The organism is Pantoea sp. Ap-967, from assembly GCF_011752565.1.
Classification (GTDB): Bacteria; Pseudomonadota; Gammaproteobacteria; order Pseudomonadales; family Pseudomonadaceae; genus Aquipseudomonas.
Genome location: NZ_VWXK01000038.1, coordinates 1 through 55,918 on the forward strand (window position 1 = coordinate 1; position 55,918 = coordinate 55,918).

45 protein-coding genes and 1 pseudogene are annotated in these 55,918 nt (G+C 57.2%); 32 read left to right on the forward strand and 14 right to left on the reverse strand.

Annotated elements, in window-relative coordinates; all coding sequences use genetic code 11:
* From F3J45_RS29920 to F3J45_RS26280, 3 genes and pseudogenes are all read right to left on the reverse strand, one after another.
* Window positions 1-273 (reverse strand): annotated as a pseudogene (locus F3J45_RS29920) (hypothetical protein); the annotation flags it as partial.
* Between the two features lie 234 nt (window positions 274-507).
* Entirely contained in the window at window positions 508-930 is a 423-nt protein-coding gene (locus F3J45_RS29925; RefSeq protein ID WP_205300691.1) for a hypothetical protein, read from the reverse strand.
* A 689-nt stretch (window positions 931-1,619) separates the two neighbouring features.
* Window positions 1,620-2,858 (reverse strand): aromatic ring-hydroxylating dioxygenase subunit alpha, encoded by a 1,239-nt coding sequence (locus F3J45_RS26280; RefSeq protein WP_167069988.1) that lies wholly within the window; start codon window positions 2,856-2,858, stop codon window positions 1,620-1,622.
* Window positions 2,859-3,095: 237 nt separating this feature from the next.
* On the opposite strand from F3J45_RS26280, the gene F3J45_RS26285 reads away from it, so the two are divergent.
* The 7 genes from F3J45_RS26285 (at window position 3,096) to F3J45_RS26315 (ending at window position 10,707) form a co-directional block, all read left to right on the forward strand.
* Complete coding sequence (locus F3J45_RS26285; RefSeq protein WP_167069990.1) at window positions 3,096-4,148, forward strand: hybrid-cluster NAD(P)-dependent oxidoreductase; 1,053 nt, start codon at window positions 3,096-3,098, stop codon at window positions 4,146-4,148.
* 68 nt (window positions 4,149-4,216) lie between these two features.
* Window positions 4,217-5,104, forward strand: a complete 888-nt coding sequence (locus F3J45_RS26290; RefSeq protein ID WP_167069992.1) for a LysR substrate-binding domain-containing protein — start codon at window positions 4,217-4,219, stop codon at window positions 5,102-5,104.
* A gap of 217 nt (window positions 5,105-5,321) precedes the next feature.
* Window positions 5,322-6,629, forward strand: a complete 1,308-nt coding sequence (locus F3J45_RS26295) for an MFS transporter (RefSeq protein WP_167069994.1) — start codon at window positions 5,322-5,324, stop codon at window positions 6,627-6,629.
* Window positions 6,626-6,967 (forward strand): hypothetical protein, encoded by a 342-nt coding sequence (locus F3J45_RS26300; protein ID WP_167069996.1) that lies wholly within the window; start codon window positions 6,626-6,628, stop codon window positions 6,965-6,967. Before F3J45_RS26295 ends, F3J45_RS26300 begins: the two co-directional genes overlap by 4 nt.
* A gap of 8 nt (window positions 6,968-6,975) precedes the next feature.
* Window positions 6,976-8,307 carry an FAD-binding oxidoreductase gene (locus tag F3J45_RS26305; protein WP_205300692.1) on the forward strand — a complete coding sequence of 444 codons (1,332 nt, stop codon included), beginning with the start codon at window positions 6,976-6,978 and terminating at the stop codon, window positions 8,305-8,307.
* 12 nt (window positions 8,308-8,319) lie between these two features.
* Window positions 8,320-9,264, forward strand: coding sequence for a LysR substrate-binding domain-containing protein (locus F3J45_RS26310; protein ID WP_167069998.1), 945 nt, complete (start codon window positions 8,320-8,322; stop codon window positions 9,262-9,264).
* 120 nt (window positions 9,265-9,384) lie between these two features.
* Window positions 9,385-10,707 carry an OprD family porin gene (locus tag F3J45_RS26315; RefSeq protein WP_167070000.1) on the forward strand — a complete coding sequence of 441 codons (1,323 nt, stop codon included), beginning with the start codon at window positions 9,385-9,387 and terminating at the stop codon, window positions 10,705-10,707.
* Window positions 10,708-11,048: 341 nt separating this feature from the next.
* On the opposite strand, the gene ggt is transcribed toward F3J45_RS26315, so the two are convergent.
* The 3 genes from ggt to eutH form a co-directional block, all read right to left on the reverse strand.
* Window positions 11,049-12,776, reverse strand: a complete 1,728-nt coding sequence (ggt, locus tag F3J45_RS26320) for a gamma-glutamyltransferase (RefSeq protein ID WP_167070002.1) — start codon at window positions 12,774-12,776, stop codon at window positions 11,049-11,051.
* A gap of 122 nt (window positions 12,777-12,898) precedes the next feature.
* Window positions 12,899-13,255: a DUF1937 family protein gene (locus F3J45_RS26325; RefSeq protein ID WP_167070005.1), complete on the reverse strand. Its 357-nt coding sequence runs from the start codon at window positions 13,253-13,255 to the stop codon at window positions 12,899-12,901.
* A 46-nt stretch (window positions 13,256-13,301) separates the two neighbouring features.
* Window positions 13,302-14,546 (reverse strand): ethanolamine utilization protein EutH, encoded by a 1,245-nt coding sequence (gene eutH, locus F3J45_RS26330; protein WP_167070007.1) that lies wholly within the window; start codon window positions 14,544-14,546, stop codon window positions 13,302-13,304.
* 433 nt (window positions 14,547-14,979) lie between these two features.
* Here eutH and F3J45_RS26335 point away from each other — a divergent pair, with 433 nt between their 5' ends.
* A complete protein-coding gene (locus tag F3J45_RS26335) occupies window positions 14,980-15,768 on the forward strand; it encodes a DeoR/GlpR family DNA-binding transcription regulator (RefSeq protein WP_167070009.1) in 789 nt (262 codons plus the stop codon).
* A gap of 50 nt (window positions 15,769-15,818) precedes the next feature.
* On the opposite strand, the gene F3J45_RS26340 is transcribed toward F3J45_RS26335, so the two are convergent.
* The 4 genes from F3J45_RS26340 to F3J45_RS26355 form a co-directional block, all read right to left on the reverse strand.
* On the reverse strand, window positions 15,819-17,291 hold the full coding sequence (locus tag F3J45_RS26340) for an amino acid permease (protein ID WP_240164717.1): 1,473 nt from the start codon (window positions 17,289-17,291) through the stop codon (window positions 15,819-15,821).
* 228 nt (window positions 17,292-17,519) lie between these two features.
* Entirely contained in the window at window positions 17,520-18,935 is a 1,416-nt protein-coding gene (locus F3J45_RS26345) for a glycerol kinase (RefSeq protein ID WP_167070012.1), read from the reverse strand.
* A 27-nt stretch (window positions 18,936-18,962) separates the two neighbouring features.
* On the reverse strand, window positions 18,963-20,201 hold the full coding sequence (locus F3J45_RS26350; RefSeq protein ID WP_167070014.1) for an NAD(P)/FAD-dependent oxidoreductase: 1,239 nt from the start codon (window positions 20,199-20,201) through the stop codon (window positions 18,963-18,965).
* Window positions 20,188-21,591 carry an NAD(P)/FAD-dependent oxidoreductase gene (locus F3J45_RS26355; protein WP_167070016.1) on the reverse strand — a complete coding sequence of 468 codons (1,404 nt, stop codon included), beginning with the start codon at window positions 21,589-21,591 and terminating at the stop codon, window positions 20,188-20,190. Before F3J45_RS26355 ends, F3J45_RS26350 begins: the two co-directional genes overlap by 14 nt.
* A 611-nt stretch (window positions 21,592-22,202) precedes the next feature.
* Between F3J45_RS26355 and pyk the strand changes: the two genes are divergently transcribed.
* From pyk to gpmI, 5 genes are read left to right on the forward strand one after another with little or no spacing between them, the layout of a single operon-like run.
* The gene (pyk, locus tag F3J45_RS26360) at window positions 22,203-23,651 is read left to right on the forward strand and encodes a pyruvate kinase (RefSeq protein WP_167070074.1); all 1,449 of its coding nucleotides are present in this window, start codon (window positions 22,203-22,205) and stop codon (window positions 23,649-23,651) included.
* 12 nt (window positions 23,652-23,663) lie between these two features.
* Complete coding sequence (eno, locus tag F3J45_RS26365; RefSeq protein WP_205300693.1) at window positions 23,664-25,133, forward strand: phosphopyruvate hydratase; 1,470 nt, start codon at window positions 23,664-23,666, stop codon at window positions 25,131-25,133.
* Between the two features lie 14 nt (window positions 25,134-25,147).
* Window positions 25,148-25,912 carry a triose-phosphate isomerase gene (tpiA, locus tag F3J45_RS26370; RefSeq protein WP_167070018.1) on the forward strand — a complete coding sequence of 255 codons (765 nt, stop codon included), beginning with the start codon at window positions 25,148-25,150 and terminating at the stop codon, window positions 25,910-25,912.
* A 59-nt stretch (window positions 25,913-25,971) separates the two neighbouring features.
* Window positions 25,972-27,594 (forward strand): NADP-dependent glyceraldehyde-3-phosphate dehydrogenase, encoded by a 1,623-nt coding sequence (locus tag F3J45_RS26375; protein ID WP_167070020.1) that lies wholly within the window; start codon window positions 25,972-25,974, stop codon window positions 27,592-27,594.
* Window positions 27,595-27,607: 13 nt separating this feature from the next.
* Complete coding sequence (gpmI, locus tag F3J45_RS26380) at window positions 27,608-29,128, forward strand: 2,3-bisphosphoglycerate-independent phosphoglycerate mutase (RefSeq protein WP_167070022.1); 1,521 nt, start codon at window positions 27,608-27,610, stop codon at window positions 29,126-29,128.
* Window positions 29,129-29,192: 64 nt separating this feature from the next.
* Here the strand turns inward: gpmI and F3J45_RS26385 are convergent, their stop codons facing one another.
* Window positions 29,193-29,672, reverse strand: a complete 480-nt coding sequence (locus tag F3J45_RS26385; RefSeq protein WP_167070024.1) for an Lrp/AsnC family transcriptional regulator — start codon at window positions 29,670-29,672, stop codon at window positions 29,193-29,195.
* A gap of 127 nt (window positions 29,673-29,799) precedes the next feature.
* Between F3J45_RS26385 and kynB the strand changes: the two genes are divergently transcribed.
* From kynB to F3J45_RS26410, 5 genes are all read left to right on the forward strand, one after another.
* On the forward strand, window positions 29,800-30,444 hold the full coding sequence (gene kynB / locus F3J45_RS26390; RefSeq protein WP_167070026.1) for an arylformamidase: 645 nt from the start codon (window positions 29,800-29,802) through the stop codon (window positions 30,442-30,444).
* Window positions 30,445-30,455: 11 nt separating this feature from the next.
* Window positions 30,456-31,706 carry a kynureninase gene (kynU, locus tag F3J45_RS26395; protein WP_167070028.1) on the forward strand — a complete coding sequence of 417 codons (1,251 nt, stop codon included), beginning with the start codon at window positions 30,456-30,458 and terminating at the stop codon, window positions 31,704-31,706.
* A 91-nt stretch (window positions 31,707-31,797) separates the two neighbouring features.
* Entirely contained in the window at window positions 31,798-33,228 is a 1,431-nt protein-coding gene (locus F3J45_RS26400) for an amino acid permease (protein WP_167070030.1), read from the forward strand.
* A 51-nt stretch (window positions 33,229-33,279) separates the two neighbouring features.
* Window positions 33,280-34,134 (forward strand): tryptophan 2,3-dioxygenase, encoded by an 855-nt coding sequence (kynA, locus tag F3J45_RS26405; RefSeq protein WP_167070032.1) that lies wholly within the window; start codon window positions 33,280-33,282, stop codon window positions 34,132-34,134.
* Window positions 34,135-34,427: 293 nt separating this feature from the next.
* On the forward strand, window positions 34,428-34,652 hold the full coding sequence (locus tag F3J45_RS26410; RefSeq protein WP_167070034.1) for a hypothetical protein: 225 nt from the start codon (window positions 34,428-34,430) through the stop codon (window positions 34,650-34,652).
* Window positions 34,653-34,740: 88 nt separating this feature from the next.
* Here the strand turns inward: F3J45_RS26410 and F3J45_RS26415 are convergent, their stop codons facing one another.
* The gene (locus F3J45_RS26415; protein WP_167070036.1) at window positions 34,741-35,736 is read right to left on the reverse strand and encodes an AraC family transcriptional regulator; all 996 of its coding nucleotides are present in this window, start codon (window positions 35,734-35,736) and stop codon (window positions 34,741-34,743) included.
* A 389-nt stretch (window positions 35,737-36,125) separates the two neighbouring features.
* On the opposite strand from F3J45_RS26415, the gene antA reads away from it, so the two are divergent.
* From antA to F3J45_RS26460, 9 genes are all read left to right on the forward strand, one after another.
* On the forward strand, window positions 36,126-37,529 hold the full coding sequence (gene antA, locus F3J45_RS26420; RefSeq protein ID WP_167070038.1) for an anthranilate 1,2-dioxygenase large subunit: 1,404 nt from the start codon (window positions 36,126-36,128) through the stop codon (window positions 37,527-37,529).
* A gap of 1 nt (window position 37,530) precedes the next feature.
* Complete coding sequence (antB, locus tag F3J45_RS26425) at window positions 37,531-38,022, forward strand: anthranilate 1,2-dioxygenase small subunit (protein WP_167070040.1); 492 nt, start codon at window positions 37,531-37,533, stop codon at window positions 38,020-38,022.
* A 13-nt stretch (window positions 38,023-38,035) separates the two neighbouring features.
* The gene (gene antC, locus F3J45_RS26430) at window positions 38,036-39,055 is read left to right on the forward strand and encodes an anthranilate 1,2-dioxygenase electron transfer component AntC (RefSeq protein ID WP_167070042.1); all 1,020 of its coding nucleotides are present in this window, start codon (window positions 38,036-38,038) and stop codon (window positions 39,053-39,055) included.
* A 55-nt stretch (window positions 39,056-39,110) separates the two neighbouring features.
* Window positions 39,111-40,232 carry a muconate/chloromuconate family cycloisomerase gene (locus F3J45_RS26435; RefSeq protein ID WP_167070044.1) on the forward strand — a complete coding sequence of 374 codons (1,122 nt, stop codon included), beginning with the start codon at window positions 39,111-39,113 and terminating at the stop codon, window positions 40,230-40,232.
* An 18-nt stretch (window positions 40,233-40,250) separates the two neighbouring features.
* Complete coding sequence (catC, locus tag F3J45_RS26440; protein WP_167070046.1) at window positions 40,251-40,541, forward strand: muconolactone Delta-isomerase; 291 nt, start codon at window positions 40,251-40,253, stop codon at window positions 40,539-40,541.
* A gap of 26 nt (window positions 40,542-40,567) precedes the next feature.
* Window positions 40,568-41,482, forward strand: a complete 915-nt coding sequence (catA, locus tag F3J45_RS26445) for a catechol 1,2-dioxygenase (RefSeq protein WP_167070048.1) — start codon at window positions 40,568-40,570, stop codon at window positions 41,480-41,482.
* A 115-nt stretch (window positions 41,483-41,597) separates the two neighbouring features.
* Window positions 41,598-42,875 (forward strand): OprD family outer membrane porin, encoded by a 1,278-nt coding sequence (locus tag F3J45_RS26450; protein ID WP_205300694.1) that lies wholly within the window; start codon window positions 41,598-41,600, stop codon window positions 42,873-42,875.
* A gap of 500 nt (window positions 42,876-43,375) precedes the next feature.
* Window positions 43,376-44,149, forward strand: coding sequence for an HpcH/HpaI aldolase/citrate lyase family protein (locus F3J45_RS26455; protein WP_167070050.1), 774 nt, complete (start codon window positions 43,376-43,378; stop codon window positions 44,147-44,149).
* Window positions 44,146-45,486 (forward strand): MFS transporter, encoded by a 1,341-nt coding sequence (locus F3J45_RS26460; RefSeq protein WP_167070052.1) that lies wholly within the window; start codon window positions 44,146-44,148, stop codon window positions 45,484-45,486. Before F3J45_RS26455 ends, F3J45_RS26460 begins: the two co-directional genes overlap by 4 nt.
* Before the next feature lie 88 nt (window positions 45,487-45,574).
* On the opposite strand, the gene F3J45_RS26465 is transcribed toward F3J45_RS26460, so the two are convergent.
* Window positions 45,575-46,960 carry an OprD family outer membrane porin gene (locus F3J45_RS26465; protein WP_167070054.1) on the reverse strand — a complete coding sequence of 462 codons (1,386 nt, stop codon included), beginning with the start codon at window positions 46,958-46,960 and terminating at the stop codon, window positions 45,575-45,577.
* Window positions 46,961-47,396: 436 nt separating this feature from the next.
* Between F3J45_RS26465 and F3J45_RS26470 the strand changes: the two genes are divergently transcribed.
* Window positions 47,397-48,215 (forward strand): carbon-nitrogen hydrolase family protein, encoded by an 819-nt coding sequence (locus tag F3J45_RS26470; RefSeq protein WP_167070057.1) that lies wholly within the window; start codon window positions 47,397-47,399, stop codon window positions 48,213-48,215.
* A gap of 238 nt (window positions 48,216-48,453) precedes the next feature.
* A complete protein-coding gene (locus tag F3J45_RS26475) occupies window positions 48,454-50,370 on the forward strand; it encodes a tyrosine-protein phosphatase (protein WP_167070059.1) in 1,917 nt (638 codons plus the stop codon).
* 40 nt (window positions 50,371-50,410) lie between these two features.
* Here the strand turns inward: F3J45_RS26475 and F3J45_RS26480 are convergent, their stop codons facing one another.
* Complete coding sequence (locus tag F3J45_RS26480; protein WP_167070061.1) at window positions 50,411-51,226, reverse strand: helix-turn-helix transcriptional regulator; 816 nt, start codon at window positions 51,224-51,226, stop codon at window positions 50,411-50,413.
* A 545-nt stretch (window positions 51,227-51,771) separates the two neighbouring features.
* Between F3J45_RS26480 and F3J45_RS26485 the strand changes: the two genes are divergently transcribed.
* The 3 genes from F3J45_RS26485 to F3J45_RS26495 are packed head-to-tail and all read left to right on the forward strand — an operon-like array spanning window position 51,772 to window position 55,631.
* Complete coding sequence (locus F3J45_RS26485; protein ID WP_167070063.1) at window positions 51,772-52,491, forward strand: gluconate 2-dehydrogenase subunit 3 family protein; 720 nt, start codon at window positions 51,772-51,774, stop codon at window positions 52,489-52,491.
* 36 nt (window positions 52,492-52,527) lie between these two features.
* Window positions 52,528-54,297: a GMC family oxidoreductase gene (locus F3J45_RS26490; protein ID WP_167070065.1), complete on the forward strand. Its 1,770-nt coding sequence runs from the start codon at window positions 52,528-52,530 to the stop codon at window positions 54,295-54,297.
* An 11-nt stretch (window positions 54,298-54,308) separates the two neighbouring features.
* The gene (locus F3J45_RS26495; protein ID WP_167070067.1) at window positions 54,309-55,631 is read left to right on the forward strand and encodes a cytochrome c; all 1,323 of its coding nucleotides are present in this window, start codon (window positions 54,309-54,311) and stop codon (window positions 55,629-55,631) included.
* The last annotated feature ends 287 nt before the right edge of the window (window positions 55,632-55,918 follow it).

Here is a 55,918-nt window from a genome sequence, read left to right on the forward strand (position 1 = left end):
CCAGTGTGTTTTCACACAGTCTGAGAAGGCCCTTTGTACAGGATCCGTCAGGCCAATGGGACCACCCAAGTAAGTCGCCGGTAACTCCCCATAGATGATCGCGTCGCAGATACGCTCGGCGTAGAGGTGAAGCGTAGGCCATTGGGGAAAGTGCTTGAGCAAGCCGCCAGGATCAGATAGCTCGACTTGCAATATTTCGGCTTCGTGGTCGGCGAGATCGCACCAGAGGATGGCCGCATCAATGGGGTGATATGAGCTTCTAAATGAGACCATGGTGACAGCCTCCTGCTGAACACTTCCTCATTCGCTGCCGGGCAGCCTAAACCCAGAGGCAGCGACCCAGATATACAAAAATTGGATCCAATATTGATGACCGCCTGCTTACGAGTTCGTTCAATGCGCATGTTTTGAGCGCGACAGAATTTGACGCTAACCTCGCCGGTCGACATCTAGAAGAGGGGACCACGATCCACGCAAACGGCTGTGGTACCAGATGGAGCTGGCAAATCAGGGCCAGTCATCGGCCTGATTCGTATGGGCGAGGTGATCGCTAACGCTAATCGCCCAACTTGGATCACCGCGGCCATTGCAGTTGTCATGGCTCTGATCTTTGCCGTGGTCGGTGCCAGTTTCGCTAGGCTGATCGCGCCCCCAATCCGCGCCGTAGCAGCCAGTGGTCTGAAAGGAGTTGCTCAAGGTGAAGGCGATTTGGCTCGCAATCTCGAAGTGTGAGGTCAAGACGAGGCCGCAGATCTGGCCAGCCGGTTCAACCAGCTCCTCGGCACCATCAGCAGCCTGATCCACTACATCGGCGCGGACGCCGGCAAGATCCTCAGCACCTCGAACAGTTCGACCCGCTTCTTTTGCGACATGGCCGAAGCCGCCGGGCGCCAACGTGAAGCTGTGGACATGGTGTCCACCGATATCCACGAAATGGTCGCCACCGCCAACGAAGTCGCCCGCTCATGCAGCCAGGCCGCGCAGCCAGCCGACAGCGGCTAGCAGCAGGCCCGCTAAGGCCAGCAACAGATCAATGCGGCGGTGAACAGCGTCGACCGCCTGATCCAGGAAATCTAGCAGTCGGCTGCGTGAACACGCATCAAGTCCGTCGCAAACTGAGAGGTCTACGGGGTGTCAGTGGGATTAGCAGGCGAAAACGCGAGTAGCTTATTCAGCGAGAAAAGACGGTTGTAGTGACATATGGGCCGCGCCCACGACCCGTATGGCGTCAGTAAGCGGCGCAGTTTACACCCTGATCGCCTCACGTAGTCCTGCAATGCCGAAGATGCTCATAATTCGTTTGAGGTTGTAGGCAAGAACATGGGGGGCCCTTCAAGGGGGTGTCGTTCGCCCTGGCCGAGGTGTTGGCCAAGTTCGGTGTCACCTTCGAAATGCGCACCTTCGACGCCGCCGATAAGGTTTTTGCCACCTTGGAAGTGCCTGGTTCGGCGCGTCGCACCGTACCAGCGCGACCGGTAAATGGACCAGCCCGGTCTGCGCTGGCGGTGGGTAAGGGGCACCATGCCCTGCATTAGTGCCGCACCTTTGAACATGCCGAACTGGCGTGCGTCGAACCCTCGGTCGGTGCCGTAGCCATACCCCTTATGGCCGCTTGACCCTCAGAACCTGAGACAGCGCTGAGCAGTGTCCAGATACCAATTGACGAAGTCGATCACTTTCTTTTCATCATTTACAGAGAACGGACCAGGCACATATCCGCGGCCCTGCACGCCTTTGAAGTTGTTCTCCGCCAGCCATTTGTCCTGATCGTTGGTGGCGTTCCACAGCGCTGTGAGGTGGGCCAGTTCGTAGTCGCGGCCTTCCACGGCATTCTTGTGCACCAGCCACTTGCCGCGCACATGGGTAGTGCCAACATCGATCGGCCAGGCCTCGAAGCTGAAGGCGTGGTCGCGCAGGGCGTGGCTGAAGGCGTTGGGCTCGGTGGCCCAGCGCAGGGTGCCAATATTGCCCTCGCCGGAGGGAATCAGCAGCTGGGAACAGGCCAGGCGGCCGTCCAGGGTCAGGGACTCGACACCGTCCTTGATCGGGAACCGCAGGATGTCAAACCAGGCGCCCTCGGCTGGGCCGTTGACCAGGCCATTTGCGTGGCAGACCGCTTCGAAGTCTTTCATCCAGTCCGGCTGAGCGTCGAAGTAGTCGTCCTCGGTGGGATCGCGGAACGCGGTGAGCAACTCCGGATGGCGCGCGCTGCAGTGATAGCATTCGCGGCCGTTCTCCATCACTAGCTTCCAGTTGGCGTATTCGGGCAGCACTACGCTGTGGGCGACTTTGGCGTTCTCCAGATCGTGGGGGGCGAGCATCGGCTCGAGCTGATGGCGGAACTCGGCGAAATCCGGAGCATCGTCCGACAGGGCAATGAAGATCACTCCCGCTACCACCTCGCAGTGCACCGGGACCAGGCCATGCTGGCGCGGATCGAAGTCGGCGGGCATGTTGCGTGCGAAGATCAGGTTGCCGCCCAGGTCGTAGGTCCATTGGTGGTAGGGGCAGACCAGCCGCCGTGCCGAGCCCTTGTCACTGGTGCAGAGCAGTGCGCCGCGATGCCGGCAAGTGTTGAAGTAGCCGCGGACCACACTCTCCGACTCGCGAATGATCACCACCGAGGTCTTGCCCAGTTGCACGGTGATGTAGTCGCCGGTCCTGGGTATTTCCGCCAGGTGCCCGGCTTGCAGCCAGGCGCGGGTGAAGACCGCGTCCATCTCGAAGTCGAACACCGCAGCGCTGGTGTACAGCGTCTGCGGCAGGGTATGGCCGCGTCGGCATTGGCTATACAGGTCGGCCAGGTTCGGGGTGAGGGAAGGGGTGGGGACGGGAGCGTGATGGCTGCAGCCGGTCATGGAAAAACCTCATCGAAGGTCGCCTGCGCGGGCGTTCATTGTTTTCAGGGCGCCCGCCGGTTATAAGGCGCTGGCGGCGGATCGCCAAACGAATACGCGGCATGGCCTGCATTCCTTTTTTCATGCAGGGAAGCGGGTATTCCCACGCGGAATGGGCGTATGCCGATTGATCCTTTGCGGCGTCGGCAGTGAGTCCCGATAGTGGCGGCCGGAACAACAAAAAGAGCCGAAACCGCCATGACCACTTTCGCGCAGTCCCTCGCGCCACGGGCCTGGAGCCCGGGACGCCACGTCGTCCGTTGCGTGCGCACCATCGATGAAACCCGGGATGTCCGAACCTTCTGCTTCGTCGCCGAGCAACCCTGCCTGTTCGTGTTCAGGCCGGGGCAGTTTGTCACCCTGGAACTGCTGATCGACGGCGAGACGCTGATGCGTAGCTACACGATTGCCAGCTCGCCGACGCTGCCCACGCAGTTTTCTCTGACCATCAAGCGTATCCCCGGTGGCAAGGTGTCCAACTGGCTGCACGATCACTTTGGTACCGGCCAGGTCCTGGTCGTCCATGGGCCGGCAGGGCGTTTCCACCTTGCGAAGCGTCCGGCGGATAAAGTGCTGTTGCTGTCCGGCGGTGTCGGGATCACCCCGCTGATGTCCATGGCGCGCTGGCTGTGCGATACCCATAGCGCCACGGACGCGGTGTTTGTGCACAGCGCGCGCACGCCGGGGGACATCATCTATCACCGCGAGCTGCGTCATATGGCGGCGCGCAACCCGGCGTTCCAACTGCATCTGGTGTGCGAGCGCCAGGGCAGTGGCGAAACCTGGTCAGGATATCGCGGTTACGTTGGTCGGGCGATGCTGGAACTGATGGCGGCGGATTTTCTCGACCGCGAGATCTTCTGCTGCGGCCCCGCGCCCTACATGGCCGCGGTCAGGCGCCTGCTCGACGAGGCCGGCTTCGACAGTCGTCGCTACCACGAGGAAGCCTTCGTGCCAGTGACGCAGACACCGCCACCCACCACCGAGCAGACCCATCTGGTGCATTTCGCTCGCAGCGACAAAGGTATTCGCATCACCCCCGGCGAGACCGTGCACGCGGCCGCCAGCCAGCTCGGCGTGGCCCTGCCCAAGGCCTGCGGCATGGGTATATGCGGCACCTGCCGGGTGCTCAAGCGCGCCGGCGAAGTACGCATGGCCGCCAATGGTGGGATCAGCGAGGAAGAGCTCGCGGAGGGCTACATCCTGTCGTGCTGCAGTGAGCCCCTGGGCGACGTGGTTATCGATGCCTGACATTGCCCGCCCGTGTGATTGCCGCTACCCTCGGACCCGCGCACCCCGCGCCCGCCCGGACACTGCCCATGACCGCGAAGAAGTTGCCACCCCTCAGCGCCATCGTCGCCTTCGACGCGGTGGTGCGCCTTGGTACCTTCACCCGTGCGGCCGCGGAGTTGCACCTGACCCAGAGCGCCGTCAGCAAGCAGATCAAGCGTCTGGAAGAAAGCCTGGGCACGCCCCTGTTCGAGCGGCGCGGCAACGAGGTCAGCCTCACTGACAACGGCGCCGTGCTGTACCGCGCCGTTACCCAGAGCCTACAGTGCATCAAGGAGGCGGTGCAGCAGATCGACGGTGCCCAGGCGCCCGGCCTGTCCATCGCCGCCAGTAGCGGCATTGCCAGCTACCTGGTGATCCCGCTGCTGTCGCGTTTTCGCAAGTTGCACCCGCAGGTCAACGTGCGGGTGGTGGCGGTCGAGGACCGCCGCGCCATCGACTTCGGCGCCACCGATTTCGCCATTGTCTACGGCGATGGGCAGTGGCCGGCGCTGCGCAGCCAGCGCATCGCCGAGGAGGAGATATTCGCCGTGTGCACCCCGGCCTATCGCGACCGCCAGCAGATCCGGGGCTTGGCCGATTTGGCCCGCTGCGACCTGATCGAACTGGAGTCCAACGATCCGGCGACCCTCTCGACCCGCCAGTGGATGCGCCGTGTCGGCGTCGAGGGCAGCCACCTGGGGGCGATCCTGCGCGTGTCGAGCTACGACCTGGCGATCAAGGCCGCCCTGGCCGGGGAAGGCATTGCCCTGGCTTGGGCTGAAGCGCTGCCGGCGGAAGTCGATGGCCAGCGCCTCTGCCGCGCCTGTCCCGAGACCCTGCTGACAGGACAGGGCGAGTACCTCGCCTGTCCCGCCTCCCGCGAGCTGACCCCGTTGGCCCGCACGCTGTGGGAGTGGGTCGGCGCGGCGTCCTGACTGTCATTTCCTCAGGCAAGCCGCGAAACCAGCCCATTCCTGTGGCACTTGCATGCGTATGGCGCATGCAAGGCAGAAGCAATATGCGCTTTTGCCGTGCCGGTGCCAGAGGTATGTTTTTCCCTGTACACGGCTCCCGCCGTGCACCTCTCGAACAAGAACAATAACAAGCTCGCGGCGCTACTCAGGTGCGCCGGTCAGCGGCTGGAGGTCAACCATGTCCGTGCATTCGAACAGTCTCAACGCCACCGTGTCGTCCACCGAATCATCCGTGGTCGCCAGCCCCGGCGCCTGGACCACCCTGTTCATCCTTACCGCGGTGTATGCGATCAACATCGCCGACCGCTATGTCCTTTCCACGCTGATCGAGCCGATCAAGCACGAGTTCCAGCTCAGCGACGCTTCGGTCGGCTTTCTCACCGGGGTCGCCCTGGCGATCTTCTACGTCGCCGCCGGCTTGCCCCTGGGAGCTCTGGCCGATCGCACCAACCGCAAGCGCATGATCGGCGTGGCCGTGGCGGTCTGGTCGGCCATGACCGTGCTCTGCGGCCTGAGCAACAACTTCTGGCACCTGCTGCTGGCGCGGATCGGCGTCGGTGTGGGTGAGGCGGGTGGTACGCCGCCCAGTCACTCGATCATCGCCGACAAGTTTCGTCCCCGCCTGCGTGCCTTCGCCCTGTCGCTGTATGGCATCGGTGCCAGCGTTGGCGCCTGGTTCGGCGCTTCCGGGGCCGGGTACCTGAACGACGCCTACGGCTGGCGTACCACGCTGCTGGTGTTCGGCCTGTGCGGCATACCCTTCGCCCTGCTGGTGTGGTTGTGCATCCGCGAGCCGAAGCGGGTGCACGATGAGCCGGTCGTACCTGCAAGCGATGACAGCAGCTTCAAGGCAGCGCTGGCCTATACCCTGCGGCGCCGTGCGCTGTTCCACCTGATCGCCGGTGCCACCGTGATCACCTTCTGGGGCTGGGGCATCCTCTGGTGGGCCACTTCGTTCCTGGTCCGCAGCCATGGCCTGACAGTGGGCGAGGCCGGCGCGCTGCTCGGGCCCATCCACGGGTTGGCCGGAACCGCGATGATGGTCGTCACCGTGCTCGTAATGCTGCTGTTGCGCGGCAAGCCGATGGATCGCCAGTCCAGCTTCGTGGCCTGGACTACCTTGCTCGGCACGCTGTTCTCCGTGGCCCTGTTCAGTACCACGCGGCTCGACCTGGTGCATGTCCTGCTGTGGCTGTTCGTGCCCATCACCTACATCTACATCGGCCCCTCCATCGGCCTGTTGCAGAACCTCTATCCGGCCGGCATGCGCGCCAAGGGCTCGGCGATCCTGCTGTTCACCGCCAACATCGCCAACCTGGCCATCGCTCCGCAACTGGTCGGCCTGCTCTCCGACCTGGTCGGTCCGCACCTGGCCAATCCGGCTGAATCGCTGCGCTATGTTCTGCTCGGCTGCGCGTTCACCGGCTTCTGGGCGACCTACCACTACTGGGCCTGCGCCCGTCACATGCAGAGGGAAACCCAATGATCCAGGCACTCGCGATCAACGTCGACCAGGTGCGCTACGTGCAGCGCCCGCTCTCGGGAAAGGCACAGGTCGAAATGGGCTGGTCGGTCCCCCTGGACGACGAGGGGCCGCTGCTGGCGGGGTTTGCCCGCTGGGATGGCGATGACTCGCCATACAAGACCCTCGACTACGACGAGGTGCTGATCGTGCTCGAAGGCCACTTCGGCTTCCAGCTGGAGTCCGGCGAGCGCTTCGAAGGCGGCCCGCACACCACCTTGCGAATTCCGAAGCACACCGCCGTCAAGTACTTCGGCACCGAGGCGAAAGTCTTCTTCGTCATTACCCCGCCAGGCGAGTGAACGGCACTATGGACGCAGCAGCAGTGGATATCAGGCTCAAACCTCACGACGATCACACCAACGGCTGGTCGGCGATCTTACCCCCGCGCCAGGCCCATGCGCCCCTGAACCAGCGCATCGAGGCCGACTGGCTGGTAATCGGCGCCGGTTACGCCGGGCTGGCGGTCGCGCGGCGCTTGGCGCACAACCGCCCCAGCGAGCGCATCGTCGTGCTCGAAGCCGGCGAGGCGGGTGACAATGCCTCGGGGCGTAATTCCGGTTTCGCCATCGATGTACCGCACAATGTCGGCAGTTCCACTGCGGAACTGGAGAAGGCGGTCAACTACAAGCGCCTGATGAAGGCGGGCATCGCTTACCTTGACGATATCGTCAAGTCGCGGCAGATCGTTTGCGACTGGAGCGAGAAAGGCAAGTACCATTGTGCTGCCGCGCCGCAGCTGGCCGAAACCCTGTTGCGCCAGCACGCCAATGAACTGGACACCCTGGGCGAGCCCTACCAGTGGCTGGAGCAGGCCGAGCTGGCCCGTCGCCTGGGAACCTCGTTCTTCCATGCCGGGATCTACACCCCCGGTTGCATCCTACTCAACCCGGCAGCGCTGACCCGTGGTCTGGCTGATACCCTGCCGGAGAATGTCACGCTTTACGAGAACAGTGCTGTCACTCGCCTGGAATGCGGTGCGCGCATCCACGCGAGCACCGCCGGAGGTGAGGTCAGTGCCAGCCGGCTGATGCTGGCGAACAACGGCAGCGCTTCGCAGTTGGCAGGCTTCGAGCGGCAGATGTTCAATGTTGCATCCTATGGCAGCCTGACCCGGCCACTGACGGCGGAGCAGCGGGCGCGGATCGGCAACGTCGAGGAGTGGGGCGTGACTCCGGCCAATGCGGTTAGCGGCGCGACCATGCGTTATACCCGTGATCATCGCCTGCTGATCCGCCAGCAGTTCGACTTCACTCCGCGTCTGCAGGTCGACGAGCGTGTTCGCCAGCGGGTCCGGGCGCAGCATCGCGAAGTGTTCCTGGCACGTTTCCCGATGCTGGAGGATGTGGCGCTGGAGCATTTTTGGATGGGGTTCTTCAGCATCACTCGCAATGGCGCGCCGCGATGGGGCAAGATCGAGCGTAATGTCTACGCCGCCGTGGGCTGCAACGGGGTCGGAATCGCCAAGCAGACCATCGCCGGGGTGACCCTGGCCGACCTGGCCTGTGGCGTGGACAACGAACTGATCACCGACATGCGCGAACTGGGTGCTCCGCAGCGGTTGCCGCCCAGGCCGTTCCTTGATCTTGGGGTTAAGGCCTATCTCGCCAAAGAGCGTTGGGTCGGGAGGCAGGAATATTAAGAAAGGCGGGCCATGAGCATATCCAGAAAACGACTTCCTCCCCTGCAGAACCTCGAAGCCTTCGAGGCCGCCGCCCGGCACCTAAGCTTTACCCGGGCGGCGGAGGAGATCAACCTGTCGCAGAGCGCGGTGAGCCGGCAGATCAAGCATCTGGAAGAGAGCATGGGCGTGCAGCTGTTCACCCGCACGCACAAGGCCCTCGACCTGACCAAGGCCGGTCGCACCCTGCTCGGCGGCATCGAGCGCAGCCTGGCGGAACTGCGCCGCACCGTGGAGACCATTGAGAACGACAAGAGTCCTACCGTGACCATCAGCGCCAGCATGGCCATCGCCAGCTTCTGGCTGTTGCCGGGCATCGCCGAGTTCAAGGACCGCCATCCGGAGATCCGTGTGCGGGTCATCGCCGTCGACGGCGAGGACTACGCGGCGATCCAGGACAACGAGAGCGACTTCACCATCCTCTACGACCAGGGCCAGCGTGGCGGACACGTGTGCATCGGGCTGTTCGAGGAGATGATCTTTCCCGCCTGTGCCCCGGCCTACCTGAAAGGCCGCGAAATCACCGGTATCGCCGACCTGTCCCGGGAGAAGCTGATCGACTTCGAGGTCAGGCACCTGCGCACGGTCAAGGGCTGGCCGGACTGGTTCAGCCGAGCCGGCTGCGACACCCGGGGGATCAACTACACCCTGTCGGTTTCCAACTACGACCTCGCATGTCGCGCGGCGTTCGCCGGCCAGGGGGTGATGTTGATGTGGGCTTACGTCGCGCCGCTGACGGACTTCGCCAATGGCAACCTGGTGCGGCCGGTGGACGCGGTGGTCAACACCGGGCATGTCGAGTACCTGGTGCATGGCCAGGGCCTGGAGGCGTCCCGCCCGCATATGGTGTTCAAGGACTGGATCCTCGATTACGCCCGCCGTACCAACGAAGCGACACGGGCGTTCCTCGGGCTCTGAGTGCACTCTCCTGCATGCGCCTGTGGCATGCACTGCCCGGGAAATGAGCGTTTGTCCGCCAGCGGACGGCGCGGCAACACTGATGGCTCCTCATACAAGAACAACAAGAGGTTCGCCATCGTGTCCCGACCTGTCCGTGCTCCCCGCGCGTTCTGCGCCAGCGCCTTGCTTCTGTGCAGCTTGCCCCTGATGGCCGAGGAAGCCACCGAGGGCCTGCTGGAAGGCAGCTCCCTGCAACTGATCAACCGCAACTTCTACTTCAACCGCGATTTCCGCAGTCGCGGCGATGGTGTCTTCAACCCGCAACGGCAGAGTTACCGGGAGGAGTGGGCCCAAGGGTTCCAAGGCTTCTTCAGTTCCGGTTACACCGCGGGGACTCTGGGTGTCGGCATCGACGCCCATGCCTTGCTGGGCCTGAAGCTGGACAGCGGTGGTGGCACCTCCGGCACCAACCTGCTGCCATTGGATAGCCAGCGGCGTGCCGAGGACGACTTTTCCGCCGCGGGTGCGGCGCTCAAGTTGCGGGCGTTCGACACGGAGCTGAAACTCGGCGACCTGTTCCCGATCACCCCGGTGTTCCAGCGCGGCGATGGCCGTCTGCTGCCGCAGAGCTTTCGCGGCGTGTCGCTGAGCAACACCAGCATCGACGGCCTGATCCTGCAAGGCGGCCACCTGCATGCGGCGCGCAACAAGGCCAGCAGCAATCATGACGGCGAGATGAGTACCGAATACGGCGGCACAGCCTACCGTAGCGCCAGCTACCTTGGCGGTGAATACGCTTTCGCCGATGGCACCGCGTTGAGCCTGTACCAGGCGCGTTTCGAAGATGTCTGGACGCAGCGCTACCTGAGCCTGGCGCATACCTTTGCGTTCGATGGCGGGCACGCGCTAGACCTGGGTGGCAATTACTACCGTACTCGCGACCAGGGCAGTGCACGGGCGGGGAAGATCGCCACGGACAGCTGGAGCACTTACGCCCGCCTGCGCACGGGTGCGCATTCGCTGATGCTGGCCTACCAGCGCATCGATGGCGACCAGCCGTTCGACTACCTCGGTGACGGTGATTCCATCTACCTGGCCAACTCGGTGCTCTATTCGGATTTCAACTCACCGAACGAGCGCTCCTGGCAGATCCGTTACGACTTCGAGCTAGCTGCCTGGGGGCTGCCAGGGCTGAGCTTCATGGCGCGCTATCTACGTGGTTCGGGCATCGATAACAGCGAAGTCGACAGCACTGGCGCCTATGCTTATTACGCGACGTTGGGGGATGGCGGCAAGCATTGGGAGCGCGATTTCCAGTTGAAGTATGTGGTGCAAAGTGGGCCAGCGAAAAACCTGTCGTGGGTAGTGCAGCAGACCACCCACCGCGCTAATTCAGCCCAATCTGATGGAGACGTTGATCAGGTAAGGATCATCACGCAGTATCCGGTCGACGTCTTTTGACGTTAGGCGTTGAGAACGCTCGATTCGTAAAGACATTGCTGATCACCCACGTTGCAGGTTTCGGAGGCATGTGTGCTTCCGAACCTCCAGCGTGGGATGTTCCGATCAAGTCTGTGCGTGAGCTGAAATGCGCGTGACCATGAGGGATATTCATTGCGCAGAGATGATCGGCTTCGGGGGAAGGCAGGAGGCAGCTCCACGATGAAGGGTCTAGACGTGTACCACCTCCGGCGTTCAGAGGGCGGCCTTGATTTAATCTGCTTTCGGATGGGCATCCTTGACGTGCCAAGTTTATAAACAAAAAGGAGGCCGGCGGCCCCCTCTCGAATAGCAGACTGAACTCAGTAGCCCAAGGCCTGGCCTGTGCCGCGACGTGGATCGTTGGCGCCGTAGTAGCGGTTGTTGCCCACGGGCTTACCGTCGAGAGACGGGGCGCCTACCAAGATTGCAGCGACGTGGTTGAGGGGCTGTGGCCCGGTAAACTTGTGACCCCAGCTCTCCAGGATTTTCCGGGTGTCTGCGCTGATCGTGAAGTCCTCAAGGTGAGTTTCCTCTGGCAGCCACTGCTGATGGAAACGAGGAGCATCGACCGCTTCCTGGATGTTCATCTTGTAGTCGATCGCGTTCAGCATGGTTAGCAGAGTGGCGGTGATGATGCGGCTGCCACCTGGAGTACCCACGACCATGACCGGCTTACCGTCTTTGGTAACGATGGTCGGACTCATCGACGACAGCGGCGTTTTACCGGGGGCAATCGCGTTCGCTTCGCCTTGTACGAGGCCATACATGTTTGGCTCGCCGACTTTCGAAGTGAAGTCGTCCATTTCGTCGTTCAGCAAGACGCCGGTACCGCTGGCCATCACCACTGCACCAAACCAGTCGTTCAAGGTGTAGGTGACGGAAACGGCGTTGCCCCATTGGTCGATGATGGAGTAGTGGGTGGTGTTGTTACCTTCGTGAGGCGCAACCCCTGTTCCGAGTTTTGACGAGTCGCCAGCCTTGTGTGGGTCGATCGCTTCACGGATCTTGGCGGCGTACTTTTTGTCGAGCAGGTGGTCGATCGGGTTTTTCACGAAGTCCGGGTCGCCGAGGTAGCTGTTTCGGTCTATGTAGGCATGGCGCATAGCTTCAATCTGGTAGTGCATGCCCTGAGCAGAGTGATACCCCAGTTCTCCCATCGGATAGCCTTCGAGGATGTTCATGATCTGGCAGATCACTACACCGCCCGAGCTGGGTGGCGGGGCGGAGATCACGTGGTAGCCCCGGTAATCGCATTCAACCGGAGCCAGCTCGCGGGTCTTGTAGTGGTCAAGATCCTTCTGGGTGATGATGCCGCCACCGGCCTTGCTGGAGTTCACCAACGCATCGGCGACCCAACCTTTGTAGAAGCCGTTTTCACCTTTGTCCGAGATCGTCCGCAGGGTTTTGGCGAGGTCTTTTTGAACCAGACGCTGACCGACTTCCATGGGTTTTCCATTGGAAAGGAAGATCGAGCCTGAGTCCTTTATGTCCTTCTTGAAGTCGTCGGTAGCGGTGACCAGCAGATCCACATCGCCTTGCTCAAGCGTGAAGCCTTTCTCGGCCAGGGCAATAGAGGGTTCGATCAAGGTTGCACGAGGCTTGGTGCCGTATTTCTCGCGTGCGTACTCAAGACCCGATACGGTACCCGGCACGGCCACAGCAAGCTGACCGCGCGAGCTAAGTCCTGGAACGATGTTCCCCGATTTGTCCAAGTACATGTCAGCGGTAGCGGCAAGCGGCGCCTTCTCGCGGAAGTCAAGGAACGTCTTCTTGCCATCGGCGAGCTGAATGGTCATGAAACCACCGCCGCCGAGATTTCCTGCAGCGGGATAAACCACCGCTAGGGCGTAACCTACGGCTACTGCAGCATCCACTGCGTTCCCGCCAGCTTTCAGGACATCGACCCCGACCTTGCTCGCCAGATGTTGGGCGGTGACTACCATGCCGTGTTCAGCCGCGACCGGCGTTTGCGAAGCTGCATGAGAGACGGAGATGGACAGTATTTGAACTGCCGCAATGAAGGACACACCGATTTTCTTATAGTGCATAGCGAATTGATCCTGCAATTGCCGTAGAGAACTGTGCCAGTGGGACTGTAGCTGGCACGAGAAGCGTTGTAGCTGTAAGCGAGGGGGGAGAAACGAAGAAGGAGGCTTTTAGCCTCCTTCTCTTACTGGAACTCGTGGCTGACTTCAGACCACAAGCTCACTTTTTGATCGCGGGCTTTGAAGAACTCGATCTCGCGCTTGATGCCCGAGCTCAGATCCCAACCTGGCAGGTCGAGGATGATCAGCTCTTCCATGACGTCCATGAACACTGCATCCACTGGAGCCCAGAGCTTGCCGATGGCAGCGTTGTCTTTGCCCTCGAAAGCCAGGTTGATCGGGTGGGACATCGACACTTGACTGAACACCGCGTTGCCCGATTCAACGATCGTGGCAGCTACCTTGTTGCATGCCAGGAACCGCTCGTGGGTCACGTTGGCATCAGTGTGGCTGTAAGGGCAGGCCAGGAAAATTTTACGCATGTTTACCTCTATTAATGGCGGCGAGTGATCGCCTGGTGGTTACCGGTCAGGCAGAGCGAAGTGCTGTTTGCGGGCAATCGAGTTCCTCCTGCTGAGCGTTTTCCTGGGCTTCATAGCGCAGGGCTGCAGGCACGGAAATCTTGATTGCGATGCCGACTGCCAGCAGGCCACCGAAGAGCTTGGCCAGCAGTACTGGCATGATCAACGTGGGCTGGAAGTTGGCGGTGAATGCCAGGTGGTCGCCGATGGTTGCTTGAGCACATACGCCCAGCGCAACGCACAGCACCTTGTCGCGAGCATTCAGGTTTTTGAACATGTGGTAGACCGCGATGATGTTGGCGAACACCATGACGAAGGCGGCTGCACCAGGGCCTGAGAGGCCAAACTGTTTACCCAGGACTTCCATCGGGCGGCGGCAGTACTTGTTGAACAAGAAGCAGATGGGGAAGGTGCCAGCGAGCATGATGCCTATGTAGCCCGCGATCTCGATCGCGCGGAACAGCTCCTTCTGATCTGCAAACATTGGATCGAAGCCCCACACCCCGAAGTTCTTCATGAAGAAGCCGGTGAAGTGCTCCACGATGGCGAGAGCCAGGATGATCTTGATGAAGGCGTCCATGACCTTACCGAACACCAGGAAGCCGGTGACCATGAGATTGGCCCTATAGCGCAGGCCAGCCGCGAGTACGAAACAGAAGATGAACAGCGGTGTCAGCAACTTGAGGCACGCCACGAAGTCCAGCGTCAGGTAGTGCAGGGCCGGCGAGTTCGTCGACACCATTTCACGCACTGGCAAGTTGAACGAGGTGATCATGACCAGTGACGCGAGTACGGCGAAGGGGATGCTGATCAGGCCGGCCATCGCCCCCAGAGCGAGGTATTTGTGATCCTTGCGATCCAGCATCATCAGGCCGACGGGAATCAGATAGACAATGGTAGCGCCGGACGTGTAGCCGACAATCATGGCGGTGATCCAGACGTCGCGGTTTGCGGCGATCGCGTCAGCGAGCTGATAGCCGCCCATGTCCACAGCGATGATTGAGAGCGCAGCGATCGAGACGTCCGATCCCATCAAACTGAAGTATGGGCCAAGGGCCATTTCGATGAACTTCGACAGGAACGGGATGGAGATCATGATCCCCGCCTGAGCGAGGAAGACGGGCCCAATGGAGTGAATCCCGTTCACGAACTCTTTACCCAGACCACTCTCAGGCTTGAGAACGGATGCGCAAGCACCGATCACCGCACCCATCATGATCAGATAGATCACAAAATTTCCAAACTCAGCCATGACTTCACCTTCATGTCCACAATGGCCTGGCGGTATGACCTGCCGGGCCTGGAACTTTGTTCTTGTTTAGCTCCCAATCGATATCAGAAGCACCGTCAACGTGAATGTGAATCGCCGGAATCTTCAGCAAATCGGCTGTGTGACTTCCGAGACGTTTCTGACCATTTACTAACCACATCACATGCCATTCGTTGTTTTGGTGTGGTTTTGAGGATCAATTGGGCTGGATTCGGTCAAAATGGCGGCGTATTGTGACTGGAACCATCAACGGTGCGGGCTACGAGGGCCGTGGGTAAGTTTCTGAAATCACAAGAATAATGGTGCGCGATGTCGGCAAGTGTTTGACGTTGAGCGTTACCGATGCTTCAAGTGTGTGCATCGGTAACACATACCGCTTCCTTTGGGGGCATCGGCACGTGACCAAGGAGTAGAAATGCGTCCGAGTGAAAGGCGACAGCACATACTGGAGTTGCTGCGGCAACGCGAGCGGATATCGGTCGAGGAGCTGGCTCGCTCGCTTAGCACCTCTCAGGAAACGATTCGGCGCGATCTGACGGTGCTTTCGGAAGAGGGGCAGGTCACCAAGTACCATGGAGGGGCATCCTTGCCCCCTCGCGGGGAGCACGAGAATGCGTTCCAGACCCGCATGAACGAGTTCTCGGCAGAGAAGCGAATGGTCGCGCGCTACGCTGCAGGGCTCTATTCCCCAGGAGACAGCATCCTAATCGATACCGGTACGACGACGCTCTTCTTTGCGCGTGAGCTTGCGAAAATGAGCCGGATCACGGTCATCACGAACTCGCTGATGATTGCCGAAAGCATTGGGGCAAGCGGTAACCGTGTCTTCATGATTGGTGGGGAGTACCGCCCCGAGTCCGCTCAGAACACAGGAGCATTGGCGATGGAGCAGATCGCCCGCTTCAACGCAGAGCACGCCGTGGTGACCATCGGTGCCCTCAGTTCAGACGGAGCGTTCGACTTCTCGATCGAGGAAGCGGAAATCACTCGGGCGATGATCGCGCGCACCCGCTACCTGACGGTCATCGCCGACTCCTCAAAAATGGGCAAGCGCGCCTTGTTCCAGGTGTTCCCGTTGGATCGGATTGACCGCTTGATCATCGACCGTAAGCCGATAGGCGAGTTGGCGAAGGCCCTGGCTGAAGCCCATGTCGAGGTGCACGAGGTGCCTGCTAGCAACAGGCAGGAATGGGTGGAGCGCTGATTGATCAGGTGGCCCGCCCAGCCAAGGGAGGGCCACTTCAACCACGCAGGTTACAGGTAGGTGCCCAGTGGAGGCATGCGTTCGAGCTGCTTCCTGCGGCGCAACCATACCGCTGCGAACACGACGACTCCCACGAGCATTGAAGCCAATACGTACATCTGCGCTACGCGGAAATCGCTTGGGATGATGAAAACGCACATCTCCACGAAGAGCCACACGCTTGCGCCGACAACCACTGGCCATTCCCATTTGCCGAGGGTGAAGTCGTCAGGGTGGTGGATATGCTTGTGACGGGTGAAGATGTAGAGCACCACGGTACCGCTGTAGAGCAGCGCCGGGAACAGCGTCGCGGCCCCCAGCAACTGGGTAAGTGCATCAGGTGAGCTGTAAAAGCTCAGCACGATGCCAACCGACACGACACACGCCAGGAGCGTTGCCCACAGCGGCCCACCGGTTGGCCTGGGGACGACCGATAGTTTTTCCGAGAAGGGTAGGCGGCCATCTCGGGCCATGGCATGGATGAGCCGGCTGTTACTCGTCATGATCACGAGACCGCAGGCGAAGATGGCCACGCAAACCACCACCAATACCACCTTGCTGAAGGTTTCACCCAGGGTCATCCGAATGACGTCTGCTACAGGTGCAGAACTTCGAGTGAGTTCGGCTACGTTGTCGCCAAGGCCCAGGCTCACCACGATCAGGAACAGTGTGCCGAGTACGCCACTGACCACGACGGCGTTGACCATCGCCTTGGGCACTACCTGCTTGGGGTTGTGGGTTTCTTCAGCCAGGTTGGCAGCCGATTCCCAGCCCACCAGCGTGAATGCTCCGAGCAGGCCAGAGAGCATGAACGGGCCAAGCCAGCCGTAGTAGTTGTCGCTGTGGACGATGCCTGTGGACAGCAAATTGGAGGTATTTCCTTTGCCGAAGAACGCCACGGCGGCGCCGATGGCAATGATCAGTCCGAACACCGCGACAACTTCGGCGCCGACGGCCAAGTTGTTGATCTTGGTGAGAATCGGTGTTGACCAGATGATGAGAGCTGTCTGTACCAGGATCAGGATGAGAGTGGTCAGAGCGCCCGCTGAAGCGCTGTACTCCCATCCGAGTAGGGGGAACAGTGCGACCTGGGCTAGGCCATAATCTACTGCCACGGTGACGATGGACAGGAAGGCAAAGCTAGCCCAACCGAACCACCACCCGAGTACCGGATTTACCAAGCGGCTGGCCCACTGGTAGCTGAATCCGGAAAGTGGGATTTTGCTCGCCAGCAACCCGAAAACGAGTGCCACGAGAATGGTGCCCAAGGTAACGATCGGCCATGTCCAGATACCAATGGGCCCGCTGGAAGTCAGCATGCTGCCGTAGGTCGAGAACAGACCTGTGGTGATGGAGATGAAGGAGAAGGCGACAGCGAAGGATTCGAACTTGCCTAGCGTCCTTTCAAACTGGGCAGTGTATTGCTCTTCGGCGGGTGAGCCGTCGTTGAGTTTCGCCCGAGTATTCATTGCATTCTCAGACATATGGATGTCTCCTGAAGTGTGTTCACTATCAAGCAGACTCGTCCCGATCATGATCGTCAGGGTGAGTTATTGTTATCGACGCACGCGGTATGCCATGGACTTTAATGGTGTGGTTTTGTGTTTTTCCTCTTCTGGAACGGGCAAAAATGCATGTCTCCAAGGTGCTGGTGTCCACAGGGCAAAGTTTGAAAACTTTGCCCTGAGTGACCACTGATTACCTAGCCTGACTTACCTCCAGCTTCTGCACCGTTTTACGGCATCGGAGAAGGTCTCGCGCCACTGTTGGGCTTCGGTCGCGCTGATGCGTGGCCGGAACTTGGTGCTGGTGTTGCGTGGAGGTTTGAGCTCGATACCGATGCCTTTGGCCGCCAGGGCTGCGCAACCGAACGAGGTCAGTTCGTCGAATCGCTGGGTCACGATGCAGCGCTGCAGCGCATCGGCCAGGAACTGCGCGAAGTACGGGCTGCGTGCAAGGCCACCATCGATGGACAGTTGGTCGGTCACGTTCAGGAATCCGTCCATGGCCGAAATCACTTCGACGCTGCGCAGAGCGACGCCTTCGAGAAGTGCCTGGCACATGTCCTGGCGGGTGGTGCCGCCGCTCATGCCGACCCACAGGGCAGCAGCGCTGCGATCCCAATGCGGACAAGCAAGGCCGGAGAGGGCTGGCACAAAGGCAAGCCGGCGCGAAATAGCAGGCGGTTCACTGAAGGCGGCCAGCTCGGAGAAATCACTGAAGAGGCCGAGACGACCCGCCCATTCCACGGCGGCGCTAGCGTCATAAACACCCCCGTCCATGGCATAGGTAGGTTTGCCCGCGATTTGCCAGGCGATAGTGGCAAGCAGGCCTTTTTCGGGAGCCCGGATGATCTGATCACCCGTGACGGTCAGGGCGAAGGCGCCGGTACCGTAGGTGATCTTTGCATCCCCGCCGGCACGGCAGCCATGGCCATACAGAGAGGCCTGCTGATCGACGATCGAAGCGGTGACCGGAGTAACGCCGATTTCACCGAAGAATCCAACGGTGTCGCGGATCTCGGGAAGTGCTTCCATCGGCACGCCGAACAGTTCGCACAGCTCGGTGTCCCACTGCCCGGTGGCCAGGTTCATCAGCGAGGTACGTGACGCCGTTGTGACGTCAGTGGCAAACACGCCGGTGAGTCGATCCAGGAAGTAGGCGTCGGTGGTGCCCAGGCGCAGCCGTCCAGCCTTCAGTGCACTCTGGGCGGCGGGCAGGTTCTGGACAATCCAGGCCAACTTGCTTGCCGAGAAGTACGGGTCGAGGGCAAGGCCAGCTCGCTCCAGGGTCAGCGACTCAGCGCCAGTTGCACGCAGTCGGCTGATTTCAGGTGCGGTGCGGTTGTCCTGCCAGACGATCACAGGCGAGAGCGGCTCACCGGTTTTCGCATCCCAGGCCAGACAGCTTTCGCCTTGGTTTGCGATGCCGATGGCATCGACCTTTCCCGTTGCTTGAAGGCAGCTCTGGAGGTTGTTCAGGAGCTCGATTGGATCGTGCTCTACCCAGCCTGGATGCGGGTGATGTTGTTGGTGCCGAAGCGATTGCTGGATGTCGGCGGAGCCATTCTGGGTGACGACCAGGACACGGGTGCTGGTGGTACCTTGATCGAGCGCGGCGATACGCATGTTTTTGTTGTCTCCTCGGCTATCTTCTTACTCGCCGACAAAGTCGACTTCAATCTGCTGCACGCCCTTCGGTACATTCAACGATGCAATCGGGACGAGAATTCGGCGCTCTGGTAGCGCAGACGTGGTACGTGACCACAGCTCTTTACCGTCGGCGGTGATCAGCAGACGGCCACGCGTTGCGCGGTTCACTCGCATCTGCAGGTTCTTCATGCCTTCCACCGGTGACAGGGTGAGGCGCTGTGGGACACAAAGTTTGAGCTGCCCTTTGCATAGGATCTCGATGTCCTGGCCTGGAGCCGGCAACTGCCCCCGCATGTCGCGTACGATCAGAGAAGCGATCTTGCGACCTTCCCTGTATGACCACCCTGCGGTCTCAATGGGGCGCAACAGGTTGCCAGCAGCGAAGTAGGCCGGATCGGAGCACCTACCGTATTGATCAATGGCGGGGCCACCGCTTTTCAGGTCAAGCTTGAGATCGCTCAGCCTTACCAGGCTGGACTCAGGAACAAAGCGCCCGGTCAGCAGAACGCCGTCGCATTCAAACTCGCGGATCGAGCCATCTGCCAACTTCACGCTCGCGCCTTCGACGCGGCCAGTCCCGTGAATTTCCTGTAGCTGCGCGCCAAAGTGCATGGGCACACCGCACAGGCGTGGGAACAGCGAAAGAGGCCAGCGCGCAGTTGCACGGCGGTTCGCCTCGATCATGGCCACAGGCTTAATACCCGCTTTTCGGCAGCTGAGCACCGAGGACAAGCTGACCAACTCGGTACCCACAATCAGCGGGCGCTCGAACGGTTTCAAGTGCTCAAGGTAAACGTAGGACTGGAAAGCACCGGTGTTGATGACGCCCAGAGGACGGTCGCCTCCAACCAAGCGCGCGGAGCGTGGAGTTTCACGTGCGCCTGTTGCGATGAGTACTCGTTTTGCCTGAATCTGCAGAGCCCCTGCTGGGCTGACAACGTCCAGTTGGCCATTGGCTCCGAGACGGGTCACGGAGTGCAGCACTCGAATGTCCACGCCTGCTTTCTTGGCCTCGCTGACGTTTCGCTTGGCGTAGTCCGGCCCGCTGTAAATACGACCGTATTCCCAGAACCCGAAAGGCGGGTGACCGCAATGACGAGGAATGCCACCGGCTTCCGGTTCGCGCTCGATTACCACAACCTTGCCGATGCCCTGCTTGCGCAGTTCGATGGCTGCAGAAAGTCCCGACGGGCCACCACCAATGATGGCGACGTCGACGTGTTCGATGTTAGTGGGACTCATGGCAAACACCTGTAGCAAGAGGAATGGCGAGGTGGCCGGCACTCAGCTCGGCGACCCGCGCGCCACAATAGAAACCCTGGCAGCGTCCCATGCACGCACGGGTTCGCCGTTTGAGGCCGCCGATATCTCCGGGCGGGAGAGGGCTACTCAAGGCTGCTTTGATTTCTCGCAGCGTGACCATTTCGCAGTGGCACACAATCTCTTCGTAACCGGGGTTCTGGTAGTCACGAGGGAGGTGCTCGGCGAGGTTTGGCATCGAGGGCCACATGAGGCTGGTGGGCGCTTCGTGTTTGAAGTCGTACAGGCTGAAGACGTGCTTGGCGATGCCGAGTGCCGCCGTCAGACCGGTCGAGCGGATACCGCCCACGGTGATCCAGTTCTTGCCGTCCACCTTGCGTACCCGGTATTCCTTTTTCTCGGAAGCAGGGCGCAAAGCTGCATACGTGGCGGTCACCGGCATGCCTTCGAGCGCCGGAATGCGTTCTACAGCGGCTTCGACCAGTTGACCGAGAATTTCACTGTCCAGGCGCGCATGGATACGGTCATCCTGCTCTTCGGCTGTGGGGCCTACCAGCAGGTTGCCGTACACGGTCTTGGTGAGCACGATGCCCTTGGTACGCTCGTTGGGTACTGGCAGCACGATGTTCGTGAGATAGCGCGACGCAGCCTTGTCGAATACTACGAACTGACCCTTGCGCGGGTGAATCGAGAAGCTGGATTCACCCAGCAGGCTTTGCTCAAGGATGTCCCCGAACAGCCCGGCACAGTTAATGACGGTACGGGTCAGGAAAGTTCCTTGTGAGGTCTCCAATCGCCACAATTCACCGTCGAACTGGCCACCCAGGACTTCGGCATTGAACTGGGTTTTGGCGCCCAGCAGCATGGCTTGCTGAAGGTAGCCTAGCGGGGCAGACCAAGGGTCGATCAAGAACTCACCTGGCACCTCAGCGGCGCCGAGTGCATGTTTTGCCAGGTGAGGTTCGAGCGCACGTACTCGCGCACGGTCAATGATCTGAACGTCAGCTACGCCATTGTCATGCGCCTGTTGAACAATGCCCTGCAGTTTCGCTAGATCTTCTTCACTCCAGGCAACGACCATCGCGCCGGACTTGAGCAGCGGAAGGTTCATCTTGGAGTGGATATCTAGGTACTCCTGGTAACCATCCTGCATACAGCGCAGTTCGAGGCTGTCGCGAGGAGCGTCGAAACCGGTATGGAGGATTGCGCTGTTGCCTTTACTGGCGCCCGACAGAATGTCGGAGCTCTTCTCCAGCAGAAGCACCTTGGCACCTTCCAAGGTGAAACGCCTCACCATCGCGCATCCCACAACGCCGCCGCCGACAACGACGACGTCGAAGACATCGGTGTGATTAGGTAATGGTTTCGTCATGTTATTGCCTGTTGGGATAAATCAGCTATGCCAAAGAGGGTGCATCCCACATGCCACTGACTGAATGGTTGGTTTTTTGACCGATTTTTCAGGTGGTTCGGTCGTTATTGCTCTGACCTGTGTTATGTGAAGAGCCATTGCTGTCTCATCGAAGTACCTTCGATATGAGGCTTTGCGGGCTCCAATGCAACGCTTGGCGTAGGTCCGCCGTTGTTGAGCAGAGTGCCCGATTTAAGTTGCGCACTGCCTAATCGGTCATTTTCTAAATACGGTCATTAAAATGTGGCTTCGGTCATACGCGCCCTGGTTGATACCGTGCTACACGTTCTAAGTGGATGTGTTACGGATTCACACCCTTTGCTTTTGATAATTCAGAGGATTTACCACTTTGAACTGCTTTTGAAGGCACCGAACTTGTGGGAGTTCGAATTAATAGTCCACATTCGGTGGGCGCCTTAAAACAAGCGCTCAGTCAGAAAAATGCCTGATTGATGACTGAAATAGTGGTTTTCTTTGTAAATACCACAGCGGAAAGTGACATCGGCACAAATGGTGCGGCGTTTCATCACCCACCAGCCTGGGCTGTGCCCATTGAACGAGATGTCACTGCTATGCAACGCAGAACCAAAATAGTCGCCACGCTCGGCCCTGCCACTAACACGCCCGAAATGATCGAAGGCCTCATCGAAGCCGGTGTCGATGTCGTTCGCCTCAACTTCTCCCACGGATCTGCGCAAGACCATATGAGCCGCGCCTCACTGGTGCGCTCCCTGGCGGCGAAACATGGTCGCTTCGTCGCCGTCCTGGCCGACCTTCAAGGCCCAAAGATCCGGATCGCCCGATTCGCCGACACCAAGGTCGTACTCGCCAAGGGGCAGACCTTTACGCTCGATGCCCGGTTAGGCCGGGACGAAGGTGATGCGACCCAGGTGGGTATCGACTACAAGGCGCTGATCACTGACAGCCGTCCTCACGACATCTTGCTTCTGGATGACGGTCGAATCGAGCTGGAGGTGCAGGAAGTGCGCGAGAGCTCGTTGATCTGCACCGTTGTGGTGGGTGGCCCTCTGTCGAACAACAAGGGGATCAACCGCAAAGGTGGTGGCCTCTCCGCTGCGGCCCTCACCGAAAAAGATCGCGAAGACATCAAGACGGCTGCGCTCATGCAAGCTGACTACCTGGCAGTGTCGTTCCCGCGGGACGCCGATGACATGCACCTGGCGCGCAAGCTGATGCTGGAGGCTGGAGGCCAAGCCGGGTTGGTAGCAAAAATCGAGCGTGCGGAAACCGTACAAGACACTGCCATTTTGGATGCAATCATCGAGGCCTCCGATGGCGTCATGGTCGCGCGTGGTGACCTTGGGGTCGAAATCGGGGATGCCGAACTCGTTGCTGTCCAGAAGCTGATCATTGATCGTGCGAGGACGCTGAATCGTGTCGTGATCACGGCAACCCAGATGATGGAGACGATGATCACCCAGTCGCTGCCTACGCGTGCGGAAGTGTTCGACGTCGCGAACGCCGTTCTGGACGGCACCGATGCAGTCATGCTTTCAGCTGAAACGGCGGCAGGCGCCTATCCCATCGAAACCATCGAGGCCATGTGCCGAGTCATCCTGGGTGCAGAAAAGCATCCTCTGGCTCACCGCTCCAAGCATCGTATGAACGAGGTCTTCCATCGCATTGATGAGTCGATCGCGATGTCGGCCATGTATGCCGCCAACCACTTGGATGGCGTGAAGGCAATCATCTGCATGACCGAGTCCGGGGATACCCCGCGACTCATGTCGAGAATTCGCTCTCACCTGCCCATTTTCGCGTTCTCGCGCAATGTGCGCACCCAGAATCGAGTAGCCCTGTTCCGTGGCGTCAGCACTGTCCCGTTCGATGCAGACAGCATTCCGACTGACGAAGTAAACCAGCGAGCCATTGATGAGCTGGTGAGCCGAGGTGTGGTCACCGTGGGCGATCACGTACTCATCACCAAAGGCAGCTACCTCAATGCGCAAGGCGGCACGAACACCCTGCGCATCGTTCGTGTCGGTGATCGCATCAACTGAGAGGAGTGCCCCATGACCGACCTGATTAGCAGTGCCGCTGGGCACCGACGTCAGCAGGACTCACACGGCGCTGGTGAATGGCCGCGTGACTTTGACTTTCGTGTGCAAGTGGCAGAGCAGCAGGAACTGCTAACCCTGGATTCTGAAACCGCAACCTACAACGCTTCGTTGGTACCGCCTGTGAAAAAGAACACCCTGATCCAAAATGTATTCGCCCGCGAAATCCTGGACTCTCGTGGAAACCCTACCGTTGAAGCCGTGGTCACCCTGGAGTGTGGCGTGGTGGGGGAGGCGAGTGTTCCTTCCGGTGCGTCGACAGGATCCCGCGAAGCCTTGGAATTGCGTGATGGCTCCTGGCGCTATCAGGGTAAGGGCGTAATGCGCGCTGTGGAGAATGTGAACAATCCAATTCGCGAGCGGATTGTGGGGCTCGATGCTTTGAATCAGCGAGTGATCGACCAGGCCATGATCACCCTGGACGGCACTGATGCGAAATCGATTCTGGGTGCCAATGCGATTCTGGCGGTCTCCCTGGCAACGGCGAAAGCTGCTGCTGCCTCTCTGAACGTCCCTCTCTACGAGCATCTGGCTTCGCTCTACAGCGCGGAACCGCGTTTGGCCATGCCTGTCCCGATGATGAACATCATCAATGGCGGTGAGCACGCGGACAACAACATCGACATCCAGGAGTTCATGATTCAGCCGGTGAGTGCGACAAGCTTCCGTGAAGCCTTGCGCATGGGCGCTGAAATCTTCCACTGCTTGAAGAAGGTGTTGAGCGAGCGCGGTCTGAGCACCGCCGTGGGTGATGAGGGCGGTTTTGCACCATCCCTGGGTTCTAACGAAGAAGCGCTGGTGGTGATCAAGGAAGCCGTGTCCCGCTCGGGTTATGAGCTGGGTAAAGACATCACCCTCGCTCTGGATTGTGCCGCTTCAGAGTTCTACAAGGGCGGGCGCTACGTATTGGCCGGAGAAGGCAAGTCGTTCACTTCGAGTGAATTCGCTGAGTACCTGGCTGGCTTGTGCGATGCGTATCCCATCGTCTCCATTGAAGATGGGATGGACGAAAGTGATTGGGAGGGCTGGGCGCACCTCACCCAGCGTCTGGGGCAGAAGGTTCAGCTAGTTGGCGATGATCTGTTCGTCACCAATACTCAGATCCTGCACGAGGGCATCCAACAGGGCATCGCCAACTCGATCCTGATCAAGTTCAACCAGATCGGCACCCTGAGCGAAACCTTCGACGCTATTCGCATGGCGCAGAAAGCTGGTTACACAGCGGTGATCTCGCACCGTTCCGGCGAAACCGAAGACACCACCATTGCCGACCTCGCTGTTGCCACCGGTGCTGGCCAGATCAAAACCGGTTCGCTTTGCCGCTCTGACCGGGTGGGCAAGTACAACCGTTTGCTGCGCATTGAGGAAGCACTTCAAGCGCGTGCGCCCTACAGCGCCGAATCCCTTCTTTCTCGCAGATCCTGAAGGGGTACACGAACATGGCCAACAAGCTTGTTATCGGCAACTGGAAAATGAACGGCTCCCGTCAGAGCAACACTGAGTTCCTGTCGAAATTTCTGGCACCTCTGGATCAACTGGAGAACGTCGACGTCGCTGTCTGCCCACCCGCCATCTACTTGGAGCAACTGGCAGGTTTGGTCGTCCAGTCACCGATCCATTTGGGTGCGCAGAACCTGAGTGAATCAGAGCAAGGGGCTTTCACCGGCGAGATATCGGGCTCAATGCTACGGGACTTTGGGTGTCACTACGTTCTGGTCGGCCACTCTGAGCGCCGTAGTCTGAACGGCGAAACCAACGCGTTGGTGGCGGCCAAATTCAAGGCTGCCCTGAACGCTGGGCTGACTCCCGTCTTGTGTGTCGGCGAGACGCTGGATCAGCGCCATGATGGCGAGACCCTGAATGTCGTAAATGACCAGCTTCAGGCTGTGCTGGACGCCGTGGGGGTGCAGGAACTGGGCAAGGGTGTCATCGCCTATGAGCCTGTCTGGGCTATCGGGACGGGGGAGACCGCGACCCCTCAGCAGGCGCAGGAGGTACACCAGCACATTCGCCGCTATATCGCCGAGATCAGCCCAGAGGTCGCCCGGACAACTCGCATCCTCTACGGCGGCAGCGTCAAAGGCGACAACGCCGCTGAGTTGTTCAGCCAACCCGACATTGATGGTGGTCTGGTAGGGGGCGCGTCCCTGGACGCCCATTCGTTCCTGTCCATCTGCAGAGCGGGCCAGTCCCGACAACTTTGATCGCATGAAGCGGGCTGCGTGCCGGCCCGCCAATTCAAACCATTCCAAGAGAATTCAAAATGACCAGTAACCGCTTAGCCAACCTTTTCCCTACCGTAAATGAGATCCCCGAAGCATATCGACTCGGGGAACCCGTCGAGCAGCGCGAGTACCTGGTAGGTGGCCAGCTTCAGCGCTGGGAAGGTAGCCTGCTCAAAGTCACCAGCCCGGTTTATCTCTCCACCCCTGATGGCGACCAACAGGTTGTGCTGGGAAGCTTCCCGGAGATGGATGCTGATGCTGCACTGGTCGCGTTGGATGCAGCGGTAAAAGCCTACGACAATGGGCAAGGTGAATGGCCTACCATGCGGGTGGCCGAGAGAATTCGCCACGTTGAAGCGTTCCTGGCTCGTATGCGACAGCAGCGCACAGCCGTGGTGAAACTGCTGATGTGGGAGATCGGCAAAAACCTCAAGGATTCAGAGAAAGAATTCGATCGCACCTGTGACTACATCGTCGATACCATCAACGCGCTGAAGGATCTGGATCGCCGTTCCAGCCGCTTCGAACTGGAACAGGACACCCTGGGCCAGATCCGTCGCGTGCCGCTGGGTGTGACCCTCTGCATGGGGCCGTACAACTACCCACTCAACGAGACCTTCACCACCCTGATCCCGGCATTGATCATGGGTAACACCGTGGTGTTCAAGCCGGCCAAGTTCGGCGTCTTGCTGATTCGTCCGTTGCTGGAGGCTTTCCGCGACAGCTTCCCTGCCGGCGTGATCAACGTGATCTACGGCAGTGGCCGCGAGACCGTGAGTGCCCTGATGGCCAGCGGCAAAGTGGATATCTTCGCGTTCATCGGCACCAACAAGGGCGCCAGTGCGCTGAAGAAGCTGCACCCTCGTCCCCATCGGTTGCGTGCTGCGCTCGGTCTGGATGCCAAGAACCCAGGTATCGTTCTGCCTGAGGTTGATCTCGACAATGCCGTCAACGAAGCCGTGACAGGCTCCCTGTCGTTCAACGGTCAGCGCTGCACCGCGCTGAAAATCCTGTTCGTGCACGATGACGTCGTCGATCAGTTCCTGGAGAAGTTCAACCACAAGCTGGCCTCGCTCAAGCCTGGCATGCCCTGGGAGCCAGGCGTTGCCCTGACGCCGCTACCAGAACCTGGGAAGGTCGACTATCTCAATTCTCTGGTCGCTGATGCCCAGGAGAAAGGGGCTCGCATCGTCAACGAAGGCGGTGGTGAAGTCCGTGGCTCGTTCTTCTTCCCTGCCGTCCTGTACCCCGTATCTGCTGATATGCGGGTCTACCAAGAAGAGCAGTTTGGCCCATTGGTACCTGTTGTGCCGTACCGAGATCTGCACACGGTCATCAACTATGTCCTGGATTCTGATTTCGGCCAGCAGTTGAGCATCTTTGGCACCAACCCAGGTCAGGTAGGCAGTCTGGTTGACGTCTTTGCCAACCAGGTAGGTCGGATCAACCTCAACACCCAGTGCCAACGTGGCCCGGATTCGTACCCGTTCAACGGACGCAAAAACTCTGCTGAAGGAACGCTCTCTGTGCACGATGCGCTTCGGGTGTTCTCCATCCGTACCCTGGTGGCTACCAAGTTCAATGAGAACAACAAGGAGCTGGTGAGCGAGATTATCCAGAACCGGAAATCGAGCTTCATCACCACTGACTATATCTTCTGAGTGAGTACCTGAGATGGCTACCTGCACACTGATCATCCTGGACGGGATCGGTGTGCGGGCGGAGGTAGAAGCGAATGCCTTTGCCACTGCCCGCACGCCCACGCTGGACGGGTTGTTCGAGCATTACCCTCATAGTCTCATTGCCACCTCGGGCTTAGCGGTGGGTCTGCCTGATGGCCAGATGGGCAACTCCGAGGTCGGGCACATGAACCTCGGTGCGGGTCGGATCGTTTATCAGAACTTCACCCGCATCAACAAGGCCATTGATGATGGTTCATTTGCCAGCAACCCAGCTCTGATGGAGCTGGTTAGCGGCACCAAGACCCGTGGCGGCGCCATCCATGTGATGGGCCTGCTTTCGCCGGGTGGTGTTCACAGCCACATCGACCAGATCATTGCCGGCTGTCAGATCCTGGCCGGGGAGGGAGTCGAGCGGGTCTACGTGCACGCATTCCTCGACGGTCGCGACACGCCTCCGAAGAGCGCAGCTGAGTCGATATCAGCTCTGGAGGATGCGCTTGCTCTGCAGCAGTGTGGTCGGATTGCAACCGTCATTGGTCGCTACTTCGCCCTGGATCGAGACAAGCGTTGGAGTCGTGTTGAGTCGGCGTACCGCCTGATCGTGCAAGGTGAAGCAGAACACCATGCTCTATCCGCCAGTGACGCTCTGCAGGCCGCCTATGAGCGAGGGGAGTCCGATGAGTTCGTGCAGGCGACCGTGATCGGAGCGGCTGCGCCTATCGGTGAAGATGACTCGATCATCTTTATGAACTTCCGCCCTGATCGAGCGCGTCAGCTTTGCGAGGCTCTAATTTCGCCAGCATTTGATGCGTTCGCTCGTCCTCAAGTGATCGGTAAGGAACGGCTGCTGACGCTGACCCGCTACTCCGATGACCTGGATGGGCCTTGCGCGTTTCCTCCCGAGTCCATCTCGAACAGCCTGGGAGAGTACCTGGCAGGCCTCGGAAAAACTCAGCTGCGAATCGCTGAAACCGAAAAATATGCCCATGTCACGTTCTTCTTCAACGGTGGTCGAGAAGAGCCGTTCAACGAGGAGCGACGCATCCTGATTCAGTCGCCTCTGGTGGCGTCCTATGACTTGCAGCCGGAGATGAGTGCATTCGAGCTTACGGACAGGCTGGAGGAGGAAATCCTTAGCGGCAAAAACGACCTGATCGTTTGCAACTATGCCAATGGGGACATGGTAGGGCACACGGGGTTATTCGACGCGGCTGTCAAGGCGGTGGAAACTCTGGATCAGTGCTTGGCCAGGGTAGTTGAAGCGACGTTGAAGAACGGAGGTCACTGCTTGATTACCGCCGACCACGGTAACGTTGAGCAAATGCTGGATCCGGCTACCGAGCAGGTGCACACCGCGCATACCACTAACCCGGTTCCGTTGATCTATGTAGGCGGCCAGCCTGGCATCACGCTCAAAAATGGTCGGCTCTGTGATTTGGCGCCGACCCTTCTCAGCATCATGGGCTTGGCTGTACCGGAAGAGATGACCGGCCAAGTGCTGATCGCCCCTTGACGAGCAGCATCCGATCGACCTGGTGTACGCAGTGTCCTGATAGGCGCGGTATGCCAGGCAGTTTCTAGGCTCGGCTGAGTAGAGCCGATGCACCGCCCGAGTTCTTGATGGTCTGCAGAACGATTTCTGAGCGGATGTCGGTTACGCCGTTAGTTCGGTTGAGGCGGCTCACCAGGAACTCGGAGAAGTGCTTGAGGTTGCGCGCCTGCACCTTGAGAACGTAGTTGCTATGGCCCGTGACAATCCAAGCCTTGACGACCTCCGGCCAGTTGTTGACCTGCTCTACAAACCTTTCATGCCACCCATCCTCGTTCTGGCGCATGGACACGTGCACCAGTGCTTCCAGCTCGATACCCAGCTTTTCCGAGTCCAGGATCGGGCGGTAGCCCAAGATGATGCCCTGGTCTTCGAGCAGGCGTAGACGGCGCAGGCATGCGGAGGGTGACAATGCCACTTTCTCCGCGAGCTCTTGATTGCTGATGCGTCCATCCTGCTGCAGACACAGCAAAATCCGTACGTCGATGGCGTCAAGGCGAGCCTGCATAAAATTCTCCGTTATCTATCCTTCTGCGCATTTTCTGCGAAAAAATGACGGTGGCGCAACCGAGAATGCACGAAAATTCCGTCAGAAATGCAGCATCATTTTCCCGTTCTGAAGGGAAGAGATCTGCATGTTCGAAGACGCAAAAATTTGGGATATCAGCGCACCCCTGGATGTGAATACCCCAGTGTGGCCGGGGGATACCCCCTTTCAAGAAGAGCGCTGCTGGAAGATTGATGATCACTGCCCAGTCAATGTTGGGCGTATAACCCTGTCGCCTCATACCGGCGCTCATGCAGATGCTCCCCTCCACTACAGTGCGGACGGGCTTGCTATCGGTGCGGTGTCGTTAGAGCCCTACATTGGACCTTGTCGGGTGATCGATTGCACCCACGTCACAGGCATCGTCCAGCCCGAAGACCTGTTTGCTTCCATGGAGGATGTCCCGCGCAGGGTCATCATTCGCACTTTCAATCGCGCACCCACTGCTGCATGGCCTGTGCGCTTTTCTGCCATTGCCCCAGCGACGATCGAGATGCTTGCTGATGCCGGCGTGTGCCTGATCGGCGTGGACACCCCCTCACTTGATCCCCAATCGAGCAAAACCATGGATGCCCATATGGCCGTCGCCAAGTACGGCATGGCCATCCTTGAGGGATTGGTTCTGGACGACGTTCCAGTCGGAGATTTCGAGCTGATCGCCCTGCCACTCAAGTTTACCAACCTTGACGCCAGCCCTGTGCGAGCTGTGCTGCGTCGCCTTGCTTTTAAATAAAGGAAAATAATATGAAGAAGCGTGAACTCTACCTGGCCATGGACTCAACCGACCCGTTGGGGCGGTTCCATGAGCAGTTCAGTCTTCCCGAAAACGTTATTTATTTGGATGGCAACTCCTTGGGCGCAAGGCCGGTCAAGGCCTTGGAGCGCTCGCGCCAGGTCGTCGCGGAGGAGTGGGGGTATGGCCTGATCGGTAGCTGGAACGAAGCAGGCTGGCGTGCCCTGCCTGAGCGGCTGGGCAACAAGATCGCTGGACTGATCGGCGCCAACCACGGCGAGGTCGTGGTCACCGACACTACGTCGATCAACCTCTTCAAAGTCTTGGCGGCAGCGCTCAAGGTTCAGGCTGACGTTGATCCCTCGCGCAAAGTTATTGTCACCGAGCGCAGCAATTTCCCGACCGACATCTACATCGCTCAAGGGCTCGCCGAGCTGCTCGATGATGGCTACAGCCTGCGGTTGGTCGACTCTCCGGAAGAGCTGCCTGCAGCCATCCAGACCGATACGGCGGTGGTCATGATCACGCAGGTCAACTACAAGACCGGCTACCTGCATGACATGAAAGAGCTCACGGCACTCGCGCATGAGTGCGGGGCGTTGACGATCTGGGATCTGTGCCATTCCGCTGGCGCCGTCCCGATCGACCTCAACGGCGCCAATGCCGATTACGCCATCGGCTGCACCTACAAGTACCTCAATGGTGGGCCAGGCTCGCCTGCCTTCGTGTGGACGTCGGCAGCGCTGCAAGACAAGGTCAATCAACCCTTGTCCGGCTGGTGGGGGCACGCTCGCCAATTCCAAATGGAGCCAGGTTACGAGCCGGCAAGCGGGATCAACCGGTACCTCTGCGGTACGCAACCGATCACTTCGATGGCCTTGATCGAGTGCGGCCTGGACATCTTCGGGCAGACCACCATGGAGGCCTTGCGCAAGAAATCGCTGGCGCTCACCGACCTCTTTATCGAGCTCGTTCAAGAACGCTGTGCAGAGTTCCCTCTCACCTTGGTGACGCCGCTTGATCACCAGCATCGCGGCAGCCATGTCAGCTTTGAGCATCCAGAAGGGTATGCGGTGGTGCAGGCGTTGATTGAGAAGGGTGTGGTAGGCGACTACCGCGAGCCTCGCATCATGCGCTTTGGGTTTACTCCTCTGTATACCCGCTACGTGGATGTGTGGGATGCGGTCGAAGCATTGCACTCGGTACTGAGCACGGAGTCATGGCGTACAGACAAGCACATGACCCGAAAAAAAGTCACCTGATTGACTCCTAGTTTGCGCCGCGATCTGGGCAACCAGGTCGTGGCACTGCGGCCAACGGCTATTACAACGACAATATACCGAGGCGAATAAAATGCAGGATCAAAAAAGCTTTGCGGCTATATCCGATCGCGAGCAGGGCCTGAAAAGGCATCTCACACCTGGCCAAATGAGCATGATCGCCATTGGCGGCGCTATTGGTACCGGGTTGTTCATGGGGAGTGGCTACGCCATCAGTTTTGCCGGCCCCGGGGTCTTGATCAGCTATGGGATCGGCGCGGTGATCGCCCTGCTTCTCATGGGATGCCTGGCGGAAATGACCATTGCTCATCCGACTTCTGGTTCATTCGGCGCGTACGCCGAGTTCTACTTGAGCCCCCTGGCTGGATTCCTCGTCAGGTATTCCTACTGGGCCGCAATCGTGCTGGCGATTGGGACAGAGGTCACCGCGATTGCGATGTACATGAAGTACTGGTTCGCCGATGTTCCAGGGTGGGTTTGGATCATCTCGTTCTCGGGTCTGCTGGTCTTGACCAATGCGATCAGCGTGAAGGCCTTTGGGCATTTCGAGTACCTCTTCTCAGCAGTAAAAATCGCGGCAATTCTGGCCTTCATCCTGCTTGGTGCCTGGTTAGTCTTCGGGGGCAGCAATGCCGAGTATGGTTTCCATCACTATGTCGATCATGGCGGCTTCCTTCCCCGAGGATGGAGTGGCGTATGGGTCGCCTTGATTGTCGCCATCTTCAGTTATCTGAGCATCGAGACGATTGCCGTGGCTGCCGGCGAAGCAGAGGAGCCGAAGAGGGCAGTCAAGCATGCCTTCCGTGTGACCATGGCTCGGCTGCTTTTCTTCTACATCATCACGCTGGCACTGATCCTGGCGATGACTCCGTGGGACGTCGCTGCGCAAGGAACTGAGAGCCCATTTGTGTTGGTGATGAACAAGCTCGGCATTCCAGCCGCCACGGGAACGATCAACTTTGTGATCCTGGTGGCTGCGTTGTCTGCGATGAATAGCCAGCTGTATACGGCCACCCGGATGATGTTCAGCCTGTCCAGAGCAGGCTATGCACCGAAGAAGCTCGGGGAGCTGAACAAGCGTGGCGTTCCTATGAACGCACTGCTCATTTCATGTGCCGGTATTGCAGTAGCCACTTCGATTTACCTTATGTTCCCAGGCCAGTCGTTCATGCTGATGATGTCGATCGCCATCTTCGGTGCGATCTTCACCTGGATGATGATTTTTATCACCCACCTGAGCTTCCGCCGATATCAAGTAAAGCACGGCATCAAACTCGATTTTAAAATGTGGGGCTACCCATGGGGGACCTTGGTCGGTGCTGGATTGACTTTTTCCATCTTGGTGACCACTGCTTTTGTACCGCGTTTCAATATGACACTTACCTTCGGGCTGCCCTTCTTGCTGGTTCTGACAGTTTGTTACCGAGTCTTCTTGCGTACGCGAACTAGAAAAGGTGAGGGCGGCGCGGTGGTCAGCGAGACAGCCGCTCACGTGAGCCAATAAGCCTGGTTGTATGTTTATTATTAGTTGAAAAATCAATGTTTGAGGTGATGTATGAGTCAGTGTCCGTTTAGTGCCTCATCCGAGTCGGGTGAGTGGCACAATGCCCAGCTGAATTTTTCCGATAGCATGAGCTATGGGGATTACTTGGGGTTAGATAAAATTCTTACCGCTCAACATCCGCTGTCCGACAACCACAACGAGTTGTTGTTCATCATCCAACACCAAGCGTCCGAGCTGTGGATGAATCTCATGCTGCATGAGCTCAGAGCAGCGCGTGAGAAGGTCAAGCAGGAAGAGTTTCAGCCTGCTTTCAAAATGCTGGCGAGGGTGTCTCGCATCTTTGACCAACTGGTTCAAGCCTGGACTGTACTGGCCACCATGACTCCAAGTGAATATGCCGAATTTCGAGAGTCCCTGGGGCAATCGTCGGGTTTCCAGTCTTATCAGTATCGTGAGATCGAGTTTATCCTCGGCAATAAAAGCACCCCGCTGATGAAGCCCCATGCGCATCGCCGTGAGCTTATGAGCAAGCTCGAAATTGAGCTGCAGTCACCTTCGCTGTACGACGAAGCTGTCAAGGCCATGGCTCGCCAAGGACTGGAAATTGACGCGGATCGATTGAATCTGGTCAGTGATAAACCAACCGAGTACAACGTCTCGGTCGAGAATGCCTGGCGAGCAGTCTATGAAGATCCCAAGCGCTATTGGGATCTCTACCAGTTGGCCGAGAAATTCATTGACCTTGAGGACTCCCTTCGCCAATGGCGTTTCCGCCATGTCACAACGGTTGAGCGAATCATCGGATTCAAAACAGGTACCGGCGGCACCGAAGGAGTCGGCTATCTGCGAAAAATGCTGGATAAGGAGCTGTTCCCTGAGCTATGGCGCCTTCGTACCAACATGTAAGTCATAGCATCCGGTAATGTGCCCGCCTTTTGCGGGCATTTTTTTGGCCGCTTCTTGTGCTCAGCTACCGACGATTTGAATAATATTTCAATTTTCTGCGATCAGCTCGCAAGAAATTTCAATTTCAATGTGTTTGTTAGCAAATAAACAAGATAATTCGACTGTTTTTAGAGCATCATTCAACCACCTTGGAGACCTGCGCTGGTGACCACGGCGAGAGCTGTCGGTATGAAGCGTTGGGTGCCTTGAAGCCTCTGGTATGGGGGTTTGAGTACTCAAATATGGATGGTGTTATGCGTAAGATGAAGAAAGCTGTTGTTGTGATGCTGGTGTCAATCGGTTTATCGAATGCATGCGTTTGTTTGGCGGAAAATGCCAAAAACGACTTGGGCTATAACCAGCCGTGGCCTACCCCGCGCTTCATTTGGAAGGACGGTAAGCTTCTGCCAAATCCTGAGCTACAGCATGAAGATGAAAATCAAAAAGAAGAAGAAGCTTCGCAGGAAAAAAAGGGCTGATTTTCTAATTTGGTTTTGCCTGTGCTCCTTTGGGCGTTTGGCCAGCTTCCATAGAAGAGGTTGGCCTTTTTACAGCTGCAGCCCTGTGTCATCGCCTACTTTTAAAACTATGCTTTGCCAGCGTTTCGCTGGGTACCTCGTTGAACAGCTTGCGATAGTCGGCTGAGAATCGCCCTAGGTGAGAAAATCCCCAAGCAGTTGCAATCTCCGCGATATTTCGATGGTCTTGGCTAAGTAGGATGTCGCGCCTTACCCCGAGCAATCGGAATTGCTTGAGATAAGCCATTGGTGAAGTTCCAATATATTTTTTGAAGCTTTCGAAAAGCTTGTACTTGGGTACGGCGGCAACGAGTTCAATATCTTCCAGGCAGATGTCATTCGTGGCATTGAGCTCTATGAATTCCTTTGCCTTCAATACGTAGTTTGGGAGGTGCTGGCTCAGCTCTTTGTCAATTTCGGGCGTATAGCTATTGGGTTGAGATATCAGCAAGCAGCGAACAAGAAATTCCGAGTAGTTCAGCGCGACACCTGGATGCCCCAGCAGGCCATCGTCACTGTCCATCTCCCGGAGCGCATTTTTTACCATGCGCCACCAAGACCCTGTTTTCCCTTCGACTGCGTTCATCATTGGGAGAAACTCAACTGGGGAATGGACTGGCTTTTTGATGATGGTTTCAAGAACGCTGCGGACAGTGTCAACAGGTATGGCTATTTGCAATTTTCGGCAATTTCCATCAATTGTGAGATGCTGTTCCCCGGTCGGGCCGAGAATGATTCCAGAGTCGGGAGTTGAGTGGACAGTCGAGCCCCGCACGTGCAAATCTTGAAATCCCTCATCCGGCAAGCTGAGGCTATAGCTGTTGAGGGCATTCTCTCCTCTGATGTCTATCACCGCTTCAGTGCCATATTCGATGTGCCCGATCGTCAGGCTCTCCAGTCTTCTGCCCTGGTGCCTGAACCTCACATGGGCAGGCTTATCTACCCGCAGCATGTGGGGCCCGCAGATGGCGCTCATCCACGCCTGTGCCTCAGCAAGATCATGTATTTCGGTACGGACAGGCTTGCGCAGGGTATTGACCGGCATCACGAATACCTCGGCTATTGTTATTGGCTTATTAATAAGCAAAGTTCGTTCCAGCAACGGGACATAATTATCTGGATAGACGATCGCAATAAATCGGATAGAGCTCGGTAGGTTGGCGGATTTCCCTCGATCTAAAAGTGATTTTCAGCAGAAATTCCTAACTTTCCAGTTATGCCATTGGGGTGGGAATGAGCATTGTGGCTGCACGGCAGTAACGTGTTACCAACCGAAACAAACTCTGAATAATGATAATCATTGGCATCTTGTTTTTTCACGTTCACAGGATGTGGATTATGATCGTTGAATATGTGGATAGACCGCTGCTGAGATGATTCTTTTAAATGGAGGCACACCTACAACAATGCCTAATGGCCAGAGGTCTTGCCGCGATGTCCTCCTACCGAACCGCAGAACAGTGGACGAGCTTTGTAGAAAGCTGCATCGATTTTCGTCCAGTAGAGGGTATTTTTCGAATTGCCCGAGACATGTTCACTGAGCCTGAGCTCTATGACTTGGAAATGGAGCTGATCTTCGAAAAGAACTGGATCTACGCCTGCCATGAGAGTGAGTTGCCCAACAAACATGACTTCGTAACGATGCGAGCTGGGCGGCAGCCGCTGATTATCACCAGAGATGGTGAAGGAAATCTGAACGCGCTGATCAACGCCTGCCAGCATCGTGGCACTACGCTGACACGTGTGATGAAGGGCAATCAGTCCACGTTTACTTGCCCCTTCCATGCTTGGTGTTACAAGAGTGATGGCCGCCTTGTAAAGGTGAAGGCGCCTGGGGAGTATCCTGAAGGGTTCGACAAAGCAACCCGTGGCCTGAAGAAAGCCCGCATCCAAAGCTACAAAGGGTTCGTATTCGTAAGCCTTGACAATGACGGAAAGGACTCTCTGGAAGATTACCTCGGTGACGCCAAGGTGTTCTTCGACATGATGGTCGCACAATCGCCTACTGGGGAGCTTGAAGTTCTACCAGGTAAGTCGGCGTATACCTATGAAGGTAACTGGAAGCTGCAGAATGAGAACGGGCTTGATGGTTACCATGTGAGTACGGTGCATTACAACTACGTGGCAACCGTTCAGCATCGTCAGCAGGTAAACTCTGCCAAGGGTGTTATGGCAAGCGACACGCTTGATTATTCGAAGCTTGGCGCCGGAGATAAAGAAACAGACGATGGCTGGTTTGCTTTCGAAAATGGCCATACCGTGCTGTTCAGCGATATGCCGAACCCCAGTGTAAGGCCAGGTTACGCATCCATTATGCCAAGGCTCACTCAAGAGTATGGCAAGGACAAAGCTGAATGGATGATGCACCGACTTCGTAACTTGAACGTTTATCCAAGTATGTTCTTCTTGGATCAAATTAGCTCTCAGCTTCGTATCATCAGACCGTTGGCTTGGAATAAAACTGAAATTCACAGCTTCTGCCTGGGTGTGAAAGGTGAGTCCGACGCAGATCGGGAGAACAGGATCCGCCAGTTCGAAGACTTCTTCAATGTCTCAGGTATGGGCACGCCGGATGATCTGGTGGAGTTCAAAGAAGCCCAGCGAGGCTTCCAGGCCCGTCTGGAGCGTTGGAACGATATCTCCCGAGGGTGCGATCGCTGGGAAAAAGGCACTACCAGCAGTGCGAAAATCCTGGGCATTCAGCCCGCGATGACGGGTGTCGAGTTCACCCACGAAGGCCTCTATGTCAATCAGCATTCCAATTGGGCGAAGTTCCTGCTTCGCGGGTTGGAACAGAAGAAGCATGCCGAATCACAACTGATTGCCCGTGAGGTTTGAGATGAACAGTGAACTTCAGTACGAGATTGAAAAATTCTTCTATCGAAAGTCCGCGCTGTGTGATACCCAGTCCTGGGACGAATACATTGATCTGTTCACCGAGGATAGCGAGTTCCACCTGCCTCAGTGGGATTCGGAGCATGTGTACACCACGGATCCGAAGAAAGGCATGTCGCTCATCTACTACGCCAACCGTGGTGGTCTGGAAGATCGCGTGTTCCGTATCAGAACAGGAAAGGCGGCTTCGACCATCCCGATGCCCAGAACCCTGCACATGGTCAGCAATATCCAGATCGAAGCCGTGGAGGGCGGGGATCTGAGCGTCAGCTTGAATTGGTTGACGCTTTACCATCGGCTTCAGATTTCAGAGCAATTCTTTGGGCGGGCTGATTATCGCCTGCGCAAAGTCAATGGTCAGTGGAAGATCGCCAGGAAGTTTACCGTCCTGCTGAACGATACCATCAATTCGGTATTGGATTTCTACCATCTCTGACAGTGGGTCGATCATGCCTCATAAAATTGCACTGAGCTTCGCAGATGGTAAAACATTCTTCTGTGAAACCAATGGTGTCGAAAGTGTTTTAGATGCCGCTTTGAAAAATGGAATCAAGATACCGCTTGATTGCAGGGAGGGCGTTTGCGGCACCTGCCAAGGTCGGTGTGACTCTGGCAATTACACCCAGGACTATGTCGATGATGACGCGCTGAGCGCCGACGATCTTGCCCAAGGGAAGGTGCTGACCTGCCAAACGAAGGTCTCGTCAGATGCCGCGTTCTACTTCGACTTCGATTCGACCCTGTGCTCAGCACCACCGACTCGGCAAATTGAAGGCGTGGTGGTTAAAGTCGACAGAGTCTCTGACACCACGGCGGTGCTGCACCTGGATGTGTCGTCTGCGGCAGCCATGGTCGATTACCTCCCTGGCCAATACGCCAGGCTTCAGGTGCCGGGGACCGCGAACTGGCGCTCCTACTCATTCGCCTCCGCACCTGGTAGTACGACCCTCCAGTTCTTGATCCGTATTCTACCCAGCGGCGTGATGAGTGATTACATCCGCGAGCGCTGCGCCGTAGGTGACTGCGTGATGGTGGAGGCACCGCTTGGGGCGTTCTACCTTCGCAAGGTGAAGAACCCCTTGATCATGGTCGCTGGGGGAACGGGGCTTTCGGCATTTCTGGGGATGCTCGACCAGATATCTCAAGCACCTATCGGCCAGGACGTCACGCTTTTCTATGGGGTGCGCAGCGCTGTGGATCTGTGTGAACTGGATAGGCTGAACAGCTTCACTGACACCATTCCCGGCTTCGAGTATCACCTTGTTGTCAGCGAACCGGATGCTGAATGGCAAGGCAAATCTGGCTACATAAATCAGCATCTCTGTGTCGATACTATTTCCAGGACGGAGCACGACATCTATCTCTGTGGGCCACCCCCTATGGTTGAGTCAGTTAAAGAGTGGAGGACTACGCACGGGTTGGAACATAGCACGCTCTACTTCGAGAAATTTACCGAAAGCAATACCTAGCGCCCGGCTTTGCAGTCGCTTGGTATCTCATTGAATTCTTAAGAGAGGAAAAGCTATGAGTAGTCCTGTTGTTCAGCGAGTCGAAGTGTTGATTGTTGACTTGCCAACGATTCGTCCTCACAAACTAGCCATGCGTACGATGAAGGGTCAAACCCTGGTGTTGCTGAAACTCCATTGTAGCGACGGCGTCGTGGGGATTGGCGAGGCTACAACAATTGGCGGCTTGAGTTATGGTGCCGAGAGTCCCGAGAGCATCAAAACAAACTTGGAAGCCTGGTTCGCGCCGTTGATCGTTGGGGAAGACGCAACCAATATCAATCGGCTGCTCAAACGTATCAATCAGCAGGTGAGGGGTAATACCTTCGCCAAGTCCGCTGTTGAAACTGCTCTGCTTGATGCCCAAGGGAAGCGCCTCGATATTTCGGTGGCTGACCTGCTTGGTGGACGCGTCAGAGAGGGCTTGGAATGCGCCTGGACACTGGCTAGCGGCGACACTGTACGGGACATCGATGAAGCTGAGCAGATGCTCGACCTTCGCCGACACCGGCATTTCAAACTGAAAATCGGTGCCAACGACCCTCTCGTGGATATCGCCCATGTGAGCGCGATCAAGCGAGCCTTGGGTGATCGCGCAAGTGTGCGTGTCGACGTCAACCAAGCCTGGAGCGAAGCCGTCGCCATTCGCGCGAGCCAGATGCTCGCCGATGCAGGCGTCGAGTTGATCGAGCAGCCTCTGCATCGATCTGACCGTCTGGGGATGGCGCGACTGAGCGCTAAGAGCCCGATTCCACTGATGGCCGACGAAGCTATCGAGTCCGTGGCAGACAGCTTTGCCCTCGCTCAAATGGCGGCAGCGCCGATCTTCGCCTTGAAGATTGCAAAAACAGGTGGGCCTAAATCAGTCCTCAAGACCGCAGCCATCGCTGAGGCGGCGGGTATTGCTTTGTACGGCGGCACAATGCTTGAAGGCACTGTCGGAACTGTCGCATCGGCACAGGCCTTTTCAACGTTCGAGAGTCTGGAGTGGCATACCGAGTTGTTCGGGCCGCTCTTGCTGACAGAAGACGTTGTAATAAACCCTCTTCAATATCGTGATTTCCAGTTGATCCTGCCAAGTGGTTCCGGCTTGGGCGTGCATCTGGACGAAGAAAAATTGGCATTCTTCAGTCGAAAATAAATCCAAGAAGGAGGCGGTATGCTTTTTCATGTTCGTATGTCTGTGAATATACCCCATGATGTGCCTGAGCACTTTGCCAGTCAACTCAAGGTGGATGAAAAAGAAGTTGCTCAGAAACTGCAGCAAGAAGGTGTATGGCGGCACCTATGGCGCGTGGCTGGGCTCTACTCGAATGTGAGTGTGTTTGACGTTCCAGATGCTCAAGTCCTTCATGAAATACTTATCGGCCTCCCGTTGTTCCCGTACATGGACATTGAGGTAACGGCGCTGTGCCGACATCCTTCGTCTATTCATGCCGATGATAAGTAAGTCACCCTGATAACAGGAGATAAGCAATGAGTGTCGCTATTTCGCATACTGCAGAGGTTCAGAAGTTTTTTGAGATGGCCTCCGGTTTTGACCAATCCGGCGGTGATACTCGCGTGAAAACCATCACGCACCGCGTGCTGACCGACATCATAAAAATCATCGAGGAGTTGAACATCTCCACCGAAGAGTTTTGGGCGGCAGTCAACTACCTGAACGTGCTGGGCTCGCGCCACGAAGCTGGTCTGGTAGTAGCCGGGCTTGGCTTGGAGCATTACCTGGATCTTCGACTGGATGCCGAGGATGCTCGCAACGGCGCCGTTGGAGGGACTCCTCGTACGATCGAAGGCCCGCTTTACGTTGCCGGCGCTCCTCTGAACGAGGGTTTTGCCAAGCTCGATGATGGCGTCGACAAAGGTGTTAGGCTCACGATGGCAGGGGTGGTGCGTGATACCGATGGTGCGCCGATCCCTGGAGCGTTGGTCGATGTCTGGCACGCCAACACGGGTGGTACCTATTCGTACTTTGACTCGTCGCAATCTGAATACAATCTGCGCCGGCGCATCGTGACAGATGCCGATGGCCGCTATCGCTTCGACAGCATTGTGCCCTCGGGGTACGGTTGCCCGCCGGATGGCCCGACCCAGCAATGGCTAGACCAATTGGGCCGGCATGGACAGCGTCCCGCACATATCCACTTCTTCATTTCAGCTCCGGCGCACCGGCACCTGACCACTCAGATCAACCTCTCCGGTGAGAAGTATCTCTATGACGATTTCGCCTATGCCACGCGTGATGGCTTGGTAGCGGACATCGTCTTTGCCGATGCCCCAGAGATGCCAGGTGGGAAAGTCGCATCGATCAATTTCGATTTCGCTTTGCAACCCGCCAGGAACGAAAAGTCTGAAGGTCGTCGCAGTCGAGTGCGAGCCCTGGAGTCGTAGTAGCTACTCAGGCCTTTCCGAAAGTAGCGGGCTGGAAAGGCCTGGATATGTAACAACCTGTTCCCTATGCCGATAAAACGCTTACCCAGCAAAATAATAATGGCGGGATTTTCCAATGTGTAAAATGTCACATATGTCGTTGGCGTCATTTGCTGTCGCCTTCAGTTCTTTTTCTTGCGCCTCAGATTCAAATTCTCTAGATGGGTTTTTGGCAGGAAGTAGTCTTAATATTCTCTTGAGAAATGCATATATCAGCCGTGATTACAGATCCGGGTCGCAAGATAAGGCTGAATGGGGACAAGCCTTCCTTTCAAGGTTCTCGTCTGGGTTCTATGACCTGTCAGGCGTTGGAATAGGGCTTGATGCGTTTGGCCTGGCCGCTCTCCGGCTAGATGGTGGGGGTGGTACCTCAGGCGCTAATGGGATCGACTTTTTTAAGCGAGACAGTCATGGTCATCCGTCTCGCGATATCTCGCGCGCAGGCGGCTCCGTCAAGATCAAAGTTTCCAACACCATCGTTCAGTATGGTGATCTCATGCCGACCCTCCCAGTTATCAATACCGATGACTCTCGTCTGTTGCCCGAAAACTTCACTGGGACACTGATCTCGTCCAAGGAAATCGGTCATGTGGAAATGATCGCAGGCCACTTCACTGCTGAGACTCGAAAGAGTGCCGCAGGTCGTGATAGTGGAGGCCTCGATGAAATCGATGTTGTAGGTGGTTACTTTGACATCTCACCTCAGCTGCAAGCTTCGATCTTCCATGCTGATGTGGAGGGGCGCTTGAGGCGCAGCTTCGCGTCAGCCAGCTATACCATCCCCTTGTCAGACCGAAAGTCTATAAATTTTGATTTCAATGGCTATGTCACCAAGCTCGACAAGGGGTTTGCCCAAGCCCTCTCTACCGGCCAGGACAACAAGCTCTGGAGCTTGGCGCTGAACTACAAGGTCGGGCCTCATACACTCGTTCTGGCTTACCAGCAAAACGCGGGTGACAGTCCCTACGTCTACGGTGGGTATCAGAGCGCGGGCTATGTAGGTGACGGTGGCGGGACTATCTTCGTCGCGAACTCGTACTGGTCTGACTTCAACGCGGAGGATGAGCGATCCGTGCAGATTGGCTACGGCCTAGATTTCGCCGAGTACGGTATGCCTGGCCTCAGCTATCGAGTGGCAGCGCTCAAAGGTTTCAATATCCGAACCGCTGATGGAGAAGGGGAGGAGCGCGAGATCTTCAACCAGGTTCAGTATGTCGTTCAGAGTGGTGCGGCGAAGGACTTGAAACTCCGGCTGAGGGCTTCGTGGGTCAGGGTTTCGAATAATTCCCGAGATTGTAACCAGGACGGAGACGAAATACGGATGCTTGTCGAGTATCCGATCAATATCTTTTGAATAGTCGTATGGCTGCTTTGAAATAGGCGGCCATTTTTTAAGGGTGGTTATTGCGGGCATTGATTGGCAGCCCCTGTGTCGTATTTTTAAAAATAGATACTGACTTGAAACCAACGATGCCGTGTTCGGCCCTATGGTTCCAAAAAAATCAGGATAGAACTCATGTGTCGGAGAGCTAGTGGCCCATGGTTCGATTTGAAACATACACATGGCACATGTAACCTGTGGGAACAGTGCGCTGGTCATCTATCGTGCGTGATTAAATGGCTGCACTTCTCAAACTGACTATTTAACGCTGGCGAGTCCACATTTTTAGGATGCGCATAGACGAGGCGATTTTCAAGAAAAAACCACATTCCGTTCGAGTTGTACACGGCCTCAGCGCCCGCATAGTGCCTGATATTTGGCCGAAAAAGGGCAAATCCAAATTCGTTCGTGCAGTGGCATGTGCGGTGCTTCTCTAGTAGGGCTGAAAAGCCTCATATATAGGAGATGCGCAAATGAACAACATCAATAATACAAATCTCGATCTCGCCGTCTGGTTCTCCACTCCAAGTCTGGCGCTTGGTGAAATTGCCAAGAATGTGGGATACCGCACTGCAGTCCTAGATATTGAGCATGGCAATTTTGACCTGGCTGATCTTGAGCGCTTCGTACCGGCCCTGAAATGGCTTGGCTTCAAGGTATATGCCAAGGTACTGGGGCCGTTCCGTGAAGCCATCCAGCAAGGGTTGGACTTCGGTGCTGACGGCGTGATCATTCCCCACATTGAGGGCGAGGAGCATGCACGGAAAGTCTGTGGGTTCTCGAAATTCCCCCCACTCGGAGATCGTAGCTCTGCAGGGGGCCGAACCCAGAACTACGGCATGGCCGATGACGCCTGGTTCAAAGAGCAGGACATCAAAACCAAGTGCTTCCCCATGATCGAAGACGCTGGGGCTTTTGCAGAGGTGGAGAAAATCCTGGCCCTTGATTGTGTCGATGGCATCTTCATCGGGCCTACCGACCTGTCCCTTCGTCGCGAGCGTGGGTCGTACAAGCGTAGCGCCGGCGATTGGGACGACCTGGCTATCATCGCCGAAGCCGCGAATCGGGCAGGTAAGCCGTGGATCTTCCCTGCGTGGAGCGAGGTTGAAAAACGCTTTGCTCTGGACAAGGGGGCAGCAACTATTTTGCTGACCATGGAGCATATCGCGATCTCAGCCGGACTGAATCAGGCTTGGGATCAGATGCAGAGCGTGGTACGTGAGGCAGAGCGAGGCAGCCAGGAATGATTGCTGGTTCGACGATTCATCGGAAGCGGTGGATGATCGGAGGGCTGCTAGGCCTGGGATCGTTCGTTAACTATGTTGATCGCGTCAACCTCTCAATTGCTGCTACTCCTTTGGCGCAGAGTCTGGATTTAAGCCCTGCTGAGATGGGCATTGTCTTCTCGGCATTCTTATGGACGTACGCAATCCTCCAAATTCCGATGGGAATGCTGATCGATAAGATCGGTGTCAGTTGGGCAATGCGGATTGCCACGTTGCTGTGGGGTGTTGCAACGCTGTTGACCATCTTTGCGGGAGGGCTGGGGCTGTTGATTGTCGCACGACTTATTCTTGGGGTTGCAGAGGCGCCGGTAGTACCTGCTGCCTGGAAAGCCACGGGGTACTGGTTCCCAAAGAATGAGCGTGGGATGTGCACGGCGATGTTTGATGGTGCATCCAAACTGTCGATGGTGATTGGTATCCCCATGATGGCATACGCTGTTTCTCACTACGGCTGGCATGCAGCATTTTATGTGTCGCTTGTCATGAGCATGTTCTATTGCATCGTCTTCTGGATGTTCTATCGCAGCCCTCAGGAAATGAAAGATAAGGGATGGCTTACTGAGCAAGAGCATAGGTACATTTTGGAAGGTGGTGCGCAATCCGAAGAGAAAGCAGAGACAGGTAGCGGTCTGAAAGGCGTGAAATATCTCCTCTCTCAGCGCAAAACCTGGGGGCTGGCGATCGGGTTTGCGAGCTACACCTACTGCTTCTATGTACTGCTCACCTGGATGCCAGCCTACCTCGAAAAGCAGCTTGGGTTGAACGTACTCTCTAGTGGGATGTACAGCTCATTGCCCTGGGCCTTCGCGATTGCAGCAGAGTTCATTATCGGCGGCTGGTTGGTTGACAAGCTGATTTCCAGGGGTAAGGACTCCACGAAGGTTCGTCAGTATGTGCTGATCGGCAGCATGCTGCTTTCGTTGTGCGTAGTCGGGGCGGCTTTCGCTGACACCGTCTGGTTGGCTCTGGTGTTTCTGTCACTAGGGGCTGCGGGCCTTGCAATCACGGCACCCACCGCATCAAGCATCGTTGCCTTGATTGCTCCTCAGGGGCAGGTGGCTGCATTAGGCGGGATCGTCAACTGTGTTGCGAACTTCTGTGGTATCGCCGCGCCGATTGTGACGGGCTTGATCTACCAGGCGACGGGGAGTTTCTCCATTGCATTTCTCGCCTGTGGGGGCGTCGCAGTGATCGGCATCCTCAGCTACGTATGTGTGCTTGGTCGGATTACTGCGATTCCTGATCAGCCAGAGGCAGATCTTGTAGGCCAGGTAGCAGTGGGTCCACAACTTAATTAATCGTTAAGTGTGTTGTGGGGCTCATGAGCTGGAGTTTTAAAGTGTAGGCTGAAGTGAGGTGGCTTGGGAGTCCAGGCCACCTCATTTTTCATTTCAATGGAATGGTATATGAGATGATAAAGCGGTTCTGGTCAGAGTCTCTGGCTGTTTCAAGATTGGTTCTATAAGGAGCGTTGAGCCATACAAAGGACAAGTCCTTAAGTGGCCCGTCTTGGATGACGTAGCTTAAGGTATAGTCTGTCTCGAATTCTTTTCTGCTTCCGAGTTTCGTAGCTATCTGGTCGCCATAGAAATACATGGCGCTGGCTCTTAATCCAGGAATGCCCAGCCCCGAAAAGTCGTAAGTGTAGTCGATGGCTCTGGTTCGCTCACCGGCACGCGTATAGGCGGCTGCGAGTGTCGATGTGAAGGTATACTGGTTGGTTCCATTGCCCTGGTTTAACCAAGGCAGGTCGCTTCTACCATTTAGCTTTTGATAACCGAGGCCAACCGTGTGCGTGCCAAACGAATAGGTGAGCCGTAGGGTGGTCATCCGGTTGTCGACCTTGCCCTTAGTTATATAGGGGCTGTCTTCGCCATAGAACCCCGAAATCGTATAGCCATCAGCCAGGCCTGATGCTTTTCCATTCTTCCCGTCAGGAGTGCTGAAATACTGTCTAGCATCAAAATTTACGCGGCCTGGGCCAAGATTCAGTAGGTATTTCAACCCTAGGAAGTCTTGTTTGTAAAAATCTGTCAGTTGAGCATGATAGTACTGCAGTGAGAGATTTTCAGACGCTTGGTACTCAACCCCAGCATAGATAAACTCATTTACGAAGCGTGCAGGTGCACCGTCTTGGGATGCGCTGGATGGGCGCTGGGTGTTCGCACCATTGATAGAAAGTCCGCTGTGGCCACTGTTGATCCTGCTCTTCGCAGCGTTCACTCTGCCGACGGTCAGTTTAAGTCCATCCAGATCGCTAGAGGTCGCTTCGGTTCCTGTGTAGGTCTGGGGTGCAATCCGTCCGATGTTGGAGGTGATCACAGGGTTGTTCGGGGTAATTTCTCCCGCTTTAATGACCGACTTTCCAAGGGCAAGTTTGACAGCTACGCCCAAGCTGCTGAACTCATCGACAGAGCTATTATCATGCTTCAGTGGGAAGCTCGCCCCAGGCTGTCGAGTGCGTCCAGGCTTATCTGTTCTTCCCCCGGAGTCTAATTTGAATACAGCGGTGCCTTTGACATCGACGCCGACGCCAACGACTCCATCTGTGAGCCCGGATGAGTAGTCCAGGAGAAATCCCTGTCCCCAGTCGGTTTGGCGAGAAGGGCCCGCATCTCCTGAGTGAAAGTCTTGGTCAAAGTACAGGTTTTTTAGAGTAAGGCTGGCCTTGCCATCTTCAATGAAGCCTGCGTTTGCCGCCGAGCCTGAAACAGCAATGCCTATGGGTAGCGCCCATTCCATAACCTGAATAATGCCTTTACCAAAGCGCATTAAAACCTCCCGGAAGTGATGATTATTATTTTTGAGCGGGTTGCGCGGTGTGCTGCTGTGTAGATTTCCTACAAGTGGTTGTTACCTGGCGGATCAAATCAAGAAAATGCTCCGCTGAGGGTCATTGATACAATCCGTGTACCAGTGAGGTTGGTAGTTGTGGCTTTGACGGTTGAGCGTTCCAAGTTGGTCAAAAGTACTGGTTTGGGCGGTCGTTTTTAATCGTTGCGTGGCTGGTGTTTATGGCTTTTGGCGTTTGCAGGGGAGGCAGCTTTCGAGGTGTGCATGCCTAAATGCTGATTTGCAATCGATAAATCGTCACTCAGTCAATGTAAATCCATGCTGGCACAAAATCTGTTTGTTCAATGGGTGAATGCCAGCGTGGTCGTCTCTAAAGGGATTGTGCTGGGAAGGGAAAATAGTGGAGGACTAATAATTGAAAGTTGCACTTTGCCAGTTGAACTCAAAGCAGGATAAAGTTGCGAATATCGCTTCAGCGATCGAGCAAATCGGTAACGCTGTTAAACAGGGCGCTCGTGTGGCTGTTCTGCCCGAATGTATTGATTACATGGGGCCCATCTCCGGAGTGCTCGGCAACTCAGAGGAGTTCGATGGTGCAACGCCGGCAGCATTTGCACACGTGGCCAAGGAACATGGTATTTGGATCGTCGCTGGAACTATTCGTACCCGCTCAGAAGGCGAAACGCGCTGTTCGAACACAGCTTATGTCATTAGCCCGGACGGCTTGATTCACTACCATTACAACAAGGTTCACATGTTCGATGTCCTCATCGACGGCCAGGTAGACTTCCTTGAGTCGGCCATTGTGAAGCCAGGTTCTGAGGTAGGGTTCACCCACATCGATGACGTGCCTGTCGGGCTCGCAATCTGCTTTGACATCCGCTTCCCGGAGCTTTTCCGGGCTCAGGCCCTCAAGGGGGCAAAGGTGATGTTCGTACCAGCCGCCTTCACCATGTTCACGGGTAAGGATCACTGGGAAGTGTTGCTGCGTGCCCGCGCGATTGAAAACCAGTGCTTTGTGGTCGCCGTAGGGCAGTGGGGCGCCCACGCTCCTGGGACGGTCTCGTATGGTCGCAGCATGGTAATCGATCCGTGGGGTACCGTACTTGCCACAGCACCGGATGGGGTGAATACCACCGTGGTAGACCTCCCTATGCATCGAATTGATGAAGTTCGTGCCTCGGTTCCATCCCTCGCAAACCGCTGTCCTGAGGTATACAAACTCGGGCTGTAATTGCAGCGCCATATGGCCGCCTGCCAAGGGTGCGTGTATGGCGTCGATCCACTGGCCGCCCCTGACCTCTGGCTTTGGCGGCCCGTGATTTAGTTTGCGGTAGACGAGAACAAAGCGTTTACATACCAATAGCGAAAGTCATGTGCGAAATGCGCAAGAAATTTTGTAGGCTGAGCACTTGTCACAAAAGAAACTTAAATCACTATGATAGTGAGGCCTCCAATCAGGAGGCCTTATCTTGTATCAGCGTATTGTTTTTCCAGTATCGGTAGTCGCCTTTTCCATCGCAAGCGCCCATGCAGCAGACACCTATGAGTTGAATACGCCACGACTGACCGGCATGGACAACTTTCGTGACATTGCGGGCACAACTGAAGCCTATGCAACGGCTAATGACGGTGTCATGAGAGCAGGCGTTTTCTATCGCTCTAATGTGTTAACTCCCACGGCTGATGATCTAATCGTTCTGAATTCTCTGGGAATAAGCTCCGTTTTTGACTTGCGTTCTGATTGGGAGGTCAGTGCTACACCTGACGCCCTGCCAAGTGGAGCCCAGTACTTTCAGATTGATATCCTGGGTGGAGCGCTCGGGCTGCCCAACGGATACGACATCACCACAGCTCAGGAAGCGGGCGAGCTGATGGAAGCCACCAACAGGGCCTTTGTAAGCGACGCCAGTACTCGGGAGCAGTTTAAGCTCCTTTTTGAAGAGTTGGCGTTGACCGATGGCGCCGCATTGTTTCATTGCTCCTCGGGGAAGGACCGCACCGGATGGGCTACCGCCGTCTTGCTCAGCATCGCGGGTGTGAGCTCCGAAACCATCTTAGAAAACTATATGGCAACGAACGCTTACACATCTGATCGTGTGACAGCACTGCTTGCTTCCTTGCCGGCAGACCAGGCCGCGATGTGGCAGGCGTTGATGGTTCAGCGGCCAGAGTACCTGCAGGCGGGCCTCAACGAAGCAGCCGCACTGTATGGCAGCATGGAGGGTTATCTGGAGAGCGGGCTTGGTCTTTCAAAGGAAACCATTTATGTCCTGCGAGGGAAAATGGTTTATTTCAGCAGTTTGCCAGGCCAGGCTGAGTTGTTGGGGAACGCTGCTGCCGGAGCGAAGCTCCTTCAAGAACTCCAGAACTCAAGTCTGTCCGGCGCCTTCACGGCATACAACTATTATCTGCAATCCTCCATTGAACAGGGAAATCTCAATCGGGTGGAGTCGAAGATAGGAGGGCAAGTCCTTGCCGATACCGCGTCCTACCTGCTTAGGCAGGGCAGTTTGATCCAAGATTCTGCACAGCCGCTCACCACTGGCATTGGCTTGAGGACAGGGCAGAGACGCATCTGGTCTACTGGTATCGCCGATCAGACTCGCACTGGCAGCTCGAATCATACAGCGGGTAGCGATACCAACAGCCAAGGCATGATGGTCGGCCTGACCCAGAACTTCAATGACATGCTTTCTGGGTATGCAAGCTTTGGCTATGTCCATGGAGGTGTCAATGCTGCAGACGGTCATTCCTCCAACAACACTACCTTCCTGTCGGTCGGCACGCGTTTCGCACCTGATGGGCTGGAAAAAGGGCTCTTTATGTCGGTACACGGATTGGCTGGTTATGTCGACTACGACAGTAGCCGTGACCTGACCATGGGCTTGGGCACAGCGAAGGGGGAAACGCATGGTAGCCTGACTGGAGCCGGTTTGGATCTGGGCTACCGTGCCCAAACTAAAAACGTCACCGTCGAGCCGAGCTTGGGCGTTCGCTACAGCCAGCTGGAACTTGCCAAATTCAACGAAAGCGGAAGCGAACTTGCTCTAGATGTAGACGAGACCCAGGGCTCCAATACGGCGGCTTTGGCCAACCTAAACATTTCACTGGCTCCTATAGAGCTGTCAGGTGGTTGGCGTGTCTCACCCGGTGGGCGCGTGCGATACACTCGCGACCTTGATGGACACGACGTCAACAGTAGTGGAAGTGTTGAAGGGTTGACGGTCAGGCAGCGAGCCGCTTTCAACAGCAAGGATCAATTTTCAGCCGCTCTTAATGTGTCTGCAAACCTGAAGCAGCTCACCTTCGCGGCAGAGGTGACGGCGGTCAAAGCGGGGAGGACCGATGGCTTGGCAGGAAGTCTGAAGGTCGGTTACGACTTCTGAGGGATCAGGGGTATTCGCGCGTGTTCACAACTTCACGGCTTCAGTGGCTAAAGTTGAAGCGCTTTTGCAACTCCGCAGGCGTAACGCCATAGGCCTGCCTAAAGTATTGGCAGAATCGTCCGGAACTGCCAAATCCCAACATCAACGCCACATCATTGACGCTGGAGACAGTGCCAGAGCTTAATAGCTGGTGCGCGTGCTCCAGCCTCACTTTTCGTTGGTAGGCAATAATGGTTAACCCTTCAAATTGTTTGAAGCCCATCTGAAGTGATCTCAGGCTGACATTTGATAGTCTGGCCAGCTCCTCGCCTGTTATACATTTTCTGAAATTTTCCCGTATATACTCGGTGGCAATTTTTACGTGCCGGGGAGAAGGCGCTTTTGTCGGCCTGTTCAGCGCTGCGCAGTAATTATTGGGCCATGACAGAAGAATTGAATCTACCAGCATTTCTTTCACTCGAGCAGGGGTGAATGCGTTTGAGTTAATGAGGTCGGCCAGTTCCAGCCCTGTGGCAAATGTGATCATTGACTTTATTGCAGTCAATTTAAGTTTGTCTAGGTTTACAATCTGCTCGAAATGGATTGTGTCCATGGCAGGCTTCTCGAGCAAGATGGATAATCGCTCTGAAATGACACGCTCGCTTATAGAGCAACCTAAATGACGGTGGTTGTGGTGATACTGGACTGCAGTGATATCTGACTTGCGGGTTGAAATGGCCAGCCCTGGCGTTCCAGTGATATTGTTCATGAGTATCACGCCGCGATCAGGGAAAAGAAATGTGAATTCGTCGCTGCTGAGGTTTGATTTACCTTGCCAATCTCGATATTCGACATGACGAAAGCTGAATCCTCCCATACGACCGTATACCCCGGACAGGAACTCAGACTCAACGTGTACATGTCTTCTATCATCTGCCGTTAGCGATCTTCGTAAGACCTCAGAGCTAAATTGCTTCTCACCCAACGTAGCTGAGTTGAAAACGAGTCTCTCAAGTTGAAATTTTTCAGTCACTGTTCTAACCGTTCCATCACATACCATATCGGCCTAAGCGGTAGTACGTTCGTCAGTCGCCCAACCCTGCAATGTTAAGTGATGAACATGACAGCGATAGGATTGGGAAAGGCTCATGTGAGTTCAAAATGCTGCACTAAGGGGAGCAAGTGGGGCCGCTGAAGGGCAGTGTAGTCGCTGCGACAATTGTGCGGTTGACAATCTTGGGAAAACGATTTGTTACCTAATCGATAGCCTGCTACCATTTGTGCTCCGTGAGATACGATGACTGTCATGTATATGACATCGAGTGGTTTGCCGTACGCCCCCGTCGTCGCAGAAGAGCAGGCCTCAAGCCCGCCGTCGCCAGCATTTCACGGGTCTGAGTGATTAGTCATAGGTAGACCTGCATGTTGTTAACCAAACACACCTCGCGAAGGAAGTTCCTGCTTTCGTCGCTGATCGCCTTGCCCGCGATGGGTATCACCGTCAACGGCCTGAGTGCCGCAATGGCGGCGGAAATAGCGGCGCCGAGCCTCGACAGCTACACCCCGTGCTTTTTCACCCCGGCCGAATGGACTTTCATCCTCGCCGCCTGCGATCGCCTGATCCCCGCCGATGGCCGTGGCCCCGGCGCGCTGGAAACCAACGTGCCGATCTTCATCGACCAGCAACTGGCCGGTGACCTGGGCAGCGAGATCTACCTGGAAGGCCCGTTCGACCTGAATGCCCCGGCCACCCTGGGCTACCAACTGCCGTACACCCCGCAGCAGGTTTACCGCAAAGGCATCGCCGCGCTGGAAAGCTGGTGCCAGGCCACCTATGGCCAGCATTTCGCATTGCTGGAACTGGGCCTGCGCGAAGAGGCGTTGAAAAAACTGCAAGCCGGCCAGGTCGACTTCGCCGCCCATGGCGAACGTGTGCTCAAGGCCAAGCTGTTCTTCGGCGAACTGCTCAACCACAGCCGCCAGGGCTGGCTGGCCGACCCGATCTACGGCGGCAACAAGGGCATGAAGGCGTGGATCGCCATCGGCTTCCCCGGTGCCCGGGCCAGCTACCTGGAATGGGTCGCCCAGCACAATGTCCCGTACCCCCTGGGCCCCGTCAGCCTGACTGGCCAACGCGGTTGATCCCTTCGCTACGCGATACAGCATTCAAGGTTTTTTATGCCACACATTACCAATGACGAAGTCGACGTCGCCGTTGTCGGCCTGGGCTGGGCCGGCTCGCTGATGAGCATCGAGCTTGCCCAGGCAGGCTTGAAAGTACGCGCCTTCGAGCGCGGTGAAGACCGCACCAACGCCGACTTCGCCTACCCCAAACCGGCTGACCAGTATGCCTACGGCGTACGCAACAAGATCATGGTCACGCCCAAGGACGGCGCCCTCACCGTGCGCCATAACCTCAATGGCACCGCCTTGCCGACCCGCCAGTGGGGCGCTTTCGTGCCCGGCACCGGCGTCGGCGGTTCGGGCCTGCACTGGACCGGCGTACTGATCCGACCGACGCCGACCGACATCAAGCTCAAGACCTACGCCGACCAGGCCTATGCCCCGGGCATTTTGCAGAGCGACATGACCATCGGCGACTTCCCGTTCACCTGGGACGAGATCGAGCCGTACCTCGACAAGTTCGACAAGATCTGCGGCCTGTCGGGCAATACCGGCAACCTCAACGGGCAGATCCTGGTGGGCGGTGACCCATTCGAAGGCCCGCGCTCCAACCCGTACCCGCTGCCGGCGCTGGAAGATACGCTGAACAACAAGATGTTCGCCGACGCCGCGCGCAAGCTCGGTTACCACCCGTTCCCCAACCCGTCGGCCAACGTCTCGCGGGCCTGGAAAAACCCGTACGGCAACCAGATCGCGCCGTGCAACTACTGCGGCTACTGCAGCAAGTACCCGTGCCTGAACTTCTCCAAGGCCTCGCCGCAGACGGCGGTGCTCGATGCGCTCAAGCGCATGGACAACTTCGATTACCGGGTCAACGCCAACGTGCTGCGCGTGGAGCTGCACGCCGACGGCAAGACCGCCAAGGGCATCACCTACGTCGACGGGCAGGGCAATGAAGTGTTCCAGCCGGCCAAGATCGTCGTGCTGGCGGCGTTCCAATTCGTCAACGTGCGCCTGATGCTGCTCTCTGGCATCGGCAAACCGTACAACCCGATCACCCGCGAGGGCACCATCGGCCGCAACTACGCGTTCCTCAGCAACGGCGGCGCCACGCTGTTCTTCAAGGACAAGCACTTCAACCCGTTCGCCACCGCCGGCGCCACCGGGCAGATGTTCAACGATGTGTCTCCCGGCAACTACGATGGCCCGTCGCTGGGTTTCATCGGCGGCGCCAAGATCCACAGCTCGCAAGCCACCGGCACACCGATCGGCACTGCGCTGCCGTCCGGCACGCCGGAATGGGGCCAGGGCTGGAAAGAGGGCATGCAGGACTGGTACGGCCATTCGATGAAGATCAGCATTTCCACCGGCTGCATGTCGTACCGCGACCATTATGTCGACCTCGACCCGACCTACAAGGACCCATGGGGCCAGCCGCTGCTGCGCATCACCTTCGACTGGAAGGAGAACGAGCTCAAGCTGCAGCAACACCTGCGCAAGATCGTGCTGAACATCACCCAGGAGCTCAACCCGGACAGCTACAGCGAAAGCTTCCTGGGCATGGACTCGCACTGGGACATCACCAAGTACGTGTCCACCCACAACGTCGGTGGCGCGATCATGGGTGATTCGCCGCAAACCAGCGCGCTCAACCGTTACCTGCAGAGCTGGGACGTACACAACGTGTTCGTGCCGGGCGGCAACGCCTTCCCGCAGAACTTCCAGGCCAACCCGACCTCGATGATTGGCGCCCTGACCCTGTTCGCGGCCCAGGCCATCAAGGATCAGTACCTGAAAAACCCTGGCCCGCTGGTGCAGGCGTGAGGAGCGAGAACATGAAAAACACATCCCGCTCCCTGCTCTCGGTGGTGCTGGGCATCGCCGTGCTGGCCGCTGTGCTGGCGTGGATCGTCGCAGGCTTGCTCAATCGCTCGGGCGATGCGTCTGCGCAGCTGGCCCAGACGGTGACCCCGGCGTTGATCGAGAAAGGCGCCTACCTGGCCCGCGCCGGTGACTGCGTGGCCTGCCACACCAGCCACGACGGCGGCAAGCCGTTCGCGGGCGGGCTGGGCATCGCCTCGCCGATCGGTACTATCTACTCGACCAACATCACCCCGGACAAGCAGACCGGTATCGGCAACTGGACCTACGGCGAGTTCGAGCGCGCGGTGCGCCGCGGCATCGGCCACGACGGTAGCGCGCTGTACCCGGCGATGCCGTTCCCGTCCTATGCCAAGGTCAGCGATGAAGACACCCAGGCGTTGTATGCCTACTTCATGCAGGGCGTTGCGCCGGTCGAGCAGCCGAACAAGGCCAACGACATCCCTTGGCCGCTGTCGATCCGCATGCCGCTGGCCTACTGGCGCGCGTTGTTCTCGCCGGCCCCGCAGGCGAGCGTGACCAGCGCCGGTGGTAGCCGCATCGACCGCGGCGCCTACCTGGTGCAAGGCCTTGGCCACTGCGGTTCGTGCCACACGCCTCGGGCCCTGACGATGCAGGAAAAAGGCCTGGACGAGTCGGCCAGCGGCTACCTTACCGGTGCCGAACTGAACGGCTGGAACGTGCCGGCCCTGCGCGGGATGCCGCACTGGAGCGAGCAAGAGCTGGTCGAATACCTGGGCAGTGGCCGCAACGCCAAGGCCTCGGTGGCTGGCGAGATGACCGATGTGATCGCCAACAGCACCTCGCACATGAGCGATGCCGACCTGCAGGCCATGGCCGCGTACCTCAAGTCGCTGGCACCGGCCAAAGGCCCAGGCTACCAGCAGCAGGCCGAACGCAGCGCGGCGACCACCGCCAAGCTGACGGCGGCCAAGGGCCTGACCCTGGGCGAGCGGCTGTACATCGACAACTGCGGTGCCTGCCACTTCGTTTCCGGGCAGGGTGCAGAGCGCGTGTTCCCGCGCCTGGACGGCGCCTCGGTGGTCAACGCGGCCAATGCCGATGCACTGCTGCACGTGATCCTCGCAGGGGCGGCGACGCCGTCGACCGAGCGCGCGCCTTCGGTGCTGCCGATGCCGGGCTTTGCCGAGCGCATGGATGACGCCGAAGTGGCCGAGTTGGCAACCTTCCTGCGCCAAGGCTGGTCGAATGTGGCCTCGGCAGTAACGGCGGAGCAGGTGCGCAAAATTCGTTCAACCCTTGAGGCGAAGCACTGATTCCGTCCGCATGCCCCCCGCCAAGTTCGGCAGCACATTGCGCTGGATGATCGAGGGTTGCTGATCGCAGTGAAGGTTGCCAACTTTTGGCATTTGCCATTGTTGAAGTTTAAGTCCAGAATCAAGGCTATCCCTGTTTCAGGGATGACTGAAAACCCTTAGATTTCAACGGCTCGCAGGCCCGATGCGAGTCTCGTTTCCCGCTCCAAATATAGGCTTACAGAATTTTACGGAAGTCTGTAAGTTGTCGAAAAAGGGCCTTCGCAGGCTGTGTGAAAACACACTGA

What these genes read in the sequence shown, in the direction of transcription:
- F3J45_RS26280 (WP_167069988.1), bottom strand. Translation starts at nt 2,858, where the DNA reads ATGACCGGCTGCAGCCATCACGCTCCCGTCCCCACCCCTTCCCTCACC.
- F3J45_RS26285 (WP_167069990.1), top strand. Translation starts at nt 3,096, where the DNA reads ATGACCACTTTCGCGCAGTCCCTCGCGCCACGGGCCTGGAGCCCGGGA.
- F3J45_RS26290 (WP_167069992.1), top strand. Translation starts at nt 4,217, where the DNA reads ATGACCGCGAAGAAGTTGCCACCCCTCAGCGCCATCGTCGCCTTCGAC.
- F3J45_RS26295 (WP_167069994.1), top strand. Translation starts at nt 5,322, where the DNA reads ATGTCCGTGCATTCGAACAGTCTCAACGCCACCGTGTCGTCCACCGAA.
- F3J45_RS26300 (WP_167069996.1), top strand. Translation starts at nt 6,626, where the DNA reads ATGATCCAGGCACTCGCGATCAACGTCGACCAGGTGCGCTACGTGCAG.
- F3J45_RS26305 (WP_205300692.1), top strand. Translation starts at nt 6,976, where the DNA reads ATGGACGCAGCAGCAGTGGATATCAGGCTCAAACCTCACGACGATCAC.
- F3J45_RS26310 (WP_167069998.1), top strand. Translation starts at nt 8,320, where the DNA reads ATGAGCATATCCAGAAAACGACTTCCTCCCCTGCAGAACCTCGAAGCC.
- ggt (WP_167070002.1), bottom strand. Translation starts at nt 12,776, where the DNA reads ATGCACTATAAGAAAATCGGTGTGTCCTTCATTGCGGCAGTTCAAATA.
- F3J45_RS26325 (WP_167070005.1), bottom strand. Translation starts at nt 13,255, where the DNA reads ATGCGTAAAATTTTCCTGGCCTGCCCTTACAGCCACACTGATGCCAAC.
- eutH (WP_167070007.1), bottom strand. Translation starts at nt 14,546, where the DNA reads ATGGCTGAGTTTGGAAATTTTGTGATCTATCTGATCATGATGGGTGCG.
- F3J45_RS26335 (WP_167070009.1), top strand. Translation starts at nt 14,980, where the DNA reads ATGCGTCCGAGTGAAAGGCGACAGCACATACTGGAGTTGCTGCGGCAA.
- F3J45_RS26340 (WP_240164717.1), bottom strand. Translation starts at nt 17,291, where the DNA reads ATGTCTGAGAATGCAATGAATACTCGGGCGAAACTCAACGACGGCTCA.
- F3J45_RS26345 (WP_167070012.1), bottom strand. Translation starts at nt 18,935, where the DNA reads ATGCGTATCGCCGCGCTCGATCAAGGTACCACCAGCACCCGTGTCCTG.
- F3J45_RS26350 (WP_167070014.1), bottom strand. Translation starts at nt 20,201, where the DNA reads ATGAGTCCCACTAACATCGAACACGTCGACGTCGCCATCATTGGTGGT.
- F3J45_RS26355 (WP_167070016.1), bottom strand. Translation starts at nt 21,591, where the DNA reads ATGACGAAACCATTACCTAATCACACCGATGTCTTCGACGTCGTCGTT.
- pyk (WP_167070074.1), top strand. Translation starts at nt 22,203, where the DNA reads ATGCAACGCAGAACCAAAATAGTCGCCACGCTCGGCCCTGCCACTAAC.
- eno (WP_205300693.1), top strand. Translation starts at nt 23,664, where the DNA reads ATGACCGACCTGATTAGCAGTGCCGCTGGGCACCGACGTCAGCAGGAC.
- tpiA (WP_167070018.1), top strand. Translation starts at nt 25,148, where the DNA reads ATGGCCAACAAGCTTGTTATCGGCAACTGGAAAATGAACGGCTCCCGT.
- F3J45_RS26375 (WP_167070020.1), top strand. Translation starts at nt 25,972, where the DNA reads ATGACCAGTAACCGCTTAGCCAACCTTTTCCCTACCGTAAATGAGATC.
- gpmI (WP_167070022.1), top strand. Translation starts at nt 27,608, where the DNA reads ATGGCTACCTGCACACTGATCATCCTGGACGGGATCGGTGTGCGGGCG.
- F3J45_RS26385 (WP_167070024.1), bottom strand. Translation starts at nt 29,672, where the DNA reads ATGCAGGCTCGCCTTGACGCCATCGACGTACGGATTTTGCTGTGTCTG.
- kynB (WP_167070026.1), top strand. Translation starts at nt 29,800, where the DNA reads ATGTTCGAAGACGCAAAAATTTGGGATATCAGCGCACCCCTGGATGTG.
- kynU (WP_167070028.1), top strand. Translation starts at nt 30,456, where the DNA reads ATGAAGAAGCGTGAACTCTACCTGGCCATGGACTCAACCGACCCGTTG.
- F3J45_RS26400 (WP_167070030.1), top strand. Translation starts at nt 31,798, where the DNA reads ATGCAGGATCAAAAAAGCTTTGCGGCTATATCCGATCGCGAGCAGGGC.
- kynA (WP_167070032.1), top strand. Translation starts at nt 33,280, where the DNA reads ATGAGTCAGTGTCCGTTTAGTGCCTCATCCGAGTCGGGTGAGTGGCAC.
- F3J45_RS26410 (WP_167070034.1), top strand. Translation starts at nt 34,428, where the DNA reads ATGCGTAAGATGAAGAAAGCTGTTGTTGTGATGCTGGTGTCAATCGGT.
- F3J45_RS26415 (WP_167070036.1), bottom strand. Translation starts at nt 35,736, where the DNA reads ATGCCGGTCAATACCCTGCGCAAGCCTGTCCGTACCGAAATACATGAT.
- antA (WP_167070038.1), top strand. Translation starts at nt 36,126, where the DNA reads ATGTCCTCCTACCGAACCGCAGAACAGTGGACGAGCTTTGTAGAAAGC.
- antB (WP_167070040.1), top strand. Translation starts at nt 37,531, where the DNA reads ATGAACAGTGAACTTCAGTACGAGATTGAAAAATTCTTCTATCGAAAG.
- antC (WP_167070042.1), top strand. Translation starts at nt 38,036, where the DNA reads ATGCCTCATAAAATTGCACTGAGCTTCGCAGATGGTAAAACATTCTTC.
- F3J45_RS26435 (WP_167070044.1), top strand. Translation starts at nt 39,111, where the DNA reads ATGAGTAGTCCTGTTGTTCAGCGAGTCGAAGTGTTGATTGTTGACTTG.
- catC (WP_167070046.1), top strand. Translation starts at nt 40,251, where the DNA reads ATGCTTTTTCATGTTCGTATGTCTGTGAATATACCCCATGATGTGCCT.
- catA (WP_167070048.1), top strand. Translation starts at nt 40,568, where the DNA reads ATGAGTGTCGCTATTTCGCATACTGCAGAGGTTCAGAAGTTTTTTGAG.
- F3J45_RS26450 (WP_205300694.1), top strand. Translation starts at nt 41,598, where the DNA reads ATGTGTAAAATGTCACATATGTCGTTGGCGTCATTTGCTGTCGCCTTC.
- F3J45_RS26455 (WP_167070050.1), top strand. Translation starts at nt 43,376, where the DNA reads ATGAACAACATCAATAATACAAATCTCGATCTCGCCGTCTGGTTCTCC.
- F3J45_RS26460 (WP_167070052.1), top strand. Translation starts at nt 44,146, where the DNA reads ATGATTGCTGGTTCGACGATTCATCGGAAGCGGTGGATGATCGGAGGG.
- F3J45_RS26465 (WP_167070054.1), bottom strand. Translation starts at nt 46,960, where the DNA reads ATGCGCTTTGGTAAAGGCATTATTCAGGTTATGGAATGGGCGCTACCC.
- F3J45_RS26480 (WP_167070061.1), bottom strand. Translation starts at nt 51,226, where the DNA reads ATGGGAGGATTCAGCTTTCGTCATGTCGAATATCGAGATTGGCAAGGT.
- F3J45_RS26485 (WP_167070063.1), top strand. Translation starts at nt 51,772, where the DNA reads ATGTTGTTAACCAAACACACCTCGCGAAGGAAGTTCCTGCTTTCGTCG.
- F3J45_RS26490 (WP_167070065.1), top strand. Translation starts at nt 52,528, where the DNA reads ATGCCACACATTACCAATGACGAAGTCGACGTCGCCGTTGTCGGCCTG.
- F3J45_RS26495 (WP_167070067.1), top strand. Translation starts at nt 54,309, where the DNA reads ATGAAAAACACATCCCGCTCCCTGCTCTCGGTGGTGCTGGGCATCGCC.